This is a genomic window from Pseudomonas sp. HLMP, assembly GCF_046365545.1.
GTDB classification, from domain to species: Bacteria; Pseudomonadota; Gammaproteobacteria; order Pseudomonadales; family Pseudomonadaceae; genus Aquipseudomonas; species Aquipseudomonas guariconensis_B.
The window spans coordinates 1953596-2007571 of record NZ_JBDLLR010000001.1; the positions used below are offsets into that span (position 1 = coordinate 1953596).

The following is a 53976-nucleotide window of genomic DNA, read 5'->3' on the forward strand; positions in this document are numbered from 1 at the left end:
AACCACATTACTTGTGATCGACTCGACCACTCTGTGGGAGCCGGCTTGCCGGCGATTGGGCCAGCCCTGACACCACCGACATATGGCAAGGGCTACGCCCTTGATCGCGGGCAAGCCCGCTCCCACAGGCCCCTGCAAACCACATTACTTGTGATCGACTCGACCGCCCTGTGGGAGCCGGCTTGCCGGCGATTGGGCCAGCCCTGACACCACCGACATATGGCAAGGGCTACGCCCTTGTTCGCGGGCAAGCCCGCTCCCACAGGCCCCTGCAAACCACATTACTTGTGATCGACTCGACCACTCTGCGGGAGCCGGCTTGCCGGCGATTGGGCCAGCCCTGACACCACCGACATATGGCAAGGGCTACGCCCTTGATCGCGGGCAAGCCCGCTCCCACAGGGGCCCCGTTGCTCTTTCGGTCTCTGTTCTCTGCGCGACAGCGTAGCCCGAAGGGCTGGGTGATCTCCCAGAATCACGCCGTGCTTGAAGTCAGCGCTGGGGCGGGCTTGCCCGCGAATGGGGCTGGCCAGGCAAAACAGCGCTCAAGGCTTCGCCACCGTCTGCGCCGCCGCCTCTGCCCGGGCCTCGATCGCCTTCAGCTCTGCCGCACTGCGCTCGATGTCGTCGCGCAGGCGGTGATATTCCGCCCGCTGCCGCTGCCACCAGGCCTTGGTCGAGCAGTGCCCGCTGATGCCCCGGGCCAGGGCCATGCCACCCACTGCGACCTGCAACAAGCCAAGCAGGCCGCCATGACGCAGCCCCTTGCTGATCATCAGGGCACCGCCGGCCAGTGAGCTGGCGCGTTCCCAACCATGGACATTGTGGTCGCGCGACAGGCTTGGCGAATGGATATCGAGCATGGAAAGGCCTCCTCCAAGGGTTGGTATGCAGCTGACCCTGGTGAAAATCCCCCGTTCCTTCCATGTGCCGAACGGACCTTGGGCTGTACGAAAAATGATCGATCGTAGGGCGATTCGTCATGTCTGGATGACTTTCCTGTCGTATCTGGGCATGCATCTCGCGACAGCCTCTGGGCCGCTGTGCTCAAATAGCCAGATGCTACTGAAGCCCTTGTTCCACGTGGGTTCCAGGGCATAAGCCGTTCATCGAAAAAGCTGTAGACATATTGTCTAACGCTCCCCTATATTCGTTATACAAACTGTAGACACAGAGCCATGACAACAAAGAAGGCCACCATGAAAGCCACCGCCAACCTCCAACCGATCAGTGCCGAAGCGCCCCAGGACCGCAAGGTCGTCCTGGCCGACGCCTTGCGGCGGCGGATCCTCAGCATGGAGCTCGCGCCCGGGGCGGTGGTGGACGAACTGGCCTTGTGCGACGAATTCGGCCTGTCGCGTCCGCCGGTGCGTGAACTGCTGCGCCAGATCGCCGCCGAGGGCTACATCGAGCTGGAAGCCAACCGCGCACCACGGGTGGCGGCGATGAACCACGAGTCGCTGCACAGCTTCTTCCTCGCCGCACCGCTGATCTACGTGGCCACCACCCAGCTGGCCGCGCTCCATGCGAGCGCGGCCGAGGTCGAGGTACTCAAGGGCATCCAGGCGCTGTTCCGCAAGGCCATCGAGGAGCGGGACGTGGAAAACCGCGTGCTCTACAACGATGCCTTCCACCTGGAGATCGGCAAGATGGCGCACAACGACTACCTGCTGCCGAGCCTGCGTCGGATCCTCATCGACCATACGCGCCTGGGCAAGATCTTCTACCGCCACCCCACCACTGACGACATGCAACGCGACCTGGAGCTGGCCTGCGACCAGCACGACCAGGTCATCGAGGCGATCGAGCGGCGGGACACGGAGACCGCCGGGCGGGTGATTCGCGCGCACATGGAGCTGTCGCGCCGGCGCATGGCCGAATACGCCGCGCCACAGGGGATGGACGTGCCCTTGGCGCTGTGAGGTCCAGTCACCGCCATGGCGGTGATCGCAAGTCAACAACAATACCCAGGTTCATGAGATGACAAGAATAACTTCGTTGCCTGCCGATGATGCCTCCTGTGGCTGGTACCACCTGAGCAAGCCCCGGCAGCCCCGTCCGGCCCACAGTGGCAACAGCAGGGCCCGTTGGGTCGTGGTCGGCGCCGGCTTCACCGGCCTGGCCGCGGCGCGCCAGCTGGCAACGAACTTCCCCGATGACCAGGTCGTGCTGATCGAGGCCCAGGAAGTGGGCTTCGGCACCTCCGGGCGCAACGCCGGTTTCGCCATCGACTTGCCCCATGACATCGGCGCCGAGGACTACATCGGCGACATCGACATCGCCAAGACCGTCCTCAAGCTGAACCTGGGGGGGCAGTCGTTTCTCAAGGAACTGGTCGAACGCTACGACATCGATTGCCAGTTCACCCACTGCGGCAAGTACCAGGCCGCCGTCGAGGACCGTGGCATCGCCGTGCTGGACGCCTACCGCCGTGGCCTGGACAAGCTGGGCCAGCCCTACGAGATGATCGACGGCCGCGACCTGCCCGAGCACATCGGCACGCATTTCTACCGCAAGGGCCTGTTCACTCCCGGCACCGCGCTGATCCAGCCCTCCGCCTTGGTCAAGGGCCTGGCCGACAGCCTGCCGGCCAACGTCTCGCTCTACGAGCACACGCCGATCACCGACGTGGAGTATGGCGACAAGGTGGTGCTGCGCCACGCCAACGGCTCGATCACTGCCGACAACCTGGTGCTGACCACCAATGCCTTCGGCATGAGCTTTGGCTTTCTCAAGGGCCGCATGCTGCCGGTGTTCACCTATGGCAGCCTGACCCGCCCGCTGACCGAACAAGAGCAGGCACGCCTGGGTGGCAAGCCATACTGGGGCGTGATTCCGGCGGACCCGTTCGGCACCACCTTGCGCCGCACGCCCGACAACCGCCTGCTGATCCGCAACAGCTTCAGCTACAACCCGGACGGGCGTGCCAACCGCAAGTACCTGGAGCGCTTCGTCCACCGCCACCGTGCCTCGTTCGAACGGCGCTTCCCGATGTTGCCCGGGGTGGACTTCGAATACACCTGGGGCGGTGCCCTGGCCCTGTCGCGCAATCACATGGGCTTCTTCGGCAAGTTGGCGCCGAATGTATACGGCGCATTGTGCTGCAACGGCCTGGGCGTGACGCGCGGCACCGTCACCGGGAAACTGCTGGCCGATTGGCTGGCGGGCGAGCGAAACGAGTTGATCGATTTTCTCCTGAACGCCCCTGGGCCTTGTGCGAATCCACCGCAGCCCTTGGTTTCCCTGGGCCTGAACCTGAACCTGATGTGGGGGCAGTACCGCGCCGGAAAAGAAAGCTGATGGCTCGCTAGGTTAACGAATCGCGTGTAATCCGCCGGGCGCAGTGTGCCCGGCACGGGCGCCCCTTGCCCGAAATCCACGGTCGAGATGTGCAGTTCGATCAAACGGGACTGAATGCTGTTTTCGGTTTCGCGGATTCGCTCGTCCTGAACAAAGCGCAATACAGAAGTAACAGGAACAATAATGACAAGTCCGAATATTTCCGTTGAAGATGTACCGATCAACCGTTTTCACCAGTTGCTGACCCTGCGGTCCGGCGGCGGCTCGTTCGTCGATGGCTACGTGCTGAGCATCATCGGCGTGGCCATGGTGCAGATGTCCGCTGGCCTGGGCCTTTCCAGCTTCTGGCAGGGCATGATCGCCGCTTCGGCGCTGATCGGCATCTTCTTCGGCGGCTTCCTCGGTGGTTGGCTGACCGATCGCTTCGGGCGCAAGCGCGTGTTCTTCGTTGGCCCGACCTTGTTCATCCTGGCTTCGCTCAGCCAGTTCTGGGTGGAATCGGCCGTGGCGCTGTTCCTGCTGCGTTTTTCCATCGGCATCGCCGTGGGCATCGAATACCCGGTGGCCACCTCGCTGCTGGTGGAGTTCCTGCCGAAGAAGAACCGTGGCCCGCGCCTGGCCACCCTGACCATCCTCTGGTTCGCCGGTGCTGCCTTCGCCTACATCCTCGGCGACGTCATCCTGCGCCAGGGGGGCGACGAGGCCTGGCGCCTGGTGCTGGCCAGCCCGGCGCTGATCGGCGCGCTGTTGCTGCTGGTGCGCATCGGCACCCCGGAGTCGCCGCGCTGGCTATTGAGCAAGGGGCGCGCCGACGAGGCCGAGGCGGTGATCCGGCAGGTCTATGGCAACGGTTTCTCCCTGCGCAACCTGCCGGAAGAGCCTGAGCAGAAGAAGCCCTCGTTCCTCAGCCTGCTGCACTCGGGGTATGGCAAGCGCATGCTGTTCGTCACCATGTTCTGGACCTGCTCGGTGATCCCGGTGTTCGCCGTGTATGCCTTCGCACCGAAGGTGCTCGCAGCGCTCAACCTCAAGGGCGACTGGGCCTCGGTCGGCTCGGTGGCCATCACCTTGCTGTTCGTCGTCGGCTGCATCATCGCCACGCGCCTGATCAACACCCTGGGGCGGCGCAGCATGCTGATCCACAGCTTTTGCTGGTCGGGCCTCGCACTGCTGGGGCTGGGCGTCTTCCACGCCGGTTCCGAGATGGTGATCCTCGGCCTGTTCGGCGCCTACGCCCTGTTCATCGGCGGCGCCCAGGTGCTGCAACTGGTGTACCCGAACGAGCTGTTCCCCACCGAGATCCGTGCCGGCGCCGTGGGCGTGGGCACCTCGATGTCGCGGATCGGCGCGGCGGTCGGCACCTGGTTGGTGCCCATGGCCCTGGACAGCTACGGCATCGCGTTCACCATGTACGCCGCCGCCATCGTCACCTTGGTTGGCCTGGTCTTCTCCTGGGCCCTGGCTCCCGAGACCCGCTCGCTGAACCTGCAGCAGGCCGCTTCCCTGAACTGATGCGCAAGATGTCGCACCGGTTCGCCGGGGCGACCTGAACAACACCGATCGTTGCACTGGAGGACTCACTGTGAAATTCGAAGGCATCTACACCCCGGCAATCACGCCCCTGGCCGCGGATGGCTCCATCGACAAGGCCGCGTTCGCCGAGGTCCTGGAGTACCTGGTCGCCGCCAAGGTCCATGGCGTCATCATCGGCGGCTCTACCGGCGAGTACTACGCCCACACCGCCCAGGAGCGCTTCGACCTGGCGGCCCAGGCCAAGGACGTGCTCAACGGCCGCCTGCCGCTGATCGTCGGGACCGGCGCGATCCGGACCGAGGATTCCGTGGCCTTCGCCAAGCACGCCAAGGAAATCAAGGCCGACGCCCTGCTGGTCGGTACGCCGCCCTACGCTTTGCCGACCCAGCAGGAAATCGCCCTGCACGTGAAGGCCGTGGACGCCGCTGCCGACCTGCCGATCATGCTCTACAACTACCCGGGCCGCATGGGCATGAGCATGGGCGAGGCGTTCTTCGACGCGGTCGCCGACGTGAAGAACATCGTCGCCATCAAGGAAAGCTCCGGCGACATGAACCAACTGCACCGCCTGGCCACCCAGCGCCCGAGCATCTCGCTGTCCTGCGGCTGGGACGACCAAGCCCTGGAGTTCTTCGCCTGGGGTGCCAAGAGCTGGGTCTGCGCCGGCTCCAACTTCATCCCGCGCGAGCACGTGGCCCTGTACGAGGCTTGCGTGCTGGAGAAGGACTTCGACAAGGGCCGCCGCATCATGGCCGCCATGATGCCGCTGATGGACGTCCTGGAAGGGGGCAAGTTCGTCCAGTCGATCAAGTATGGCTGCGAGCTCAATGGCCTGGCCACCGGCGGCGTGCGCGCCCCGCTGCATGGCCTGGATGGCGAAGAGAAAGAGGCCCTCAAGGGCGTCGTGGCCGAACTCAAGCGCACTATCGCGCACATCACTGGAGGTGCCTGAAATGGCTGAATTGCTGAGCAAGGAACAGTACGCGGCCATCGCCGCCGAACTGCAACCACGAACCCAGGCGTTCATCGATGGCGAGTTCCGCGATGCGCTCTCGGGCCGGACCTTCGTCACCACCAACCCGGCCACTGGCCAGCCGTTGGCCGAAGTCGCCGCCTGCGACGTGCAGGACGTCGACCTTGCCGTCGCTGCTGCCAAGCGCGCCTTCGAAGACGGCCGCTGGGCCAAGCTGCAACCTGGCGAGCGCAAGCATGTGCTGCTCAAGTTCGCCCAACTGCTGGAAGACAACGCCCACGAGCTGGCCGTGCTGGAAGCGCTGGACAGCGGCAAGCCGGTCAGCGAGTGCCAGAACGTCGATGTGCCGGAAACCATCCACACCCTTCGTTGGCACGCCGAGCTGATCGACAAGATCTACGACAACACCGCCCCGACCGGCAATGCCGCCGTGACCATGGTGGTGCGCGAGGCCATCGGCGTGGTCGGCCTGGTGCTGCCGTGGAACTTCCCGCTGCTGATGCTGGCCTGGAAGATCGCCCCGTCGCTGGCCGCCGGTTGCTCCATCGTGGTCAAGCCGGCCAAGGAAACCACCCTCAGCGCCCTGCGCGTGGTCGAGCTGGCCCATGAGGCGGGCATTCCACCGGGCGTGTTCAACATCACCCCGGGCGGTGGCCGCGAGGCGGGCGAGGCGATCGGTCGCCACATGGACATCGCCATGGTCAGCTTCACCGGCTCGACCGATACCGGCCGCCTGTTCCTCAAGTACGCCGCCGAGTCCAACCTCAAGCGCGTGGTGCTGGAGCTTGGGGGCAAGAACCCGGCCGTGGTCATGAACGACTGCGAGGACCTGGACGAAGTGGCCCAGTTCGTCACCGCCGGTGCGTTCTGGAACATGGGCGAGAACTGCTCGGCGTCCTCGCGCCTGATCGTCCATGAGGACGTCAAGGACGAACTGCTGAAGTTGGTGGCCAAGCACCTGGGCGACTGGAAGCTGGGCGACCCGTTGGACCCGGAGAATCGCTTGGGCGCGATGGTCAGCAAGTCGCACTTCGAGAAGGTCAAGTCCTACCTGGAGTATGCCGTCGAGCAGAAGCTCTCGGTGGTGCAGGGTGGCCAGACCGAGTCGGGCGTGTTCGTGCAGCCGACCATCGTCGATGGCGTGGCCCGCGACAGCAAGCTGTTCATCGAGGAGATCTTCGGCCCGGTGCTGAGCGTGACCACCTTCTCGACCATTGACCAGGCCATCGAACTGGCCAACGACACCGTCTATGGCCTGGCCGCCTCGGCCTATACCGGCAGCCTGCGCAATGCCTTGCGCCTGTCGCGGGAGATCCGCGCCGGCGTGGTGACGGTCAACTGCTTCGGCGAGGGCGATGCCTCGACGCCGTTCGGTGGCTACAAGGAGTCTGGCTTCGGTGGGCGTGACAAGTCCATCTGGGCCCATGACCAGTACACGGAGCTCAAGACCATCTGGATCAACGCTTCGTGATCCGAGCAGTACCGGTGCTGTTCTGACGGCGTTCGGCACCGATCCCGGCACTGCCTGTCATGCAGGCAGTGCTGGCCTATTCGCGGCGGCGCCCCGCGCTCACCTCATTTCTTGAGCAGCTGCGCCAACCCGGCGAACGGGTTGTGGGTCGCCTTGTCGATCTTCGGCGTGCTCAGCGAGCCTTCGCTGAAGTACTGCTGGTCGGTGTAGCGGGCATGCTCGTTGTCATGGCAATACAGGCACAGCAGTTCCCAGTTCGAACCGTCCTGGGGGTTGTTGTCGTGGTTGTGGTCACGATGGTGCACGGTCAGCTCCGACAGGCGCTTGCCGGAAAACTCCCGGGCGCAGCGGCCGCAAACGTGCGGGTACATCTTCAGCGCCTTGTCGCGATAGCCCATTTCCTTGTCGCGCTTGGCATCGGCGAGGATGCGGTCGAGGCGGGCGGTGGCGGCGGACGTGGAGGCCGAACTCATGGGGTATTACCTTTCTTGTAATCAGGCGGATGACGGTTATGCCTGCGAGTCTAGCGCGGCTGGCGGGGTGTCGGACAGGCAAAACGATCATATTCGGCTTAGCCTGTAGGAAGATTTCTAGCAGGAGGTTGCTGATGTTCCATGCGATCCTCGCCGTACTGATCCTCGCCAGCGCGCCCGTGGCCGATGCCGCCAGCCTGCAGCCACGGATCGTCACGCCCGTGCCGGGTGCCCCGGGCACCCCGACGCCGACACCCTATCCGCAGATCACGCCCAGCACCCCGCCCAAGACGGGCGACCACCAGCCCGGTTCGCCCTTGCTGCCACCGATGCCCGTGCCCGGCCCACCCAAGGACCAACCCTTGCCGGGCCTGCGGCAGGACCCGCCGAGGCCTCCCGTGACTACGCCACGCCCAGTTCGTTGAGGACGAACGCATACTCCAGCGCCACGTCGCGCAGGCCCTGATAGCGCCCGCTCATGCCGCCGTGCCCGGCGCCCATCTCGGTCTTGAGCAGCAACAGGTTGTCGTCGGTCTTGCAGGTGCGCAGGCGCGCCACCCACTTGGCCGCCTCCCAGTACTGCACGCGGCTGTCGTTGTAGCCGGCGACCACCAGCATGGCCGGGTAGGCCTGGGCCTTGACGTTCTCGTAGGGGGCGTAGGCCTTGATACGCGCGTACACCTGCGGATCCTCGGGGTTGCCCCATTCGTCGTACTCGGTGACGGTCAGCGGCAGCTCTGGGTCGAGCATGGTATTGAGCACGTCGACGAACGGTACCTCGGCGATGGCGCAGCGGAACAGCTCGGGGCGCTGGTTGAGCACCGCGCCCATCAGCAGGCCGCCGGCGCTGCCGCCGCTGATGACCAGGCGCTCGCGGCTGGTCACGCCCTCGGCGACCAGGTATTCGGCGCAGGCGATGAAGTCGTCGAAGCTGTTCTGCTTGTGTGCTTGCTTGCCGGCCCGGTACCAGGCCTCGCCCAGCTCGCCACCGCCGCGCACATGGGCGATGGCGAAGGCCACGCCACGTTCCAGCAGGCTCAGGCGAGCGTGGGAGAACCAAGGGTCGAGGCTTTCGCCATAGGCGCCGTAGCCGTAGAGGTAGAGCGGTACGCAGCGGCCCTGGTCCTGGCGGCGGCGCACCAGGCTGATCGGTACGCGAGTGCCGTCTCCGGCGACGGCCCAGAGGCGCTCGCTGACATAGGCGTCGGGGTCGAAGGCGCCGAGCACCGGGGTTTGCTTGAGCACGGCCTGCTCACCGCTGGCCAGTACCAGCTGGCGCACCTGGGCCGGGCGGTTGAGCGCCTCGTAGCGCAGGCGAATGCGCGTGCTGGTGAATTCCAGGCTGTCCTGCACGTAGAGGCTGTAGGCCGCATCCGGCAGCTCGACGCGGTAGGGCGCAAGGCCCTGGGGGCGGACCTCGATGATCGGCAGGCCGCCTTCGCGCAGGCTCAGGGTCAGGGCGCCGGCATTCAGGCTCAGGCCTTCGAGCATGACATCGTCGCGGTGCGGCACCAGCGCCTGCCACTGGTCGCGGCTGGGGACTTGCTCGGCCGGCGCGTGGAACAGGGCGAAGTTGATGCCGTCCTGGTTGCTGCGGATGAACCAGCGCCACTGACCGTCGAGCTGGCCGTGGTCGGGGAAGTACTCGTGGCCCTCGACCCGGGGCGCCAGGCAGGTGAAGGGCGCCAGCGGGGTTTCGGCATCCAGCACCCAGGCTTCGCTGGTGGTCTTGCTGTTGAGCGACAGGACCAACTGGCGTTCGGAGCTGGCCCGGTAGCAATGCAGGAAGAAGCGGCCGTCGGGCTCTTCGAACACCGTCGGTGCGCTGTCTTCGCCCAGGGTATGGCGACGCAGGCGCCAAGGGCGGTGGGTGTCGTCCAGTTCGGCGAAGAACAGCGTGCGGCTGTCGTTGGCCCAGGTCATGCTGCCGTCGCAGTCCTCGAAGGGCAGGGCGGTGACGCTGCCGCTGGCCAGGTCCTTGACGTACAGGGTGTAGACCTCGTCGCCGCTGGTGTCGAGGCTGTAGGCCAGCAGGCGATGGTCGGGGCTGACGTTGAACGTGCCGAGGGCCAGGAAGCCGCCAGCAGCCAGCGCGTTGGGGTCGAGCAGCAGTTGCTCGCGGCTTTCATCGACTGTGTTGGCGTCGTCCGCCGGGCGCGGGCAGCGGTAGTGGCGCGGGTATTCGTCGCCGGCGGTGGTGCGGGTGTAGTACAGGTATGGGCCCCAGGGCGAGGGCAGCGACAGGTCGGTTTCCAGGATGCGGCCTTTGATTTCCTCGAACAAGTGCTCGCGCAAGGGCGCCTGGTCGGCCAGGCAGGCCTCCTGGTAGGCGTTCTCTTCGGCCAGGTAGGCCAGGACCTCGGGGGTGTCGCGGGCTTGCAGCCAGGCGTAGGGATCGGCGCCCGGGGCCTGGCGGGCGATGGGCGGCTGGAGCGTGCGGGTGGTGGCGGGCATGGAAAGTCTCTTGGCTGTGGGCTCGTGCTGGCGAGGTGGCCCCCTTGCGCGGGCCCGCCCCCACAGGGCCCGAGTCGATCACCGATGAGAGGGTTCGCAGGACCTTGTGGGAGCGGGCTTGCCCGCGAAGGGGCCGCTGCAGCAGCCCTCGGTTGGCGGTGGACGCGCCGGCATCCGGAAAAGTGTTTATCATAGGCATCTCTTTGCCTGGCTTGCACGAACACCATGACCGAGAACGACTACACCCTCGCCTGGGGCCTGTACGCTTTTGCCGCCCTGGGCTGCCTGCTGGTGGGCTTCAAACTCACCGGCTGGATGTGGCGCTGGCTGCGCGAACCGCTGCGGGTGGTCCTGGCGGTGCTGCTGCTGACCCCGACCATCGTCGACCCGGTCAAGGAAAGCTTCGCCCCGGCCATCGCCATCACCACCCTGGACCTGGCGTTCAAGGTCGGCAACAACGCCTGGCGCGCGGCGTCGGACCTGGCCATGTACGGCATGATCGCCTTCGCCGTCTACATCCTCTTCGTCCTGCTGCGCTGGCCGCTGGAAAAACGCGCCCGCGAACGCAGGGAGAAGGCCGAGGCCACCACCCGGCGCCAGGCCGAAGAGGACGATGAGGTGATGGCCGCAGCGCCAGTGGCCGCCGATCGCCGCGACCGCTACCGCGACGACCCGCCACCGGCCCCGGCCGGCCCTGGCCGTGTCGAGCCACGCCTGTAAGCGGAGAGCCACGAGCATGTGCGAACTGCTGGGCATGAGCGCCAACGTCCCCACCGACATCGTCTTCAGCTTCACCGGCCTGATGCAGCGCGGCGGACGGACCGGCCCGCACCGCGACGGCTGGGGCATCGGCTTCTACGAAGGGCGCGGCCTGCGCCTGTTCCAGGACCCGGCGGCGAGCAGCGAGTCGGAGGTGGCCAACCTGGTGCAGCGCTACCCGATCAAGAGCGAGGTGGTCATCGGCCACATCCGCCAGGCCAATGTCGGCAGGGTCTGCCTGGCCAATACCCATCCGTTCGTCCGCGAGCTGTGGGGGCGCAACTGGTGCTTCGCGCACAACGGCCAGCTCGGCGACTTCCGTGGCGAGACCACCTTCTACCGGCCGGTGGGCGACACCGACAGCGAGGCGGCCTTCTGCGACCTGCTCAACCGCGTGCGCGTGGCCTTCCCGGAGCCGGTGGCGGTGGAACAGCTGCTGCCGGTGCTGGTCGAAGCCTGTGCGGGGTACCGCGGCAAGGGCGTGTTCAACTGCCTGCTCAGCGATGGCGACTGGCTGTTCTGCTTCTGCTCGACCAAGCTGGTGCATATCACCCGACGCGCGCCGTTCGGCCCGGCGCGGCTGAAGGATGTCGACCTGAACGTCGACTTCCAGGCCGAAACCACCCCCAACGACGTGGTCACGGTGATCGCCACCGAGGCCTTGACCGAGAACGAGACCTGGCAGCGCTACGAGCCGGGTCAATGGGCCCTGTGGCGGCATGGCGAAAGCGTCGCCCAGGGGCAGAGCTAGGAAGCCCGTCCATGTTCAGAAGCTACCTGCGCTTGCTGCTGTTCACCTTCGGCCTGCTGGCCGGCATCCAGGTGCCGGGGCTGATCGAGGCCTACAGCCAGCGGGTCGAGGCGCACCTGTTCGAATCGCGCCAGGCCCTGTCGGGGTTCGAGGAGACCGCGCAGCGCTTTTTCAATGGCGACCTGCAGGCCCTGGTGCGGCACTACCGCAGCAGCGACGACCCGGTGTTCAACAGCGATGCCAACAGCATCGAGAGCCTGCTGCTGCGCAATCGCCTGCTGGAGCGCGAATGGCAGGCATTGCAAGGGCCGTGGGTGAGCCGTACCTGGCATGTGCTGGTGCAGCCCGACCCGCAGCTGCGCGAGGAGACGCTCAAGGGCTACAGCTACCAGATCCTGCTGGTGCCCGAGGCGATCGGCTGGGGGCTGGGGGCCGGGTTCGTCCTGGCGCTGGTGGTGGAGAGCCTGTTGCTGCTGGTTGGCTGGGCGATCCTCGGGGGGCGGCGCAAGGCGGTGAAGGAGAGCTGGCGCTAGGGGCTGGGCGCACCCTTGGTAATCTTGGGGCTGGACTGGAACGGGCACCCCACCGGGTTCAGACCAGCACGATCCGCTGCCCACCCACATCCCGCGCATACCGCTCCAGCACCTGCCTGCACAGCGCCACCACCTCGTCCACCAGTTCCACCCCAGTCTGCCAGGCCACCACCAGCTCCAGGCTCGGCGGTGGCTGCAAGCCTTCCAGCAACACCAACTCGCCCCGGGCCAGTTCGGCATCGACCAGCGCCGGGGGCAGGGCACCGATGCCGAAGCCGTCGCGCAGCAGGCGGGTGATGGCCGCCACCGAGTTCACGCAGTTCAGCCGTGGTGTCTCGGCACCCGCGGCCTGCAGCAGGCTGAGCACTTCCTGGTGCGGGCGTGAGTTCTTCGAGAAGGTGACGATGCGCTCCCGGGCCAGCTCGGCCAACGAGGCGTAGTCGCGATGATGGAGGGAGCCTGCGGCGACGATCCAGCCCATGGGGTAGCGGGCCAGGTCGGTGCTGCGGATCGACTCCTGGCGCAGCAGGTCGGTCTGCAGGATCACGTCGAGAAAGCCCTTCTGCAACTGCTCGCGCAGGTTCAGCGCGGTATCGGCCACCAGCTCGATTTCCACCTGCGGATAGCGTTCGCTGAGTTCGGCCACCAGGGCGCTCATCCAGGTGTGGATCACCGTGTCCATCACGCCGATGCGGATCCGCCCGACCTTGGCCCGGTCGCTGTCCAGCGAGCGCTTCATGGCCTTGGCGGTGTCGAGCATGCGCTCGGCGTACTCCAGCACCTTGCTGCCCTCCGGGGTCAGGCTGACCCCGCGCGAGTCGCGCAGCAGCAGCTTCACGCCCAGGTCCGCCTCGAGGGCGGCGATGCGGCTGGACACCGAGGCCTGGGTGGTGAACAGCTTCTCGGCGGTGAGGCGAAAGCTCTTGAGCCGGGCGACCCAGACGAAGGTTTCGAGGAATCGGAGGTTCATGGTGTGCTCGCAGGGGTGATCAGGTTTTCTTATCCCAGACAGACGGATTTTATCGTTGGACGCTCACCCCACGGCCTCTGAACAATGGCGCCCAGGCCGCGACGGTACCCGTCGCTCGCAAAACAATACCAACAAGCCGAGGCAATCATGAACCCATCCGGCATGCAGCAGGCATCTTCCCCGGTGTCGACCGGCCCCTTCGCCTGGTACCGCGACATCGACCGACAGCAACGGCGCACCTTCTGGAGCTGCAAGATCGGCTATGGCCTGGACGGCATGGACACTCAGATGCTGAGCTTCGTCATCCCCACCCTGATCGCCCTGTGGGGCATCACCACCGCCGAGGCCGGGCTGATCCACACCAGCACGTTGATCGCCTCGGCCCTGGGCGGCTGGATCGCCGGCATTCTCTCCGACCGCATCGGTCGGGTACGGACCCTGCAGTTGACGGTACTGTGGTTCGCCTTTTTCACCTTCCTCTGCGGCTTCGCCCAGAGCTACGAGCAATTGCTGGTCGCCCGCACCCTGATGGGCTTCGGCTTCGGTGGCGAATGGACCGCCGGCGCGGTGCTGATCGGCGAGGTGATCCGCGCCCAGGACCGTGGCAAGGCGGTGGGCATGGTGCAGTCCGGCTGGGCCATCGGCTGGGGGCTGACGGCGATCCTCTATGCGCTGCTGTTCTCCTTCCTGCCGCCCGAGCAGGCCTGGCGGGCGCTGTTCCTGCTGGGCATCGTGCCGGCGGTGTTCGTGATCTTCGTCCGCCGCCTGGTCAAGGACCCGGAGGTGTACCGGGCAGCCAAGGCCGTGGAAAAAGCCGAAGCGCCTTCGCACTTCTACGAGATCTTCGCCCCCGGCATGCTCTGGACCACCCTGCGCGCCTCCCTGCTGACCACCGGCGCCTTGGGCGGCTACTACGCCATCACCTCCTGGCTGCCGACCTTCCTCAAGAACGAGCGCGGCCTGAGCGTGCTGGGCACCGGCGGCTACCTGGCGATGGTGATCGTCGGTTCCTATGTCGGCTACGTGATCAGCGCCTACCTTACCGACCTGCTGGGCCGCAAGAAGAACTTCATCCTGTTCGCCGTGGGGTCGTTCATCATCGTCCTGCTCTATACCCAGATCCCGGTCAGCGATGGCGTCATGCTGTGGCTCGGGTTCCCCCTGGGCTTCTTCGCCTCGGGCATCTTCAGTGGCATGGGTGCCTTCCTCACCGAACTGTTCCCCACCCGCATCCGTGGCTCGGGGCAGGGTTTCTGCTACAACGTCGGCCGTGCCATCGCGGCGTTCTTCCCGCTGCTGATCGGCCTGCTCAGCCAGAAGGTGCCGCTGGGCCTGGGCATCGGCGGGTTCGCCGCGGTGTCCTATGGCGTGGTGATCCTCGCCGCGTTGAGCCTGCCGGAAACCCGCGGCAAAGAACTCCAGGCGCGGTAAGGTAGGCATATGAACATCGACAGGGGAGCCCGCCAGGTGAAACGCCTGCTACTCAATTGCGACATGGGTGAGAGTTTCGGCAGTTGGCGCATGGGCCTGGATGCCGAGGTCATGCCCTACATCGACTGCGCCAACATCGCCTGCGGCTACCACGCCGGCGACCCGGGCACCATGCGCCGCACCGTGGCGCTGGCCCTGGAGCACGGCGTGACCGTCGGTGCCCACCCGGCCTACCCGGACCTGGTCGGCTTCGGCCGCCGCTCCATGGCCTGCAGCACGGAGGAGATCCGTGACCTGTTGCACTACCAGATCGGTGCCCTGGATGGCATCTGCCGGGTGCTCGGTGGCCGCGTGGCCTACGTCAAGCCCCATGGCGCGCTGTACAACGACATGATGGCCGACCCGCTCAAGCTGCGCACCGTGCTGGAGGCCGTGGCCGCCTACGATGCCAGCCTGCCGCTGATGCTCATGGCGACCGCCGACGACAGTGCGGCCCGTGCCCTGGGCGAGAAAGTCGGTGTGCCCTTGTGGTTCGAGGCCTTCGCCGACCGTGCCTACACCGCCAGCGGCCACCTGGTTTCGCGGCGCCTACCCGGCGCGGTACACCACGACCCGGCATTGGTGGTCGAACAGGCCCTGCGCCTGGCCCGGGGCGAGGCGCTGGTGGCCGACGATGGCAGCGCCGTTCGGCTACACGCCAGTACCTTGTGCGTGCATGGCGACAACGACAGCTCGGTGGCTGCCGTGCGGCAGATCCGCCAGGCCCTCGACGCCCTGGAGCAGCCATGAACCCACGTATCGAGGTGGTGGCCGTCGACAGCCTGATGGTGCGCCTGTTCGACGTCATCGACGAGACCAACATGCCCTGGATCCTCGCCGCCAGCCAGCGCCTGCGCGCGGCGTTCGGCGCGCGCCTGGTCGAACTGGTGCCGTCCTACACCACGCTGATGGTGCAGTTCGACCTGGCGCCGGGCGCGGCGAGGGCACTGATCGACCAGGCGCTGGAAGGGCTGCGGCCCGATACGGGCAATGCCGGGCGCCGGCACGAGCTACCGGTGTGGTACGACGCCAGCGTCGGGCCCGAGCTGCCACTGCTGGCCGCGCGCAGCGGGCTGGGCGAGGCGGGGGTGATCCGTTTGCACAGCGAGCGCGAGTACCCGGTGTTCGCCCTGGGCTTCGCCCCCGGTTTCGCGTTCATGGGCCTGGTGGACGAACGCCTGGCCACGCCGCGCCTGGCTACCCCGCGCAAGCGCGTGGCAGCCGGTAGCGTCGGCATCGCCGAGCGGCAGACCGCCGCGTATCCGGCGGTATCGCCGGGCGGCTGGAACCTGATCGGGCGTACCCCGGTGCGTTTGTTCGACCGTGGGCGCGAGGGCTACAGCTTGCTGCAACCCGGCGACCGGGTGCGCTTCGTGGCGGTGGATCGCGCCGAGTTCGTCAGGCTGGGCGGTGACGATAGCCCGTTGGAGGCCCAGGCATGAGGCAGTTGAGGATCGAGGCCAGCACGGCGCTGTGCCAGTTGCAGGATGCCGGGCGGTTCGGCGTGTGCCACCTGGGCGTGACCCAGGGCGGGGCGCTGGACTGGGTGGCGATGAGCTGGGCCAACTGGCTGCTGGGCAATGCCCTCGGTGCGCCGGTGGTGGAGGTGGCGCTCGGCGGCTTCAGCGTGGTGGCCGAGCAGGATTGCGTGCTGGCCCTGGCCGGGGCGGATCTGGAGGCGCGGGTCGATGATCGGCCATTGGCGCCGTGGCGCAGTTTCACCCTGGGCAAGGGCCAGCAACTGACCCTGAAACAGCCTCGCCAGGGCGTGCGTGCCTACCTGGCGGCTCCGGGCGGCTTCCAGGGCGAGGCGGTGCTGGGCAGTTGCGCGACGGTCGTGCGCGAGGCGTTGGGTGGGATCGATGGCCGGGGCGGGGCGTTGGTCAAGGGACAGATGCTGGTGTTCGGCGAGGCTTCGCCGGCGTTGCGCGAAGTGCCCGAGGCGTTGCGCCCGGCCCATGAGGCGAAGCCTGTTCTGGACCTGGTGATGGGCGCGCAGATCGGTGCGTTCAGTGGCACCAGCCTGTTCGAGGCATTCAACAGCGACTGGACCCTGGACAGCCGCGCGGACCGCATGGGCATCCGCTTGTTGGGGCCTCGACTGGTCTACCAGGGGGCGCCGATGATTTCCGAAGGGATACCGCTGGGAGCGGTGCAGGTGCCGCCGGATGGGCAGCCGATCGTGTTGCTCAATGACCGGCAGACGATTGGTGGTTATCCACGCTTGGGCGCGTTGACGCCGCTGGCGCTGGCGCAACTGGCGCAGTGCCTGCCGGGGGCGGTGGTGCGGTTCAGGGCGGTGGTGCAGGAGCAGGCCTGGCGGGAGCAGCAGGGGTATCTGGGGCGTTGGGGCTGAGGCTGGGGCCGCAAAGCAGCCCCAGCTTACTTGGACAGATAGCGCATCCCGTCTTCCAACCCTTGCAAGGTCAGCGGATACATCTTGTCCTCGACCAGCTCGCGCACCAGGTGCGTCGAAGCCGTGTAGTCCCACGTCTGTTTCGGGTACGGGTTGATCCAGATGATCTTGCGGAATTTCTCCATGAAGCGCTGCATCCACACGTACCCGGCTTCCTCGTTCCAGTGCTCGACGCTGCCGCCCGGCTGGGTGATCTCGTAGGGCGCCATGGCCGCGTCGCCGACGAACACCACCTTGTAGTCGTCGCCGTACTTGTGCAGCAGGTCGAAGGTCGAGAAGCGCTCGGAGGTGCGGCGCAGGTTGTTCTTCCACACCGACTCGTAGATGAAGTTGTGGAAGTAGTAGTACTCCAGGTGCTTGAACTCGGTCTTGCAGGCCGAGAACAGTTCCTCGCAGACCTTGACGTGGGCATCCATGGAGCCGCCGATGTCGAACAGCAGCAACAGCTTGACGGTGTTGCGCCGTTCCGGGCGCATCTGGATGTTCAGCAGGCCCGCATCGCGCGCGGTGTGGTCGATGGTGCCGTCGATGTCCAGCTCTTCGGCTGCGCCTTCACGGGCGAACTTGCGCAGGCGGCGCAGGGCCAGCTTGATGTTGCGCGTGCCCAGCTCGACCTGGTCGTCGAGGTTCTTGTACTCGCGCAGGTCCCACACCTTGACCGCCTTGCCCTGGCGCTTGCCGGCATCGCCCACGCGGATGCCCTCGGGGTTGTAGCCGCCACTGCCGAACGGGCTGGTACCGCCGGTGCCGATCCACTTGTTGCCGCCGGCGTGGCGTTCCTTCTGTTCCTCCAGGCGTTTCTTGAATGCCTCGATCAGCTTGTCCAGCCCGCCCAGGGACTGGATCTGCGCGCGCTCCTCGTCGCTCAGCGAACGTTCGAACTCCTTGCGCAGCCAGTCCTCGGGGATCAGCGCCTGCAGGTGCCGGTCGAGGTTCTCCAGGCCCTTGAAGTAGGCGGAAAAGGCCCGGTCGAACTTGTCGAAATGCCGTTCGTCCTTCACCAGGATGGCCCGGGCGAGGTAGTAGAACTCGTCCATGTCGGCGAACACCACGCGCTGCTGCAAGGCATTGAGCAGGTCGAGCAGTTCGCGCACCGACACCGGCACCTTGGCCGCGCGCATTTCGTTGAACAGGTTGAGCAGCATGGCCGGCTCCTGTCAGCGGTTGCCGCGCCGGCTCATGAAGGCCAGGCGTTCGAGCAACTGCACGTCCTGCTCGTTCTTCACCAAGGCGCCGGCCAGCGGCGGAATGGCCTTGGTCGGATCGCGCTCGCGCAGCACCGCCTCGCCGATGTTGTCGGCCATCAGCAGCTTGAGCCAGTCGACCAGCTCGGAGGTGGAGGGCTTTTTCTTCAGGCCCGGCACCTTGCGCACGTCGAAGAACACGTCGAGCGCTTCGCTGACCAGCGACTGCTTGATGTCGGGGAAGTGCACGTCGACGATGCGCTGCAGGGTGTCGCGGTCGGGGAAGGCGATGTAGTGGAAGAAGCAGCGGCGCAGGAAGGCATCGGGCAGCTCCTTCTCGTTGTTGGAGGTGATGATGATGATCGGGCGCTGCTTGGCCTTGATGGTCTCGTCGATCTCGTAGACGTAGAACTCCATCTTGTCGAGTTCCTGCAGCAGGTCGTTGGGGAACTCGATGTCGGCCTTGTCGATCTCGTCGATCAGCAGGATCACCCGCTCGTCGGCCTCGAAGGCTTCCCACAACTTGCCCTTCTTCAGGTAGTTGCGCACGTCGTGGACTTTGTCCACGCCCAACTGCGAGTCGCGCAGGCGGCTGACCGCGTCGTACTCGTAGAGGCCCTGGTGGGCCTTGGTGGTGGACTTGATGTGCCAGGTGATCAGGCGGGCGCCGAAGGCGGCGGCGAGCTGTTCGGCGAGCATGGTCTTGCCGGTGCCCGGCTCGCCCTTGACCAGCAGCGGGCGTTCGAGGGTGATGGCCGCGTTTACCGCCAGTTTCAGGTCGTCTGTGGCGACGTAGTCGCGGGTGCCTTCGAACTTCATGGATCTGTCCTCTGCGGGGTGTCTGTAGCGGCCCTATCGCCGGCAAGCCGGTACAGGCAACACATGTTCGTGATTTGCCACCGACTATAACGCGGGGCTGGGCAGCTGGAAACGCAGACCGGGTATTCAGTCGCTGAATGCCCCGTCACGCTCGCTCAGTCGGCATCCGGCGGCGGCTGCTCGTAGCGTGCGTTGAACGCCCGGATGAACCCATTGCGCAGGATCTGCAGGAATGCCTCGAAGGCGCTGATGTTTTGCTGGTGCACGCTGCCGCTGAGCTCCACGCGGGTGGCGAACTGGTTCTTCGGCTGGTTCTTGAGCACTGTCTCGCTGGCCCCGACCAGCGCTTCCCACACCGAGCGGAAGAAGCCCTTGTCCTTGTCCTGCACGTCCTGCTGCCAGTTGAACACGTCGACGTCACGCAGCAGCGGCTTGATGTAGCCGTCGAGCCGGCCGTTCTCGGCCTGGGCCTCGATCACCAGGTCGCCATGCCCGGCATTGAAGTCGAACTTGCCATAGGCACTGGCGAAATCGTTGAGGCGACGCAGTTCGATGCCGGTCGCGCGCAGGCGCAATTGGAAGTCGTCGAAATCACTGAACGGGTCGAAGATGGCGCGGCTTTCGACCTTGGCGTCGCCCAGCAGCACGGCGCTGGCGTCGAAGCTGGCGTCGCGCCGGCCTTTTTCGTCGCGCACGTTGGTCAGGTTACGGATGCTGGCATCGAGCCGGGTCGCCTTGAGGTCGACTGGCGGCTTGGAGGTGAAGTTGCGAAAGGTCAGGGTGCCATCGTCGATGCGCACGTCGTTCAGGGTGATCGGCACGAGCTTTTCCAACTGCTGGCGCCAGTCGGTGCCCTGGCCGGTCTGGGAGTGTTGCTTGTCGCCGCCGTCGACGAAGTTCAGCACGGGGCGCACGAAGGCCACCTCGGCCACCACCGCCTGGTCGTACCACAGGGCGTGCCAGCTTACCGACAGGTCGATCAGGGGCGCATCGAGCAACGGTACTGGCACCTTGCCGGTGGTCTTGACGATCTCCAGGCCATTGATCTGGTAGGCGCCGCGCCACCAGGCCAGGTCCACGTCGACGATTCGGCCGTGGTAGTCGCCCATGTCGGCCAGCTTGTCGTTGAGGTAGTCGCGCACCAGGTAGGGCAGGGCCAGGTGCAGGGCCACCAACAGCACGAGCAGGCTGGCCAGGCCGACCAGTGGCCAGCGGTAGCGACCTTTCATCGGCAGGCTCTCCTTTGCGGGGGTGTCCGGTTGACCGTGGGGCGCTTCGCCGAGTTCGAACGGGCTTTACGCCCCCCATGGGCAGGCTTACCCTTGAGGCTTTCCCTGCTCCTTCATGTTCAAGGACCCTTGCCATGAGCCGTATCTACGCAGACAACGCCCATTCCATCGGCAATACGCCCCTGGTGCAGATCAACCGCATCGCCCCGCGCGGCGTGACCATCCTGGCCAAGATCGAAGGGCGCAACCCGGGCTATTCGGTCAAGTGCCGGATCGGCGCGAGCATGATCTGGGACGCCGAGAGCAGCGGCAAGCTCAAGGCCGGCATGACCATCGTCGAGCCGACCTCGGGCAATACCGGCATCGGCTTGGCGTTCGTCGCCGCGGCCCGTGGCTACAAGTTGATCCTGACCATGCCGGCCTCCATGAGCCTGGAGCGGCGCAAGGTGCTCAAGGCCCTGGGCGCCGAGCTGGTGCTGACCGATCCGGCCAAGGGTATGAAAGGGGCGATCGAGAAGGCCAACGAGATCGTCGCCGCCGACCCGGGCCTGTACTTCCTGCCGGGCCAGTTCGACAACCCGGCCAACCCGGCGATCCACGAGAAGACCACCGGGCCGGAGATCTGGAACGATACCGACGGCGCGGTGGACGTGCTGGTGGCCGGGGTGGGCACCGGCGGTACCATCACCGGTGTGTCGCGCTACATCAAGCACACCCAGGGCAAGTCGATCCTGTCGGTGGCGGTGGAGCCCGTGGCCTCGCCACTGATCAGCCAGACCCTGGCCGGCGAGGAGCTCAAGCCCAGCCCGCACAAGATCCAGGGTATCGGTGCCGGTTTCGTGCCGAAGAATCTGGACCTGTCGCTGGTCGACCAGGTCGAGACCGTCAGTGACGAGGCGTCCAAGGCCATGGCCCTGCGCCTGATGCAGGAGGAGGGCATCCTCTGCGGCATCTCCAGCGGCGCGGCGATGGCCGCGGCGGTGCGCCTGGCCGAGAAGCCGGAGATGCAGGGCAAGACCATCGTCGTGGTCCTGCCGGACTCCGGCGAGCGCTACCTGTCGAGCATGCTGTTCGCCGACCTGTTCACCGAGCAGGAGAATCAGCAATAAGCTCCAAGCTGCAAGTGGCAAGAAAGAGCGGTTCGGCGCAGGGCCTGCTCTTTACTTGCCGCTTGCAGCTCGAGGCTTGAAAGCCCCCGCCACTGATCCGGCGCAATGTCCGGCAGCCTCGTTTGTTGCAAAATGCTCAACACTGCGCTCCGGCCTCGGTTGTTTTTACCGGGGCCGGATGGGTTTATGATGTCCGGCTATCCGGGATGGCCAGATTTCCCCTGCAAGGAGTGTTGCATGACCTTTTCCTTTGTCGCCAAGGCAGGTGTCCTGCTGGTGTTCTTCGGCAGCGTCCTGTTCGTGCACCTGCGCGGCAAGGCGCGACTGCCCGTGCTGCGTCAGTTCGTCAACCATTCGGCGCTGTTCGCCCCCTACAACAGCCTGATGTACCTGTTTTCCGGCGTGCCCTCCAAGCCCTACCTGGACCGCCAGCGCTTCCCCGAGCTGGACGTGCTCAAGGACAACTGGGAAGTGATCCGCGCGGAGGCCATGCGCCTGTTCGACGAGGGCTACATCCGTGCCGCCGAGAAGGACAACGACGCCGGCTTCGGCTCGTTCTTCAAGAAAGGCTGGAAGCGCTTCTACCTGAAGTGGTACGACAAGCCGCTGCCCTCGGCCGAAGTCCTGTGCCCCAGGACCGTCGAGCTGGTCAGCCGCATCCCCAACGTCAAGGGCGCCATGTTCGCCCTGCTGCCCGGCGGCAGCCACCTGAACCCGCACCGCGACCCGTTCGCCGGCTCCCTGCGCTATCACCTGGGGCTGTCCACGCCGAACTCGGACAACTGCCGCATCTACGTCGACGGCCAGCCCTACGCCTGGCGCGACGGTGAGGACGTGATGTTCGACGAGACCTACGTGCACTGGGTCAAGAACGAGACCGACGTGACCCGCGTGATCCTGTTCTGCGATGTCGAGCGCCCGCTCAGCAGCCCGCTGATGACCCGCATCAACCGCAAGGTCAGCGCCTTCCTCGGCCGTGCCACCGCGCCGCAGAACACCGATGACGAGCGCGTGGGCGGGATCAACCAGGCGTACGCCTGGAGCAAGCGCTTCAGCAACAAGATCAGTGGCCGCGTGAAGCAGTTCAAGCGGGCCAACCCCAAGGCCTATCGCGTGCTGCGGCCGGTGTTGGCGGTGGTGGTGGCGTACCTGCTGTATCGCTGGTTGTTCTGAGGTCATCGTCATTTGGGGCCGCGAAGCGGTCCCAAGAATGACGAATCACCGCGATCCTGCTTGTCCGGCAATGATTCCATCGCTATAGTTGGATCCATTCACTTCTCCGAAGACCTGTTCATGCCAGCCATCCCTTCCACCACCGCCGTCGTCCTCGCGCCTGTCGCGGGCATGGTCGTGCGTGGCAGCCAGCAGCCGGTCATGATCAGTCACTACCCACCACCTGTCAGTGGCGTCGTAGGCGGCGTAGCTCCGCCTCCTCGCGCAGTGGTGCTGGGCTGAGCGGCTTCTGGCCGTCTGCCCGCGCACGCGCAACCTACTGAACACGGTCGGCTACTTCCCTCGCTAACGCGACAGCCCGCCGTTCGGCTCATTTGCCCGACTACAGGTGGCAATACATGTCTGTCTTTTCCAAAGCATCCGTGGCCTCGGCGGCCACCACCAGCCTGTTCGTCCTGCTGTGGAGCAGCGGGGCGATCGTCTCCAAGCTCGGCCTGGCCCAGGCCAGCCCCTTCGCCTTCCTCCTGCTGCGCGCAGCCCTGGCGCTCGCCGGCCTGCTGCTGATCGGCCCCTTGCTCGGGCTGCGTTGGCCGCGTGGTCGGGGCGCGATCCTGCGCGCCCTGGGCACCGGCTGCGTGCTGCTCGGCGCCTACCAGATCTTCTACCTGCTGGCGCTCGACACCCACGTCACCCCTGGCGTCATGGCCACGGTCATGGGCGTGCAACCGATCCTCACCGTGGTGCTGATGGAGCGCCAGCGTTCCTGGAGCCGGCTGTTCGGCCTGGGGCTGGGGCTCGCCGGGCTGGTGATGGTGGTCTACCAGGGCATCAACCTGGGCGGGGTATCCCTGGCCGGGATGCTGTTCGCTTTGCTGGCGCTGGCCTGCATGACCTTTGGCTCGATCCTGCAGAAGCGCATCACCGATAACCCGATGGGTACCCTGCCGCTGCAATACCTGGCCGGGTTCGCCCTGTGCGCAGTGTTCGCGCCGTTCCAGGCGCTGCACGTGCAATGGAGCACCAGCTTCGTCGGTGCGCTGTTGTGGATGGGGCTGGTGGTATCGCTGCTGGCGACCCTGCTGCTGTACCGGTTGATCGCGCGGGGCAACCTGGTCAACGTCACCAGCCTGTTCTACCTGGTGCCGGCGGTGACCGCGGTGATGGACTACCTGATCTTCGGCAACCGCCTGGCGCCGCTCAGCCTGCTGGGGATGGGGCTGATCGTGGTGGGCTTGCTGTTCGTGTTCCGCAAGCCGGCGCAGCGGCTTGGCGAGGTGGAGCAGGCGGGATAGGCCCCTTGGCGGGCAACTCGTCGAGCTAGCTCAAGGCCCTGTGGGAGCGGGCAAACCTGCTCCCACAGGGGCCGAGGCGATCACTGAGGGTGCGATTGGCGGCCTCAGAAGTAATAGCCAATGTTGATGTTGGTCCGGTAATACCAGTCGTTGCTGCCGATGGAGTCGGTACTGGTCCAGCCGGTGCCGTTCTCCGCGCCGCCGAAGGGGTTGGCGTTCCTGGCCCAGGTCAGGTCGACCCAGGCCATGATCGGCATGGCGAGGAACTGCGCACCGACGGTGATCATCTGCGAGTCGTCCCAGCCGCTCTTGTCCTTCATCATCCGGCTGTAGTCGGTATACACCTTGATTTTCTTCAACTGGCCCAACCTGGGGGTGAAGATGTCGTAGCCGACGTTGAGCGAGCCGAGGGTGGCCTTGGAGGCGATCAGGTAGGCCGGGGTCAGGCCGTTGCCGCCCATCAGCACCGCATCGTCGCTGACCCCCTCGGGGTTTTTCGGATCGTATTCGTAGCGGATGGCCTGGCCGGTCACGGTCCAGGGGCCGGCGTTGACGATCGCATGCACGCCGCCGGCCCAGTAGTCGCCATCGTCGTGGGTGGTGGCGTTGTAGAGTTCGGCGGCGGCCAGCGATGCGCCGATCTCGGTTTTCCAGCCCTCGCCAGTGAAGGTCCTGGCTACACGGGCATTGACCTGGTTACGTTTCTCGTTGTCCTGGCGTGAATGGATGAAGGGCACGGCATTGTCGTCGAGGTCGGCATAGCGGCCCACTTCCGGCGAGTAGCGGATGCCCGACGGCAGCATGCGTGGGAAGTAGCCCAGTTGCAGGTCCCAGTCGCTGTCCTTGTAGCTGTACTTCAGGCCCGTACCGGCACTGACGCCATAGCCCATGAAGAACGGAATGTGATAGCTCCAACCGAACTGTGGGTAGGGTTCCAGGCCGAACGGCTTGAACGGTGCGCCCAGTTGCAGGTTCGAACGGGCATCGAAGCGATAGCCGATGTAGCCACGGTCGATGGAGCGCTTGCCATCGTCCTGGAACCAGTAGCCGACATCGCTGAACAGGCGCTTGTGGCTGGCCTGGACATCCAGGCGGAAGGTGTCGAAGAGAAAGCGCCCGTTGTTCTCGGTGGTGTCCCAGTGTTCGTCCCGGTAGTTCACCCGCAGGGCGCCGCCGATATCCAACGAGCTCTCGCCGTCGTCGCTGCGCCAGGCGATGTGCGGGAACGGCTTTTTCACCGCAGGTGGTTGGTCTGGCGCCGCGGGGCCAGGCTCGGAGGCGAACGTGGCGCAACTGCCGATGATCAGGCCCAGGCTTATCACATACTTGTTCATATCGATGCCCCACAAGGTTGAGCAGTTTCCGCTGGCGACACCGATCCCTGCCTTGAATCAGGCATTCAATGGGAAGTTGGCGTGGCAGGCGGCGGACTGGAAGGGTTGGGTTTTTATTGTTTTATATATGACACGCTGTTTGAACTATGAATTCGGGAAAGAAATAGCAGAAACCGTGCCAGTGGGGTGGTGTGTTCTGTTTTCTGAAAAACAAATATAAATCAGTTATTTATATTTGGAACGTGCTGGTTCGTGCCGTATTTGGAACGCTTGGAAAGAACGTAACAAGGCGGTGCCGTTGTTGTGCATCCAAAGTGCACAATGAACGCTAATGGGGCACTTGGTGTTTTGCCGGCGAATAAATAGCAGGCTCTTCAAGTCATTGGATGGGCAAAAAAAGGCCGACACTTTCTGGTCGGCCGAATGATGCGCTTTGAGCTTATTCAAAGGCTGGCGTTTTCTTGAGACTCCGGCACCCCGATCGATTAAAGGTCGAGCACCAGCCGTCGGCTCTTGCAGCCGGACACGCACACCATCATCGAGGTGTTCGCAGCCCGTTCGGCCTTGGTCAGCACCCCGTCGCGATGGTCGATGTCACCTTCCAGCACCCGGGTCTCGCAGGAGCCGCAGACGCCTTCGCGGCAGCTGTACTCGACATCGCACCCCGCCTCGAGCAGCACATCGAGCAGGTTCAGCCCAGGTTCCACGGCGAGGGTCTTGCCAGACTTCTTCAGTTCGACGCTGTAGCTGTCCTGGGCATCTTCCGAGGGCGGCAGTTCGGCGGCGGTGAAGCGTTCGATGTGGGCATGCGGGTAGCCGAGGCTTTCGCAGGTGCTTTCGAAGGCGTCGAGCATCGGCGTCGGGCCGCAGCAGTAGAAATGCGTGTCGCTCGGCTGGCCGGCCAGGTAGCTGGCCAGGTTTGGCACGGCGTCCTTCTCGTCGTTGAAGTGGTAGACCACCTTGGCGTCGAGGCCGCTGAGTTCCTCCAGCAGCGCTGCTTCCTTGCGCGAGCGGGCGCAGTAGATCAGCTCGGCGGATTTCCCCAGGGCCAGCAACTGGCGGAACATGCAGTAGATCGGCGTGATGCCGATACCGCCGGCCACCAGCACGCTGTGGCTGGCCTGTGGATCGAGGGGGAAGTTGTTGCGTGGTGGCGAGATGTTCAACTGGGTGCCGACCCGCAGTTGCTCGTGGACGAACTTCGAGCCACCGCGGCTGTTGCGGTCGCGCAGGATGCCGACCACATAGCGGCCCTTGTCGCTCGGCGAGTTGAGCAGCGAGTAGCTGCGCACCAGGCCATTGGGCAGGTGCAGGTCGATGTGCGAGCCGGCTTCGAACGGTGGGAACACGGTATCGCCCCAGGGACGCAGTTCGACGCTGAGGATGCCTTCGGCTTCATGGCGCAGGGTGTGGACCAGCGCGGTGAGGGTAGGGGTGTTGGACATCGGTCACCTCGATGGCGCAGTGCGCAAGTCAATGTCGAGCCGGGCGCTGGCTTCGATTTCCACCAGCAGTTCTGGAAACACCAGGGCACTCACTTCGACGAGGGTGGAGGTGGGGTAGCAGGCGAACCCCTCGAAGAAGTCGCGGCGGGCACGGCCAACGGCGTCCTTGTCGGCGATCCGGGTGACGTACACCGTCAACCGGTACAGGTTGCCGACATGCCCGCCGGCGGCCTCCACCAGCGCCTTGGCCTTGCCCAGCACCTGCAGGGTCTGGGCGTAGGCATCCAGCGGCGCGCCGGCTTCGGCGGCCTGGCGCGTCGCCGGGTGGGCGGTCATGCCGGACATCACCAGCTCGTTGCCGATCAGCAGGGCGTTGGACCAGCTGGCCGTGGCCAGCTCGTCCAGGCCCGGGGCCTGGATTCGCTGTACGGCCTGGTTCATAGCTGTTTCGCTTCGATCAGGGCCAGTTGCTCCTTGGCCTTGCCCTTGAGATAGCGGCGCAGGCGCACCACGCCCAGGTCATGCTGGTAGAGGTTCTCGCGCTGGTTGGCGTCGGGCTCCATGAATTCCAGCAACACCCGGTCCTGCTCCAGCACCGCCCAGTGGCGGGCTTCCAGGCGGTTCTTGTAGAGGAAGCGCCAGGTGTCGCGCTGCCAGCCGGTCAGCGGCCGCGCGCGCCAGTGGAACACGGCGGACAGGGCGCGGCTGCTGGGGGTGTAGCTGCCGATGATGGTGAAGTTGCCGCCGGGGCCGCCGGTCTTGGGGTAGGGGATCTCCAGGCGCAGCCAGTGGCAGCCGTTGTCGAGGAATTCGGTCCAGTCGAAGTTGACCCCGCGCTGGCCTTCCTTTTCGAAGAAGAAGCCCTGCTCGGTGTCGCGGGTGACGAACTTGGCGGTGGCTTCGCCTTCGCTCATGGAGTGCGACATCTTGTGCAGGTAGGTCCCGTGCATCGGGTCCATGACGTTGTCCAGCACGTAGCGGTAGTCGCCCTTCCACTCGGTGTAGCAGAGGAAGCTGCTCCATTCGGGGGAGGTCAGTTGCTCGGGCAGCACCAGCTCTGGCGGTGTTTCCAGGTGTGGGTCGGTGGCGTTGAACAGGAAGATCGCCCCCGCTGCCTCGCGGGTATGGAACATCCGCGTCGGGCGGCTGCCTTCGAGCTTGCAGCCGGGGCTGCCAGGCACCTTGACGACGATGCCGTCGCAGCGCACTTCGACGCCGTGATACGGGCATTGCAGGCGGTCGCCCAACACCGGCCCCTGGGACAGCGGCGCGCCACGGTGGGGGCAGTGGTCCTCGAGGGCATGGACACTGCCGTCGTTGTCGCGCCACAGGGCGATCTTGTAGCCCAAGCGGCGGATCGAGACGGGCTTTTCGCCCAGCAGTTCCGACGGCAGGACCGGGAACCAGAGATCTTTCAGGCCATTGGCCAGGTGTTGCTCAACAGGGTCGACGGTTACGTGCATGTTCATCTTGTTCTACCTCCGGTGGGTCATTCGCCCAGCCGAGCCATCAGGGTTTTATAGGCGTCCTCGGTCCACTCTCCGGTGGTCAGCGGGCAGGGCGGGCCGGCCAGGTTCAGGTGCGCCAGCAGCTCGCCCAGCTCGGTCACGCCACTGCCGTAGGCGCGCTCGATGGAATCGCCGAGCAGGTCTTCGAATGGGGTGTTGGGCCGTTTGCGGGCCTGATGGGGTTGCAGGTAACGCTCGGTATCGCTCATGTCATTGGCCTCCATTGCGGACCCGTTCGCGGATCGTTTCGCGGACCGGGACAAAGTCGTACGTCGGGTAGCATTCGGTGCGGAACACGCCCCAGGCGGCGCGTTCCAGTTCCACATTGACCTTGCTCAGCAGGCTCGGTGGCAGGCGCAGGGTGACGATCTGGCCCAGGCCCATGGCCACGGTCCAGGACACCACCTCCACGCCCTCGGGCGGAAAGCTGTCCCACCAGCCCACCTGCTTCATGTGGCCCTGGATCTGTTCCAGGTTCTTCGACTGGTCGTGCCGCAGCACCACCGTCAGCAGCATCGATTCGCTCATGGCTTGCCCTGCTCCTTGGCCTTGTCGGTGAGGAACTTGCCTTGCGGCGCCTCGACATGCTGCTGGCGCCGGGTATGGCCATCGATGCCGCCGGCGATCGCCCATTCGGCGAACACCGTCGGCCCTGGCTCGAATTCCCGGGGTTGCCAGTCGCCGGTCAGTTGGTCCTCGTCGGCGTAGTACTCGACCAGCGCACCGGCCGGGTTCTTGAAGTACCAGAAGAACGCCGAGGACACCGGGTGGCGGCCTGGGCCGATCTCGGTGCTCCAGCCGCAGCGGGAGATGTGCATGCCGCCGCCGAACACCTCGTGCAGGTCGCGCACGGTGAAGGCCACATGGTTGAGCCCGGCGCGTGGCGCCGGCAACTGCAGCATGAACAGGTCGTGGTGGCCGCCTTCCTCGGCGGTGCGCAGGAAGGCGCCGCGATTGGGGTAGCGGTCCGAGGCCTGGAAGCCGAAGCGCTCGTGGTAGAAGGCCTCGCAGGCATTGACGTCCTTGACGAAGAACACCACGTGGCCGACTTCGATGGGCGTGGCACGCTCGTAGACCGGCGCGGGCTTGTTGATCCGGCCCTTGACCTGCCAGGTGTTGTGGCCGCTGCACTCGATGTCCAGCGGGCGTTTGCGGGTGACCTGCAGGCGGATCGCCAGGCCGTTGGGGTCGGTGCAGCCGATGCGGCCGTCGCCCTCGACGAAGCCCGGGTCATTGGCGATGCGCTGGCTGTACAGCGCCAGGTCTGCCTCGCTCTCCACGCCCCAGACCACCTCGCGCACGGTCGAGCCCGGCTCGATGGCCGGCGGCAGGCCGGGCTTGTCGAGGTGGGCGAGCACCACCCGGCAGCCGTTGAGGGTTTCGAAGATCACTTCGTCGGCTTGCTCGCTGACCTGGGTCAGGCCCCAGTCGGCGAAGAAGCGCACGCAGGTGTCCAGGTCTTCCACACCGTAGGTGACTTCGTCGATGCCCAGTACGCTCATGGCCTTGCCTCCACACCGGCCCAGGCCAGTGGTTGTTGGTTCATGCCCCAGTAGAGGCTTTTCTGTTCCATGTACTGCAGGATGCCGAGCCGGCCCTTTTCCCGGCCCAGGCCGCTGTCGCGCCAGCCGCCGAACGGGGTCGAGATGGAGAACTGCTTGTAGGTGTTGATCCACACCGTGCCGGCCTGCAGCTTGCGACCCAGGGCCCAGGCGCGCTTGTAGTCGCGGCTCCAGATCCCGGCGGCGAGGGCGTACAGGCTGTCGTTGGCCTGCTCGACCAGTTCGGCCTCGCTGTCGAAGGGCATGGCCACCAGCACCGGGCCGAAGATTTCCTCCTGGCAGACCTGCTGGTGGTTACCCAGGCCTTCGAGGATGGTCGGTGGGTAGAAGTAGCCCTGGTCGAAGAGGCCGCCGCTGGGGCGTTCGCCACCCAGGCGCAGGCGGCCGCCTTCGGCCAGGCCGAGGGCGACGTAGCGCTCCACGGATTCACGGTGCGCGGCACTGATCAGCGGGCCCATCTGCGTACCTTCGTCGGCCGGGTCGCCCAGGCGCAGTTGCGCAGCGGCGGCGACCAGGCGCTGCATGAAGGGTTCGTACAGGGAACGGGCGACGAACAAGCGCGAGCCGGCGATGCAGGCTTCGCCGGAGGAGCTGAAGATGCCGTACAGCACCCCAGCCACGGCGTGGTCCAGGTCGGCGTCGTCGAGGACGATGGTCGGTGACTTGCCGCCCAGCTCCAGGGACACCGGCATCATCTTGTCCGCGGCGATATGGGCGATGTGCTTGCCGGTGCGGGTACCGCCGGTGAACGATACACGCTTGACCAGCGGATGCCGGGTCAGCGCGTCGCCGAGCAGCGAGCCCTTGCCTGGCAGCACGCTGACCAGGCCCTTGGGCAGGCCGGCGTCCTCGCAGATGCGCGCCAGTTGCAGGGCCAGCAGCGGGGTGATCTCGGCCGGCTTGATCACCACGGCGTTGCCGGCGGCCAGGGCCGGGGCGACTTTCTGCGCTTCGCTGGCGATCGGCGAGTTCCACGGGGTGATCGCCGCGACCACGCCCATCGGTTCGTACACGCTCATGCTGACGAAGTCGCCGCGCGACGGGGTGATGGTTTCCTCCAGGGTTTCGCAGGCGGCGGCGAAGAACTGGAAGGTGCCGGCGGCGCTGGCCACCAAGGCACGGGTTTCATTGATCGGCTTGCCGTTGTCCTGGCGTTGCAGCTGGGCCAGTTCCTCGCTGCGCTGGCGGATCGCCTCGGCGATGCGGTAGAGCACGGCGGCGCGTTCGTGGGGCTTGCGCTGGGCCCAGCCACTGTTGAGAAAGGCCTGGTGGGCGCCTTGTACGGCGAGCTCGACATCCTCGAGGCTGGCGGCGTTGAGCCAGGCCACCGGCTCGCCGGTGGCCGGGTAGCAGGTGGCGTAGCGCTCGCCGCCGCCCAGGCGCCAGGTACCGGCGACGCAGATGGGTAAGGTCTGTTCCAGAGTCATTGGCAGTCCCCTAGATGGAAATGGCGTGGGCATGGTTGCCCAGGGCCCGGACCACGCTGTAGACGGTCAGGGCCGAGGTTTTCGGGTTGGCCTGCAGCGGCTTGCCGCGCAGGCTCATCTCGAAGCCGCCGAAGGCGCCACGGGCTTCGAAGTGATGGACGTTGTCCTCGCTGTGCGGGTCGGCGACCAGCGTCACCCGGGTACGGTCCAGGCCCAGGCCGGCCAGCGACAGGGTGGCGGCGACGTTGGCGTTCTTCGGGTACAGGCGCGCCGCTTCGCGGGCGCTGCCTTCGAAGATCACCGTGGCCTCGCGCAGGCTGTCCAGGTCGCAGACCTGCTCGGCCGGGGTGTTCTTCCAGGCCCGCGCCGGCTTGCGCCCGGTGTAGTCGACCGAGTCCAGGCCGCCGACCTTGGCCGCCGACAGGGCGTCGATGCCGCCGATGGCGCCGGGCAACAGCTCGATCCGCGTGTTGCCACGGGCCGCCGCCGCTTCCAGGCGTTCGACCAGGCCGACCTGCGACAGTGCGCCGACCGAGACGATCAGGCAGGCGATGCCGCGCTCCAGGGCCGGCAGCACGTGTTCCTCGATGGCCCGGTGCCCGGCGCACTCGACCAGCAGGTCGGGGCGGGCGTCAGCCGGCAAGGCGGTGAGCACTTCGGGCGGCTGGCGGAAGCTGCCCAGGCGCTGGCGTACCAGGTCTTCGGAACCGGCCGAGGCGATGACCGCATCGACGCACAGTTGCGGGTCCTGCTCCAGCAGTTCGAGCACGCCAACGCCGATGGCGCCGCAGCCGATCATGGTGATATGCAACATGGCAGGTTCCTCAGGCCGTGGCCTTCTGGGCCTTGGTTTCGCTGTTGGGCGGGCCGGCGAACTGGGTGGCGAAGCTGCCGACGCTGAGCATGTCCACTTCCAGCAGGAAGGGGCCGCTTTCGCCCAGGGCACCTTCGAGCACCGGGCCGAAGTCCTTCAGGTCGCGGACCAGGCCATGGCGCAGGCCGATGGACTCGGCGAGCTTGGCGTAGTCCGGGGTGTGCAGCTCGACATAGGCATGGCGGGCACCGTAGATGGCGTCCTGGATGTTGCGGATCACCCCGTAGCGTTGGTCGTTCATCAGCAGGATCACCACGTTGGCGTTTTCCTGCACCAGGGTCGCCAGTTCGCCCAGGTTGAGAATGAAGCCGCCGTCGCCGGCCAGGGCGAAGACCTTGCGCCCGGGCGCTGTTTCCGCCGCCGCCACCGCCGCGCCGATGCCCATCGCCAGCCCCTGGCCGATACCGCCGCCCAAGGCATGCACGCCGGCCAGCGGGTGGTAGAGGTTGAGCAGGCGGTTGCCCCAGATGCTGTTGGACAGGGTCACGTCGCGCACCCAGGAGAAGTTGCGCCCGGTCAGGCCCTGCAACTGTTCGACCATGGCCGAGTAGGGGCCGAGGTCGGCGACCAGTTGCGCCCGCGCCTGTTCGCGCACCGCCTTGAGCTCGGGCAGGAAGTTCGGGTCGATGCGCAGACGGCCTTGCAGGCGGTCGGCCAGGCCGTCGAGGGCCAGCGCCGAATCGCCGCAGATGAACAGGTCGCTGGGGTAGCTGCGGCCTTCGATGGCTGGGTTGGCGTCGATGCGCAGGGTGGTGCGCGGCAGCTTCAGGGCGTACTTGAAGGTCTCGTTGCTGCGCAGGCGTGAGCCGGCCACCACCAGGGCGTCGCAGGTCTGCATGAAGCCTTCGACCAGTTTGTTCTGCGAGAAGGCGCCCAGGCAGCGCTCGTCGTCTTCGTTGACCACGCCACGGCCCTGGGTCGAGGTGATCACGCCCACGCCCATGTCCAGCAGGCGCTTGACCTGTGGCCCGGCGTGGCGGGCGCCGCCGCCGAGCCAGAGCAGCGGGCGAGTGGCCCCGGCCAGGCGCTCGGCGACCAGGTCCAGGGCTTCGGCGGCGGGCACCGCCACCGGCACCGGCAGCGGCGACAGGTCGCTGGGCATGGGGATGAGGGTGGACTGGATGTCGATCGGGATTTCCACGCTGACCGGGCCGGTGGGCGCGGTCAGGGCGGTCTGCACCGCCAGCTTCAGGGTGCTCAGTGCGGTCTCCACGCTGCGCACGCGGAAGGCGGCCTTGGACACGGCCTTGAGCATGGTGAGCTGGTCGCGGGCCTCGTGGATGTAGGCCAGCTCCTGGTCCAGGTAGGGTGTCTCGATCTGCCCGGTGATGTGCAGCAGCGGGGTGCCGGCGGTCAGCGCCTCGACCATGGCCCCGGCAGCGTTGCCGGCGGCCGTGCCGGTGGAGGTCAGGCACACGCCCAGGCCGCCGGTGGTGCGGGCATAGGCATCGGCCATGTTGGTGGCGCCGGCTTCGCCGCGGGCCATGACGAAGCGGATGTTGCCGCGCACGGCGAAGGCATCGAGGATCGGCATGTTGTGGATCGAGATCACACCGAACGCGGCCTTGACCTCGCATTGCTCGAGAAAGGCGGTGATGACGGCGCCGACGGTGACAGTGTTTTCATTACGCATGGCGGGACAGGCCTCCGGATACATCGATATGGCTGCCAGTGGTGTAGGCCGACAGGGGCGAAGCCAGGAACAGGATGGCTTGGGCCGCCTCTTTGGGCAGGCCCAGGCGACCCAGGGGAATGTGTTTGCGTTGGGCCAGGCGGGCGGTCCATTGGGCCCAGTCCAGCTCGCGTTCTTCGCGGGCCTCGAAGCGTCGGCGCCATTGCCCCGACTCGACCAGGCCGATGAGGATGCCGTTGACACGGATATCGTGTTCGGCGAATTCGAAGGCCATCGAGCGCACCAGGTTCTTCAGCCCCGCACGGGCGGCGGAGGTGGCGACCATGTGCGGCTCCGGCTGGCTGGCCAGCAGCGAGTTGACGCAGACGATGGAGGCGCCGGCCTGGCCCTGCAGCTGGGTCATGAAGGCACGTACCGGATGGATCACCGAGAAGAACTTCAGGTGCAGCTCGTCGTTCCACGCCTCGTCGCTGGTGTCGGCGAAGGTCGAGACCCGGCCTTGCCCGGCGTTGTTGATCAGCACCTGGGCCGGGCCGAGCGCGGCCAGGCTGGCTGCGGCGAAGGCCTGCACCGAGGCGGGGTCGAGCACATCGCAGACCTGGGCCAGCAGGCGGGCTTCGGGGAAGCGTTCGCGCAGGCTGGCCTCGGCGCTGCGCAGGCGCTCGGCGTTGCGCCCGCAGAAGGCCACCCGGGCGCCAGCCTCGAGCAGCAGCTCGACGCAGGCAAGGCCGATGCCGGAAGAGCCGCCGGTGACGATGGCGGTGCGCTCATGCAGTTGGTAGAGGTTCATTTCAGTCCCTCATCAACGCGGTGACACGGCCTTGGCCGCTGTGGGGCGTGTAGTTGAGCAGCCTGGACAACTCGTCGGCGCTGCCACGGACCTGGCCGAGCAGGTTGTCGAAGTTGATGTGGTTGACCTGCACGGTGGGGATGGTCACCCCCAGGGCGGCGACCACTCGGCCACTGGCGTCGCGCACGGGGGCGGCGACGGTGGAGATGGTCGACTCGAAGAAACCTTCGCCGCTGACATAGCCGCGCAGGCGATCGGCCTGCACCAGGTCGAACAGCTCCAGCACGGTTTTCGGGGTGCACGGCGAGTGCTGCTCCAGGTGTTCTTCCGGGTACAGCTCGCGCAGCTCGGCCAGACTCAGGTCGGCCAGGAGGATACGCCCGAGCACCGTGGCATGGGCGGGCAGGCGGGTGCCGACGGTGACGGCGGTGGAGAACACCGAGGGCGGCGAAACCTTGGCCACGTAGACGATCGAGCGACCGTCGCGCACCACCAGGTTGCTCGGGTAGTTCAGGCGGTCGCACAGGTGGGCCAGCAGCGGCTGGCCCAGTTCGGTCAGCTCCAGCGACGCCAGGTATTCGAAGCCCAGGCGCAGCACCGACATGCCCAGGCGGTACTCGTTGCCGCTGCGGGTGACGAAGCCCATGGTCTCCAGGGTGGTCAGCAGGCGGAAGATGGTCGAGCGGGGCAGCGCCAGGCGCCGGGCCAGCTCCGGGGCGGTCAGGGTACGGTTCTGCCGGCTGAATTCGCACAGCAGCAGCAAGCCGCGCTCGAGGCCAGGGACGATGTACTTGTCCTGGTTGTCTTTCAACGAATCCGTATCGTTCATAGCACAGTACCTGTGGGGGAAGCGTCCAGTGCCAGGGCCAGGCGCCCGGTCACCGCATCGGGTTGTTCGATGGCGCAGGCATGGCCGGCACCGGCAATCAGGGTGAAGGGCGCGTCGAAGGCGTCGGCCACGGCCTGGCAGTCTTCGGGTCGGGTGATGCCGTCGGCGCTGCCGCAGTGCACTTCGCAGGGCACGGCCTGGCGGCTGTAGCGCAGCAGATGGTCGCCGCACAGCAGCTCGACCGCCTGGCGGTAGCCGTGCGCGTGCAGGTGCGCCATGTTCCACTGCACCCAGGCCAGGGCCGTGGCGCTGGCCGTCGCCGAGAGCATGTGTGCGCTGCGTGCCTGGGCCATGCGGGCGATGCCCAGGCGCTGCAGGTTGTCCAGCCGCTTGGCGCGTACCGCCCGGCCTTGCTCGGCCAGTTCAGGCGCGCCGTAGCCACGGGCCGGGCTGAGCAGCACCAGGCGGCTGACCCGGCCAGGCTGGGCTTGGGCGAAGGCCGCCGCGGTCAGTGCGCCCAGGGAGTGCCCGACCAGCACGCAACGCTCGATGTCCAGGGCGTCGAGCAACTGCTCCAGGCGCCGGGCGTAGTCGCAAGCCTTCGGTGCGGCCATCGGCAAGGGCGCGGACTGGCCATAGCCGGGGGCGTCCCAGGCGATGACCCGCGCCCGCTGGCCCAGCGCCAGGGCCACCTGCAGCCACGACGCGGCGCCCGAGCCGATGCCGTGCAGCAGCACGATGGCCGCGCCGCTGCCCGCCTCGCGCACGGCCTGCGGGCCGTCGTCCAGGCCCAGCACGCGTTCGGCGAAGCCGTGCTGCAGTTGCCGCAGCAACGGCGCGACGGGATTGTCGATGACCGGGTCCATGGCTCAGCCGCGCTTGATCGAGGCCAGCGGGTGGGCTGGCGGATAGGTCGGGGTCACGGGTTTCTTGGCACCGAGCATCACGCACATCAGGGCGTCTTCGTCGCCGATGTTGATCTCCTCGCGGTAGACCCCTGGCGGTACCGAGATCAGGTCGCGGTCGGTGAGCACGGTCTCGAAGCGCTCGCCGTCCTTCTCGATGATCACCTTGAGCTTGCCGCGCAGCACGAAGAACACTTCCTCGACGTCGGTGTGCAGGTGGGGCGGGCCTTCATGGCCGGCCGGGATGACCATGGTGGAGAAGGTGAAGTGCTCGGAGGGGATGGTGTTCATGTCGCTGCTGACACCGGTGCCGCCGGTGCCCACGTAGCGCATCTGCGCACGGCGGAACTTGGGGTCGTAGTCGGCCTGGAACTTCAGGGCATCCCAGTCGTAGCGGCGGGTCTCGTAGCGGGCGATGCGCGTCTGCATCCAGCCGGCCAGATCGGTCCCGGCGGGTTGTTCCCAGGACTTGGGGGCGTCGTGTTGGGCAGAAAGGTCGGTCATGGTCTTCTCCTTGCTCAGGGCATGACGAACCCGCCGTTGACCGGCAGGGTTTGTCCAGTGATGAAGCGCGACAGGTCGGACAGGGCGAACAGCACGGCGCCACTGACGTCGTCGGGCAGTTGCGGGCGCTGGATGGCCCGTTGTTCGGTGTACAGGCGGTGACGGGCCTCGGGCACGTAGGCGGTGGCCTCGACCAGCACCAGGCCGGGGGCGATGGCATTGACGGTGATGTTGTCGTTGCCCAGCTCGCGGGCCAGGCTGCGGGTCATGGCGATGACTGCACCCTTGCTGGCGACGTAGGCCAGCAGGTTCGGCGCGCCCCACAGCGGGGTGTCGGAGGCCAGGTTGATCACCGCCCCGCGACCGCTGGCACGTAGGGCCGGCAGGCAGGCACGGGTCATCAGCCAGGTGCCGCGGACGTTGACCTGCATGACCTGGTCCCAGGTCTCGATGTCCAGCTCCTCGCAGCTCTTGCCGCCGGAATTGGTGATCGAGGCGTTGTTGACCAGGCCGTCGAGGCCACCCAGGCGCTTGACCGTGCGCTCGACGCAGGCGTCGATGGATGCGGGGCTGGCCAGGTCCAGGGTCACGCCGCTGACGTCCAGGCCCTGGGCCGACAGGTCGCAGGCGGCCTGTTGCACACGCCCGGCGAGCACATCGGCGATCACCACGCGGGCACCGGCCTGGGCGATGGCCTGGGCGAAGGCGTAGCCCAGGCCCCTGGCGCCACCGGTGACCAGCACCCGGCGGCCTGCGAGCAGGTTGTTGAAGGTACTCATCATTGGCTACTCAGCATGGCTTTGGGGAGGTAGTGCAGGACCCGCTTCTCGGCCCAGACCACCGCGCCGTAGGCGAGCACGCCGATCAGGGTGAGCATGACGATGGCGACGAACACCCCGGCGGTGTTGCCCTGGCCTTCGGCGTCCACCAGCAGGAAGCCCAGACCCTGGTTGCCGCCGACCAGTTCGCCGACGGTCACCCCGATCACGGCCAGGGTCGAGGCGATGCGCAGCCCGGAGAACAGCGCGGCCATGGCCGAGGGGAACTCCACCAGGCGGAAGATCTGCCAGCGGCTGGCGTTCATGGTGCGCACCAGGTTGATCATGTCCGGGTCGACCGTGCGGATGGCCGAGAGCACGTTGATCATCACCGGGAAGAACACGATCAGGATGGCGATCAGGATCTTCGGGTAGATGGTGTAGCCCAGCCACATCACGAACAGCGGGGCGAAGGCCACCTTGGGGGCGATCTGCAGGGCCAGGATGTACGGCGAGAGCATGGCCTCGGCCGAGGGCGAGAGGCCCAGCGACACCCCGATCATCACGCCCAGCAGGGCGCCCAGGGCGAAGCCGACGATGATCTCGAAGGCGGTGATCAGGGTGTGCTGCAGCAGGTTGCCGGTCTGCCACATCAGCTGGCTTTCCTGGGCGACGCGGCTGAGCTGCGGCATGACGAACTCGGGCATGCCGAGCAGCCCCGGACCCCACTGCCAGACCACGAGGAAGAGGACCAGCAGGGCGACGCTGCCGAGCACGGAGGTGTTGAGGTTTCTCATCGGGCGATTACCTTGGTTGCGTTGGCCGTCACTTGGCCGCGGTATTGGTTTCGATGAACTGGTTGCTGTAGAGCTCGTCGAGCGCTGGCGCCTTGGTCACGATGCCTTCGCTGACATAGAACTTGCGCACCGTGTCCAGGCGTGCCGGGTCGATACGGCCGAGCACCGGCTGATCGGCGTAGACGTGCTGCACGTAGAGGCGCAGGGTCTTCTCCAGCGAGGCTTCCTTGCCGGCGTAGGCCGGTACGGCGCGGGCGAAGGTGGCGGCGGCGGCCTTCGGGTCCTGAATGATGTCGCGCATGCCCTGCAGGGTGGCCTGGACCACGCCACGGACCACGTCGGGGTGCTCGGCGATGGCGTCGTCGGAGGCGAGGATGGCCTGGGCCATGCTCTCGAAGATCTGCTCGCGGGGGATCAGTTCGAGCTTGACCCCGGCCTCCTCGGCGTTGACCACCCAGTCCGGCACGGCGGCCATGGCCTGGGACTTGTTCGCCGAGAACAGTTGCCAGACACCGGACGGGCCGGCGGCCTGGATGTCCACATCGTTCTTGCCCAGGCCGGCCTTGCGCAGCGAGGCGAGCAGGGCGTAGTAGGTGGTGTCGGAATAGGACATCACGGTCAGGGTCTTGCCTTTGAGCTGGCTCACCGAGCGGATGTGTTCGTCGGCGTTGGTGGCGATCATGGTGACCCCACCGCCCCCGAGCACGGCCACGGCGCGCACCGGGATGCCATTGGCGCGCACGATGATCGGGGTATCGCCGATGGCACCGCCGACCATGGCATTGCCGGCGCCGATCTGCTTGGCCACATCGACGCCGCCCTTGGCGGCGATGAAGGTGACGTCCAGCTCGCGGTCGCTGTAGTAGCCCTTTTCCTTGGCGATGATCCAGGGGGCGAAGGCCGGCGAGCTGGGCGGTGCCGGCAGCAGGTAGGTGACCTTGGTCGGCTCGGCGCTGGCCTGCAGGGCCAGGCCCAGGCCGAGGGCCAGCAGGGAGGTTGGTGCCAGGCGCTTGAAGAATGACGTGAACATGCGTACTCCTGAGTCGGTGGATGGGCCGTTGGGTGCGTTGCTCAATGCAGCTCGGTGTCTTCGCCGACTTTCAGCAGCTCCATCAGGCGCCCGGCCAGGGGGCCGATCTCGGGCAGCTTGCGGCGCTCCAGCGGGTTCTCGCGAAACGGCAGGTCGATTTCGATTTCTTCGATGATGGTGCCGGGGCGCGCGCTCATGACCAGCAGGCGGTCGGACAGGGCGATCGCCTCGACCAGGTCGTGGGTGATGAACAGCGCGGTCTTCTTCTCTTCGAACAGCATCCGTGCCAGGTCCTGCTGCAGGATCATCTTGGTCTGGGCGTCGAGGGCCGAGAACGGCTCGTCGAGGAACAGCACCTGCGGGTCGATGGCCAGGGTGCGGGCCAGGGCGGCGCGCTGGCGCATGCCACCCGACAGCTGGAACGGGTAGTGGTCGGCAAAGCCTTGAAGGTGGCAGCGTTTGAGCAGATCCTCGGCGATCGGCTGGCGCTTGGCGGCGGGCATGCCCTGGATCTCCAGGCCCAGTTCGACATTGCGGCGGATGCTGCGCCAGGGCATCAAGAGGTCTTTCTGCAGCATGAAGGCGACCTTGGACACCGGGCCGTTCACCACCTCGCCACCGACCCGCACCTCGCCCTCGCTGGGGCGGTACAGGCCCGAGCCCATGTTGAGGATGGTGCTCTTGCCGCAGCCGGATGGGCCGATGATCGACACCACTTCGCCACGGCGGATCTTGAAGTTCACGCCACGGATGGCGAAAGGCGCTTCGGGCTGGCCTTTGGCCTTGAAGCATTTGCCGACGTTGTGAAACTCGATTTCCGTCGGTGCCGGGGCGTCCTGGGGGGATGGGGTATCCCAGCGCTGGGCAATTGCGTACATCTCTTTCACAGCCATTGGGGAGCTCTCTGGTCTGTTTTATAGGTGGTACGCCGTTTAGTGCATGAACAATGCCAGGTAGCTGAATGCGCCTGTTTAATTGAAAAAGTGCTTGTTTATTAATGGCTTGAAGGGATTCGGCAAAAAACGCTGCGTTTTATATATGGAACGCGGTTTTCTATATGGCACGAAATTGCACAGCGGCAGGGCACGGCAAAATGAAGGTGCGAAGAAGAAGGGCGTTTCTGGTAACGGTGTAGGAAACAACGTTACGTAATTGTTTCAGGGGTGAAACCGGGGCGCTGCGGTGTGGCCTCTTTGGGGCTGCTTTGCAGCCCCGCTGCCAGCAGCCGACCTCAAGCCCGCGAGGGCCGCAGCACCAGCCACAACGCCAGGCCAATCAGTACGCCACCATACAGGTGCGCCATCGACAGCGGCTCGTCCAGCAGCCATGCCCCCCACAGCACGCCGAACACCGGGATCAGGAAGGTCACGGTACTGGCTTTGACCGGCCCGATCTCGCCCAGCAAGCGGAAGTACAAAATGTAGGCGAACGCCGTGCACAGCAGCCCCAGGCCCAGCAGCGACGACCACACCTCCCAGCCGCCCCAACTGGCCGGCGGCTGGCTCAGGGCGCTCCAGGCGAACAGCGGGGTCAGCAGCAGGGTGGCGCCGAGCATGCTGCCCAGGGCCGACAGGCGGCTGTCCAGGCCGCTGACCCAGCGCCTGGCCAGGTACCCGGCGAAGCCGTAGCAGGTGGTCGCTGCCAGGCAGGCCATGGCCCCTTGCAGCAAGGCCAGGTCCAGGGCGACCGGGCCGGCGCCGCTGAGGATGCCGACGCCGAACAGGCCGAGGAAGATGCCGCAGAGCTTGGCCAGGGTCATCGGCTCGCGGAAGAACAGCGTGCCGATCAGCACGCCCATCAGGGGCGTGGTGGCATTGAAGATCGCCGAGTAGCCGGCCGGCAGCACCTGGGCCGCCACCGAATAGAAGGTGGCGGGGATGCCCGAGTTGATCATGCCCAGCACCAGGCAGGCGCCGAGCTTACCGTCGAAGTGCCAGGGAAGGCGCGCGGCGGCGAGGATGGCCATCAGCCCCAGGCAGGCGATCGACACCCGGAAGAATGCGGTCGGCACCGTGCCGAGCTCCGGGGCGATGATGCGCATGAACAGGAAGCTCGCGCCCCAGACGGCGGCAAGGGTCAGCAGGCGGGCGAGGGCGATGGGGCTCACAGCGGTCTCCGGTGGCAAGGCAGGGGCGCGAGTGTACGCCACGGTGGAGGGGCGTTTCTTGTCCTTTCTTGCTATGCAATCCTGTCGGACGGCCTGGGGCCTGCGGGAGAGGCGATTCGATCGCTCGATCTATTGGGGCCGCGAAAGGCCCCCTCGAACACTGCAAAAGGACCTAAGCTCACCCCTTGAACCCCAGCACAGAGGTCCCCTGCATGTCCCAGTCATGGCCGGCGGCCGAGATCGCCCGGATGATCCTCGATGGCTTCGACGACTACCGCGAGCATTTCCGCCGTATCACCCTCGGCGCCCGCGAGCGCTTCGAGCAGGCGCTCTGGCAGGAGATCCAGCGGTCGGCGGCCGCACGCATCAACCTGTACGAAGAGAAGGTCGGCGAGGTCAACGGCTGGCTGCGCCAGGGGTTCGCCGAGGACGTGCTGCTGGACGTGGAGCAGTGGCCGCTGGTCAAGAGCGCCTACATCCGCCTGATCGACCCTCGCCTGGACGACGAACTCTCCGAGACCTGGTACAACTCGATCTTCTGCAGCCTGTTCAGCCATGACCTGATCAACGATGGCTGCATGTTCATCCATACCACCCGCCCGTCGATACGCGGCCACGAGCGCGCCGCCCAGACCCGCACCTACCAGCCTGACGGCAGCCTCAAGGGGCTGTTGCGGGCGATCTTCGCCGATTACCCGTTCAGCGTGCCCTACGGCGACCTGGAGGGCGACGTGGCACGCCTGGAAGAGCAACTGCGCGAGTGCCTGCCGGACTGGGTGTGCAAGGACCCGGCGCTGGCCGTGGAGCTGTTTTGCCCGGTGCTCTACCGCAACAAGGGCGCCTACCTGGTCGGGCGGCTCTACACCCCGGACGAGCAGTGGCCACTGGTGATCCCGCTGCTGCATCGCGAGGGGCACGGCATCGAGGCCGACGCGTTGATCACCGATGAAGCCGAGGTGTCGATCATCTTCTCCTTCACCCGCTCGTACTTCATGGTCGACGTGCCGGTGCCGGCGGAGTTCGTCAATTTCCTCAAGCGCATCCTGCCGGGCAAGCACATCGCCGAGCTGTACACCTCGATCGGTTTCTACAAGCACGGCAAGTCGGAGTTCTACCGGGCGCTGATCAACCACCTGGCCGCGACCGACGACCGTTTCGTCATGGCGCCCGGGGTGCGGGGCATGGTGATGAGCGTGTTCACCCTGACGGGCTTCAACACCGTGTTCAAGATCATCAAGGACCGCTTCTCGCCATCCAAGACCGTCGACCGGGCCACGGTGATCGACAAGTACCGCCTGGTGAAGAGCGTCGATCGCGTCGGGCGCATGGCCGATACCCAGGAGTTCGCCGATTTCCGCTTCCCCAGGAGTAAGTTCGAACCGCAGTGCCTGGCCGAATTGCTGGAAGTGGCGCCGTCGACCGTGGTCGAGGAGGGCGACACGGTGCTGATTCGCCACTGCTGGACCGAACGGCGCATGACGCCGCTCAACCTCTACCTGGAGCAGGCCAGCGAGGCCCAGGTACTGGAGGCGCTGGAGGACTACGGCCTGGCCATCAAGCAACTGGCGGCGGCGAACATCTTCCCAGGCGACATGCTGCTGAAGAACTTCGGCGTCACCCGCCATGGCCGGGTGGTGTTCTACGACTACGACGAGATCAGTTTCCTGACCGAGGTGAACTTCCGCCACATCCCGCCGCCACGCTATCCGGAGGACGAGATGTCTGGCGAGCCGTGGTACTCGATCGGGCCCCACGATGTGTTTCCCGAGGAGTTCCCGCCGTTCCTGTTCGCCGATATCGGCCAGCGGCGGCTGTTCAGCCGCTTGCATGGGGAGCTGTACGACGCCGACTACTGGAAGGGGTTGCAGGCGGCGATCCGCGAAGGGAAGGTGATCGATGTGTTTCCATACCGGCGCAAGGGGCGTTGAGCGAAGGTCGGTGCCAGGGGCAGCTTCACCCCTGCATGCACTTGAGCCCGCTGAAATCGCTGCGCACCTTGGCCAGCCGCTCCTGCAGGAACTGGCGCTGGCCCGGGGTGCTCTGTTTCATCAGGTCCACCAGCAGGTGGCGGGTCTGCTGTTCGCTGTTCTGGAAGGCGATGCGGTATTCCGGCGTCCACAGGCTTTCCTTGCGCTGCAGCAACTGCGCCAGGCGTGGCTCGAAGCTTGGGGTGTCACGCTGGTTCATCACCAGCAGCAGTTGCTGCTGCCAATGGGCGCGGTTGGCGATCCACTGGCGGTTCTGGTCGCCCAGGGCCTGGGCCCAGGTCAATACCCGTAGGCGCTGTGTGGCATTGAGCTCGCCCAGCCAGGGTTTGAGGCGCTTCTCCATGCGCTCGGCGCGTGCCTCGATCTGCCGGGACAGCGGCGTCTCGACGTAGCGGGCCTGGCGCTTGCGGATGTCGTCGCGAAAGGCCTGGCGCATCTCGCCGACCTGCTCGTCGCTCATGCCGCGCAGCAGTTCGGTCGCCGAAGGGGTGATCGCCTCGGCAACCCGGCCGATGGCCTGGCGCGCCTCGACGATGCGCTGTTGCAGGGCCTGGTCGGTGACCTGGTCGGTGGCGATCATCCGGCGGATCTGCTCGAGCCAGTCCAGGTAGCCAGGCAACTCGGTCTGGCAGTGCCAGGCCAAGTGCTGCTCGAGGCGTTGGTCGAGCCAGGCCTTCTGCTGGCGGTTCATGTTCAGGTAGTCGCCCAGCGACCAGGGCACCAGCACGTCGAGGTTGCGGTAGGCCAGGTCGATGCGGCTGCAGGCCACCACGGCCAGGGCCAAGACCAGGACGATCAGGGCGGTGCGCAGCGTGCGGGGCGGGTGTGCAGGCATGGGCGAATCCTTGCTGAAACGGGCCGGGCGCTGGACGCATGGGCGAGGCCTGCGTACCTACGGCCAGGCGGCCGGGCGGGTTCAGGTGTAGAATAGCCGTCTTGTCTTGAGGATCTTCGGAAATGGCTTTGCTTGGGCGTTACAACAGTTTGCAAATCGTGAAACATGTGGACTTCGGCCTGTACCTGGACGGCGGCGCCGACGGCGAGATCCTCCTGCCCAGGCGCTACATCCCCAAGGACACGCCCACCGAGTTGGATGACTGGCTCAACGTGTTCGTCTACCTCGACAGCGAAGACCAGTTGATCGCCACCACCGAGCAACCCAGGATCCAGGTCGGCGAGTTCGCCAGCCTCAAGGTCAAGGACATCAACAATGCCGGTATCTTCCTCGACTGGGGCCTGTCCAAGGACCTGCTGATGCCCTACTCGGAGGAATCGCGCCCGCTGAAGATCGGCGACTATTGCGTGGTGCACGCCTACCTCGACAAACGCACCCGGCGTATCACCGCCACGGCGCGCCTGGACCGCTACCTGGACCGGACCCCGGCCGACTATCAGGTCGGGCAGCCGGTGGAGCTGCTGGTGGCCGGGCAGACGCCCATGGGCTTCAAGGCCATCATCAACAACCGCCACTGGGGCCTGATCCACAAGAACGAGGTGTTCAAGTTCCTGCGTTCGGGCATGCACGAGAAAGGGTTCATCAAGGAAGTGCGCCACGACGGCAAGATCGCCCTGAGCCTGCAACCGGTTGGCGCTGCCCTGGCCGACAGCCTGCAGGAGCAGATCATGGCGCGCCTGGAGGCCGAAGGCGGGGTGCTGGGGGTGTGCGACAAGAGCGACCCGGTGCTGATCAGCAAGCTGTTCAACGTCAGCAAGGGCAACTTCAAGAAGGCCATTGGCGGATTGTTCAAGCAGGGGCGCATCGTCATCCATGACGATCGCATCGAAAAGGCCTGATCGAGTCAGGCCTGCACGAAGGCACGAAAATCCAGTTGCTCGCCGCCCGGGCGGGTATCGCGCAGCAGCGAGTCGCGGTCGGCGCTCAGCGCCAGGCTGATGGTCGAGCGGCGCTTGCCGGGGTGGCGGACTTCCATTTGCTCCTGGTGGGCGCGCAGGTAGCTGGTCGGCACCTTCAGGTGCTGCAGCTCGTCGGTCTCGGGGGTGTGCAGCAGCAGGTTGACCCAGTCGGGCTGGCCCTTGCGCAGCAGCGCCACCGGCACGTCGAACCACCACAGGTTGCGTTTCTTGTCGAGGATGGCGAGCAGGGTGTTGTCGCGGTTGAGCACCGGCCGGGCCAGCGCCTGGTTGCGTCGGGCGATGGCGGTGGGTTTGTCGAGTTTCATGCAGGTTCCTGCGGGTTGACGCGTGAAAGGCCTGACATTGTGCGGGGTAGCGGTTGGTGGGGCAAGGCGGCTGCTATGGGCACGGCGTGATCCGGAGGTTCGGCGCTGGCTCCATTCGCGGGCAAGCCCGCTCCCACATGGCCCTGCAAGTCGCATCATGTATGAACGGCTCGGCCTTTGTGGGAGGGGCTTGCCCGCGAATGGACTGTCCGGTGCAGTCACCAGGGCAAGCGCCGTTTTCTTTTTGTCCGGTCAATGAGCAGCAACGGCACTTGCATGGTCTATTAGACTTGCATGCACTGTAAGGAGGCCTGCCGAGCTCAGCCGGCGGCCTGAAGACGATAGAGCGGCGAAAGGAGACGCTATGATTTTTCCCGACCTGCGCGGCCTGCCCCTGCACCGCGTGCTGGTGCGCACCGTCAGCGAATTTCTCGATGACGAGATGTCCACCTATGCTTCCGCGCTGGCCTACCAGATGCTGTTTTCGCTGTTCCCGTTCCTGCTGTTCCTCATCGCCCTGATCGGTTTCCTGCACCTGCCGGACTTCTTCTCCTGGCTGCGCCTGCAGTCCGAACTGGTGCTGCCGCCCCAGGCCCTGGAGCAGGTCAACCCGGTGATCGACCAATTGCAGCAGTCCAAGGGCGGGCTGCTCTCGGTGGGTATCGTCATCGCCCTGTGGACCGCCTCGGCCGGTGTGCGCCTGATGATGAGCGCGATGAACGCCGCTTACGATGTGCCGGAGGGGCGTCCGGTGTGGAAGCGCGTCCCGCTGTCGATCATCTACACCATCGGCATCGCCGGCATGCTGCTGGTGGCGGCGGCGTTGATGGTCCTGGGGCCCCAGGTGATGGAGTGGATCGCCGCGCAGATCGGCATGCAGGAGGTGATCGTCACGGTGTGGACCATCCTGCGCTGGCCGGCGATCATCATCCTGATGATGGTGGCCGTGGCGTTGATCTACTATGTCATGCCCGATGTGAAGCAGAAGTTTCGCTTCATCACTCCAGGCTCGGTGTTGGCGGTGGTGGTGTGGATCGTCGCCTCGCTGGCCTTCGGCTATTACGTGAAGACCTTCGCCGACTACAACGCCATGTATGGCAGCATCGGTGCGATCATCGTGCTGTTGCTGTATTTCTACATTTCCGCCGCCGTGCTGCTGCTCGGCGCCGAGATGAACGCGGTGATCGAGCACATGTCGGCCGAAGGCAAGAACCCCGGCGACAAGGACTTCCAAGGCAGCACACCCAAGCAGACCCTGACCGTGCTCGGTCATGAGCATCCGCAGGCGGCCGAATCCAAGACCTCCGAACCCAAGACCCCGGAGTCGAACCCCCGATGATCCGAGACATCCTCAAGATGGGCGACGAGCGCTTGCTGCGCATCGCCCCGCCGGTGCCGGCGCAGATGATCGGCAGCGCCGAGCTGCAGCAACTGATCGACGACATGTTCGAGACCATGCGCCATGTCGGCGGCGTGGGCCTGGCCGCACCGCAGATCGGTGTCGACCTGCAACTGGTGATCTTCGGCTTCGAGCGCAGCGAACGCTACCCGGACGCCGAGCCTGTGCCGCAGACCATCCTGCTCAACCCGCTGATCGAGCCACAGTCTCCCGAGGTGGAGGACGGGTGGGAGGGCTGCCTGTCGGTGCCCGGCCTGCGGGGTGTGGTGCCGCGCTTCAAGCACATCCGCTACGAGGGCATCGACCCCCAGGGCAACCCGATCAATCGCTTTGCCGATGGTTTCCATGCCCGGGTGGTGCAGCACGAGTGCGACCACCTGATCGGCCGTCTGTACCCCTCGCGGATCCAGGACTTCAGCCGGTTCGGCTACACCGAGGTGCTGTTCCCCGGGCTGGAGGGCGGCGACGACTGATCGCGCACCAGCGCCACCAGGCGCTTGCTGAGCTGGTAGCGCGCCAGCCGGGCGGCCAGGGCCTCGGGCAGGTCGTAGGCCGCTGTGAAGCCCAGGCGCTGATAGAAGGGCTGCAGGTCTGGGTGGCAGAACAGCCAGGTGGGCCCGCCCGTTTCTGCCAGCGCCGTATCGATGAGCTGCCTGGCCACCCCGTGGCCGCGCCACTGGGGCGCCACGAACAGGCCGGTGAGCCATTGCCCGCCGTCGACCGCGCCGAGGTTCAATCCCGCGATGATGCCACCTTCCCGCGCCACCCACTGCTGGCCGTCGGCGACCGCGCGCATGCGTGCGCCGTGCTGGCGGTAGAAGTGCTCGAGCAGGCGGCGTTCGGGGCCGATCAGGGGGCGGCAATGGAATGCAGGCATGGGCGTTCGATATGGGGGCTGGGTCGATGCTGTCGCTGCTGGGAGCGCGTGCCGGGCATTTTGTCGCAGATTGTTGCAAATCCCGCAAGGGTGAATGTCCGAGTATGGGGTTCAAGTATTTCAGGCGGGGAGTAAACTTTCACTCATCCCCCCAGGCAGTACGAAGCGGGATCGGTACTTCGTGTCATCTTCGCAGTCGATGACAACTTCATCCGCGCCGTGACGGCATATGAAGTCAATCGATCAGCTTGATTGCTTTTCAAGGTCAACGCCCATGAAACCATTACTGATTCTTGCATTGGTCGGTATGTCCTCGTTCGCCCTCGCAGACGAGGCCCAGACCCAGACCACCTCCACCCAACCTGTGGTCCAGCAGTACGACTATTCCACCCACCTGGACATCAAACGGGTGATCAGCCTGTCGACCATCCCCAATGTTTGCGAAGTGGTACCGGCCACCATGACCTACGAGGATCACCAGGGCCAGATCCATATCCTCCAGTACCGGGCCATGGGCGAGGGCTGCAGCCAAGGTTGAGGCAGTGGACCATTCGCGGGCGTGCCCCAATGCCAGTCGGTCAAGCGGCATTGGGGCTGCCTTGCAGCCCATCGCCGGCAAGCCGGCTCCCAATTCTCTGTATGACACGTGATTCGTGAGTACCGCTGGCCCCTATGGCAGGCGGCTTCATGGCAGTGCCCCGCGCATATAAAGTTTTACCCCTAAGCCGGGACGGGCTTAGGATCGGGTCTTTCTTGCCCGATGAAGGATGATCGCCATGTTCGACCTGCCCGCCCTGCGCGAAGCCGCCACTTTCGTTCGCCAGCACGTTCCCCCTACTGCACAGCACGCCTGGCCGTTGCTGGCCGAGCGGTTGGGCTGCCAGGTGTGGGTCAAGCACGAGAACCATGCGCCCACCGGTGCCTTCAAGGTACGCGGCGGGCTGGTCTACGTGCGCTCGCGGCTGGCCAGCGGCAAGCCGCCACGTGGGCTGGTCACGGCCACTCGCGGCAACCACGGCCAGAGCATGGCCCTGGCCGCGCGCCAGGCCGGCTTGCCGCTGGTGATCGTGGTGCCACAGGGCAATTCGCCGGAGAAGAACGCCGCCATGCGCGCCCTGGGTGCCGAGCTGGTGGAGCATGGCGTCGACTTCGACGTGGCTCGTGAGGAGGCCGCCAGGCTGGCCGAGACGCTGGGTTACGAGAGGGTGCCGTCGTTCCACCCGGAACTGGTGCGCGGCGTGGCTACCTACGCGCTGGAGCTGTTCGAGGCGGTTGGCGAGCTGGACTGCGTCTATGTGCCGATCGGCATGGGTTCGGGGATCTGTGGGCTGATCCAGGCGCGCAACCTGCTGGGGCTGCGCACGCAGATCGTTGGCGTGGTCTCCAGCGCCGCCGACGCTTACGCCCAGAGCATCGAGCAGGGCCGCATCGTCACCACCGCCACCGCCGACACTTTCGCCGATGGCATGGCCTGCCGCGTGCCCCATCCTGATGCCTTCGCCCTGGTCCAGGCGCATGCCGCGCGTATCGTCCGCGTCGACGACCGCGAGATCGCCGCGGCCATGCGCCTCTACCACGAAGCCACCCACAACACCGCCGAAGGCGCCGGCGCCGCAGCCCTGGCGGCGCTGATCCAGGAGCGCGAGCGCCAGGCTGGCAAGCGGGTGACGGTAGTGCTCAGCGGGGCGAATGTGGACCGGGAGCGCTATGCACGGGTCTTGCTTGGGGACTGAGGGCGTGTTTTTGCGATCTACCTCGTCTGGAAGGCGAATGTAAGCGCCAGTTGCATCGCTCAGGCACAATGGCGCCTGCCTCAGATCTTCGTCCCGCAAACGAGTGCCGCATGCCTTTTTCCAACGGTTTTCTTCTCAGCCTGTCCCTGTGCCTGGACATCGGTGTCGCCAATATCGCCATGATCACCCTGGCCATGCGCCGGGGTTTCCTCCAGGGCTTCTGGCTGGGCCTGGGAACCTGCGTCGGTGACCTGCTGTACGCCGTCGCGGCGCTGGCGGGGATGACCGTGCTGTTGCAGTTCGAGGCGGTGCGCTGGGGGCTCTGGCTGGGCGGCTCGGTGCTGTTGGCCTGGTTCGCCGTGAAGATGTTGCTGGCGGCCTGGCGGGGTGGCCACCTGGAGGCCCGTGGGCAGGTGGTGCTGGAGTCGGGCTGGCGGGAGTTCCTGCGTGGGATCTTCCTGGCCATGTCCTCGCCCAGTGCGATCCTCTGGTTCGCCGCCGTGGGCGGGGTGCTGATCTCTCGCTCCGGTGGCGGCAGCCTGCTGGAGGCCGGGTTGTTCCTCGGCGGCTTCTTCGCCGCCGGGCTGGTCTGGTGCCTGGGCCTGTGTGGCATCGCCAGTCATGGTGGACGCCTTCTGGGGGACCGCTTGCTGACCTGGTCCTACCTGCTATCGGCAGCCTGTTATTTCGCCGTCTACGTGATCGTTTCTGGCTATCGCGAGTTCATCCTGGCCAGCCCGGCCCTATAGCCCGGCGGGGCGTATCCGCGCTACGCTGGCGCATTCGTGTGGGCTCACAAAGGCAATGGACATGACCGCGACACCCATCACCCCTTCCCGTTACGAAGATGGCAGGGCACTGCTCCTCGCCGGCTTCGCCGAGCGCTTCGACATGCGCGACATCAGTGGGCTGCCACGCCTGTGGCAGCGTTTCGGCCCGCATATCGGCTGCGTGCCGGGCCAGCATGGCCTGGACAGCTATGGCGTGTGCTACCACCCGGACGGGCAGGGCGGGTTCGACTACCTGGCAGGCGTCGAAGTGACCGAGGCCGGCGGCCTGCCCGAGGGCTTCAGTACGTTGACGCTCGCCCCCCAGCGCTATGCCGTGTTCGAGCATCGTGGCAGCTTGCAAGGCATCAAGGATACCTTCGATGCCATCTTCGAGCAGTGGCTGCCGGCCTCGGGCGAGCGTTCGGCCAATGCGGCGGTGTTCGAGCGCTATCCGGCGGGGTTCGATCCTACCGACCCTGGTGCGGTGATGGAGGTCTGGATTCCGCTTGAGCGGGTCATGGGGGGCTAGCAGGTCCGCCAGGGCCCATCTGGGCTGCAAGGCAGCCCTAAAATGACAAAGTGCCGCCAAGCCCCGGCCTCACCTTCCCGGCCTGGTGCGAAAATTTTTTCCATGCCCTGTCGATTTCCCCGATCACCGTTCGACCAGGAGTGAAGGCGCCGGATGTTCCCGGCGTCACCCGCTCATGACCGATCGGAGGAAACACCGATGAACACCGCAGCCGAAACCGAGATCCGCCAACTGATCGAGCGCTGGATGCAGGCCGTGCGCGACCGCGACCTGGAGGCGATCGCCGCGCCCTATGCCGACGACATCGTGGCGTTCGATGCCATCCAGGCCTTGCAGTTCAAGAACAAGGCCGACTACCAGGCCCACTGGGAAATGTGCATGAGCCACTGCACCGGCCCCATGGTCTTCGAACTGACGCAACTGACCGTCTATGCCGACGGCGACCTGGGCCTGGCCCACTGGCTCAACCGCTGCGGCCCGGCGGACGACGAAAGCCAGTGCGGCTTCATGCGCGCCACCGTCGGCTATCGTCGTAGGGGCGGGCAGTGGCAGGTCATCCACGAGCACTGGTCGGCACCGTTCGACATGGAAACCCAGAAAGCCATGTTCGACCTCAAGCCCTGATCGCGGCCGCTCATCGGCAAACCCACCCCTGCGTAGCGTTGGAGACGACCATGAAATACCTGTGCCTGGTCTATTGTGACGAAGGGCTGCTGCACAGCCTGCCCGACAGCCCCGAAGACGCCGAGTGCATGGCCTATGCCGAGTCCTTGCAAAATGGCGGGCGCATGCTCGCGGCCGAGGCGCTCAAGTCGGTGCAGACCGCCACCACGGTGCGCATGCGCGGTGGACGCATGAGCTTGACCGACGGTCCCTTCGCCGAGACCAAGGAACAGTTGGCCGGTTTCTACCTGGTCGATGCCCGCGACCTCAACGAGGCGCTGAACATCGCCAAGGGGATTCCGGCGGCGCGGGTCGGCAGCGTCGAGGTGCGGCCGGTGCGCGAGTTGCAACCCTGACAACGGAGAACGACACGCATGAGCCTTGCACAACCAGGCCTGGGACAGGCGCAGCATGAACTGTCCATCAGCCGCTTGATCGATGCACCGCCGGCCAAGGTGTTCCGCGCCTGGACCGACCCCCAGTGGCTGACGCAATGGTGGGGCCCCCATGGCATGACCACCCCGGAATGCGAGCTGCAGCTGTGGGTCGGCGGGGTGCTGCGTACCCTGATGCGCGCCCCCGATGGGACCGAGTATCCCAACCAGGGGGTGTTCCTCGAGATCGTCGCGCCGCAGCGGCTGGTGTTCACGGATGCCTTCGGGCCGGGTTGGGTACCCTCCGACAAGGCGTTCATGACCGCGGTGGTGACCTTCGACGAGGAGCAGGGCAAGACCCGCTACACCGCCCGCGCCTGGCACTGGAATGCCGCTGACTGCCGCGCCCATGAAGAAATGGGCTTCCACGAGGGCTGGGGGGAGAGCCTGGACCGTCTGGTCGAGGTGGTGACCCAGCGGATGCCGGATTGATGGCCGACGCGCAGCAGGTGCGCGCCCAGGTCGAGGCGGTCTACCGCCGCGATTCCCGGCGCGTCCTGGCGACCCTGATCCGCCTGCTGGGCGACTTCGACCTGGCCGAGGAGGCCATGCATGATGCCTTCTTCATTGCCGTCGAGCGCTGGCAGCGCGACGGCATTCCGGACAACCCTCGGGCCTGGCTGGTGTCCACTGGCCGTTTCAAGGCGATCGACGCACTGCGCAGGCGCGCCCGTTTCGACCGTTCCCAGGCGGAGCTGATCCTGCTCCTGGAGGGGCAGGCGCAGGATCCTGGCGACGAGGAACTGCTGGTGGACGACCGCCTGAGACTGATCTTCACCTGCTGTCACCCGGCCCTGGCCGCCGACGCCCAGGTACCGCTGACCCTGCGCGAAGTCTGCGACCTGACCACCGAGCAGATCGCCCGTGCCTTCCTGCAGAGCCCGGCGACCATCGCCCAGCGTATCGTCCGTGCCAAGGCCAAGATCCGTGACGCGCGCATCCCCTATCAGGTACCGGCGCTGGCCGAACTGCCCGAGCGCCTGGAAAGCGTGTTGCGGGTGATCTACCTGGTGTTCAACGAGGGCTATTCGGCGTCTGTGGGTGAAGACCTGGTGCAGCGTGAGCTGTGCGACGAGGCGATCCGCCTTGGCCGCCTGCTGGCCCAGTTGCTGCCGGATGCGGAAGTGCTCGGCCTGCTGGCGCTGATGCTGTTGCAGGCCTCGCGGCTGCGCGCGCGCAGCGATGCCGACGGTGAACTGGTGCTGCTCGACCAGCAGGATCGCAGCCTGTGGGACCGGGAGCGGATCGACGAAGGTTGCCGCCTGGTACGCCAGGCGTTGCGTAGCCGGGAGTATGGCGCCTATAGCCTGCAGGCGGCGATCGCCGCGGTGCATGCCGAGGCCGCCAGTGCCGAGGAAACGGATTGGGACGAGATCGTCGGGCTGTACGATGTGCTGCAGCGCCATTGGCCGTCGCCGGTGGTGGAGCTGAACCGGGCGGCGGCGCTGGCCAGGCGGGACGGGGCGCGGGCCGGGCTGGCGGCGGTCGAGGCGATCCTGGCCCGTGGCGAACTGCTCGACTATCACCTGGCCCATGCCGCCCGGGCCGAGCTGCATCACCAGTTGGGCCAGGCCGAGCAGGCGCGGGATGCCTGGCGCCAAGCCCTGGCGCTTACCCGCCAGGGGCCGGAGCGGCGGCATATCGAACGCCGCCTGAAAACGTTGGGTACCTCTTGAGCGAGGCCGTGCCCAGGATCAGCTGGCGACGAAGTTCGGCGGGCTGACCAGCTCGACGGTCTGCTGCTTGCGTGGGGCGAGGATCTCGGCCACGCCTTCGACCACCAGCTCGTCGTGCTGGTTGTACACGTTGGTGGCGATACGCACCTTGAACTTGGGCAGTTTCTCGAGGATTTCCAGGCGCACGGTGAGGGTATCGCCGATCTTCACCGGCTTCTGGAAACTCATCTGCTGGCCCAGGTAGATGGTGCCGGGGCCGGGCAGGGTGCAGGCGACCGCGGCGCTGATCAGCGCACCGCTGAACATGCCGTGGGC

At 66.0% G+C, this 53976-nt stretch carries 59 protein-coding genes (1 of these 59 running past the window's edge); 29 read left to right on the forward strand and 30 right to left on the reverse strand.

Annotated elements, in window-relative coordinates:
- Positions 1-545: 545 nt before the first annotated feature.
- Positions 546-863: a YgaP-like transmembrane domain gene (locus ABFA30_RS09190; RefSeq protein WP_225789848.1), complete on the reverse strand. Its 318-nt coding sequence runs from the start codon at positions 861-863 to the stop codon at positions 546-548.
- Positions 864-1199: 336 nt separating this feature from the next.
- Here ABFA30_RS09190 and ABFA30_RS09195 point away from each other — a divergent pair, with 336 nt between their 5' ends.
- From ABFA30_RS09195 to ABFA30_RS09215, 5 genes are all read left to right on the forward strand, one after another.
- Positions 1200-1922: a GntR family transcriptional regulator gene (locus ABFA30_RS09195; protein ID WP_253081675.1), complete on the forward strand. Its 723-nt coding sequence runs from the start codon at positions 1200-1202 to the stop codon at positions 1920-1922.
- 58 nt (positions 1923-1980) lie between these two features.
- Positions 1981-3300, forward strand: a complete 1320-nt coding sequence (locus ABFA30_RS09200; RefSeq protein WP_410045358.1) for an NAD(P)/FAD-dependent oxidoreductase — start codon at positions 1981-1983, stop codon at positions 3298-3300.
- A gap of 183 nt (positions 3301-3483) precedes the next feature.
- Positions 3484-4812, forward strand: a complete 1329-nt coding sequence (locus tag ABFA30_RS09205) for an MFS transporter (RefSeq protein ID WP_410045359.1) — start codon at positions 3484-3486, stop codon at positions 4810-4812.
- A 70-nt stretch (positions 4813-4882) separates the two neighbouring features.
- On the forward strand, positions 4883-5785 hold the full coding sequence (locus ABFA30_RS09210) for a dihydrodipicolinate synthase family protein (RefSeq protein WP_253081672.1): 903 nt from the start codon (positions 4883-4885) through the stop codon (positions 5783-5785).
- A gap of 1 nt (position 5786) precedes the next feature.
- A complete protein-coding gene (locus tag ABFA30_RS09215; RefSeq protein ID WP_253081671.1) occupies positions 5787-7277 on the forward strand; it encodes an aldehyde dehydrogenase in 1491 nt (496 codons plus the stop codon).
- Positions 7278-7381: 104 nt separating this feature from the next.
- Here ABFA30_RS09215 and ABFA30_RS09220 read toward each other — a convergent pair whose 3' ends face one another.
- On the reverse strand, positions 7382-7750 hold the full coding sequence (locus ABFA30_RS09220) for a YajD family HNH nuclease (RefSeq protein WP_225789842.1): 369 nt from the start codon (positions 7748-7750) through the stop codon (positions 7382-7384).
- A 134-nt stretch (positions 7751-7884) separates the two neighbouring features.
- On the opposite strand from ABFA30_RS09220, the gene ABFA30_RS09225 reads away from it, so the two are divergent.
- The gene (locus ABFA30_RS09225; protein WP_253081670.1) at positions 7885-8175 is read left to right on the forward strand and encodes a hypothetical protein; all 291 of its coding nucleotides are present in this window, start codon (positions 7885-7887) and stop codon (positions 8173-8175) included.
- On the opposite strand, the gene ABFA30_RS09230 is transcribed toward ABFA30_RS09225, so the two are convergent.
- Entirely contained in the window at positions 8153-10204 is a 2052-nt protein-coding gene (locus tag ABFA30_RS09230; protein WP_410045360.1) for a S9 family peptidase, read from the reverse strand. The two genes, ABFA30_RS09225 and ABFA30_RS09230, sit on opposite strands and share 23 nt — an antisense overlap.
- Before the next feature lie 225 nt (positions 10205-10429).
- Between ABFA30_RS09230 and ABFA30_RS09235 the strand changes: the two genes are divergently transcribed.
- Genes ABFA30_RS09235 through ABFA30_RS09245 form a run of 3 tightly spaced genes read left to right on the forward strand, consistent with a single transcriptional unit; the run spans position 10430 to position 12247 of the window.
- Positions 10430-10924, forward strand: coding sequence for an MFS transporter (locus ABFA30_RS09235; protein WP_225789839.1), 495 nt, complete (start codon positions 10430-10432; stop codon positions 10922-10924).
- Positions 10925-10940: 16 nt separating this feature from the next.
- A complete protein-coding gene (locus ABFA30_RS09240) occupies positions 10941-11714 on the forward strand; it encodes a class II glutamine amidotransferase (protein ID WP_225789838.1) in 774 nt (257 codons plus the stop codon).
- Positions 11715-11725: 11 nt separating this feature from the next.
- A complete protein-coding gene (locus ABFA30_RS09245; protein WP_225789837.1) occupies positions 11726-12247 on the forward strand; it encodes a DUF2937 family protein in 522 nt (173 codons plus the stop codon).
- Positions 12248-12305: 58 nt separating this feature from the next.
- On the opposite strand, the gene ABFA30_RS09250 is transcribed toward ABFA30_RS09245, so the two are convergent.
- Entirely contained in the window at positions 12306-13217 is a 912-nt protein-coding gene (locus tag ABFA30_RS09250; protein ID WP_225789836.1) for a LysR family transcriptional regulator, read from the reverse strand.
- Positions 13218-13364: 147 nt separating this feature from the next.
- On the opposite strand from ABFA30_RS09250, the gene ABFA30_RS09255 reads away from it, so the two are divergent.
- From ABFA30_RS09255 to ABFA30_RS09270, 4 genes are read left to right on the forward strand one after another with little or no spacing between them, the layout of a single operon-like run.
- Positions 13365-14648 (forward strand): MFS transporter, encoded by a 1284-nt coding sequence (locus tag ABFA30_RS09255; RefSeq protein WP_410045361.1) that lies wholly within the window; start codon positions 13365-13367, stop codon positions 14646-14648.
- A gap of 9 nt (positions 14649-14657) precedes the next feature.
- A complete protein-coding gene (locus ABFA30_RS09260) occupies positions 14658-15437 on the forward strand; it encodes a 5-oxoprolinase subunit PxpA (protein ID WP_225789835.1) in 780 nt (259 codons plus the stop codon).
- Entirely contained in the window at positions 15434-16129 is a 696-nt protein-coding gene (gene pxpB / locus ABFA30_RS09265) for a 5-oxoprolinase subunit PxpB (protein ID WP_253081667.1), read from the forward strand. The genes ABFA30_RS09260 and pxpB overlap by 4 nt, the downstream gene beginning before the upstream one ends.
- A complete protein-coding gene (locus tag ABFA30_RS09270; protein WP_253081666.1) occupies positions 16126-17043 on the forward strand; it encodes a biotin-dependent carboxyltransferase family protein in 918 nt (305 codons plus the stop codon). Before pxpB ends, ABFA30_RS09270 begins: the two co-directional genes overlap by 4 nt.
- A 26-nt stretch (positions 17044-17069) precedes the next feature.
- Here ABFA30_RS09270 and ABFA30_RS09275 read toward each other — a convergent pair whose 3' ends face one another.
- The 3 genes from ABFA30_RS09275 to ABFA30_RS09285 all read right to left on the reverse strand — a co-directional run bounded on the left by ABFA30_RS09275 (position 17070) and on the right by ABFA30_RS09285 (position 20335).
- Positions 17070-18248 carry a vWA domain-containing protein gene (locus tag ABFA30_RS09275; RefSeq protein ID WP_225789832.1) on the reverse strand — a complete coding sequence of 393 codons (1179 nt, stop codon included), beginning with the start codon at positions 18246-18248 and terminating at the stop codon, positions 17070-17072.
- Positions 18249-18260: 12 nt separating this feature from the next.
- Entirely contained in the window at positions 18261-19106 is an 846-nt protein-coding gene (locus tag ABFA30_RS09280; RefSeq protein ID WP_225789831.1) for an AAA family ATPase, read from the reverse strand.
- A 155-nt stretch (positions 19107-19261) separates the two neighbouring features.
- Entirely contained in the window at positions 19262-20335 is a 1074-nt protein-coding gene (locus ABFA30_RS09285; protein ID WP_225789830.1) for a DUF748 domain-containing protein, read from the reverse strand.
- A gap of 134 nt (positions 20336-20469) precedes the next feature.
- Between ABFA30_RS09285 and cysK the strand changes: the two genes are divergently transcribed.
- From cysK to ABFA30_RS09305, 4 genes are all read left to right on the forward strand, one after another.
- On the forward strand, positions 20470-21444 hold the full coding sequence (gene cysK / locus ABFA30_RS09290) for a cysteine synthase A (RefSeq protein ID WP_225789829.1): 975 nt from the start codon (positions 20470-20472) through the stop codon (positions 21442-21444).
- A gap of 237 nt (positions 21445-21681) precedes the next feature.
- Positions 21682-22617, forward strand: a complete 936-nt coding sequence (locus tag ABFA30_RS09295; protein ID WP_225789828.1) for an aspartyl/asparaginyl beta-hydroxylase domain-containing protein — start codon at positions 21682-21684, stop codon at positions 22615-22617.
- A 120-nt stretch (positions 22618-22737) separates the two neighbouring features.
- The gene (locus ABFA30_RS09300; RefSeq protein WP_225789827.1) at positions 22738-22899 is read left to right on the forward strand and encodes a hypothetical protein; all 162 of its coding nucleotides are present in this window, start codon (positions 22738-22740) and stop codon (positions 22897-22899) included.
- A 116-nt stretch (positions 22900-23015) separates the two neighbouring features.
- Positions 23016-23909, forward strand: a complete 894-nt coding sequence (locus ABFA30_RS09305) for a DMT family transporter (protein WP_225789826.1) — start codon at positions 23016-23018, stop codon at positions 23907-23909.
- Between the two features lie 104 nt (positions 23910-24013).
- Here the strand turns inward: ABFA30_RS09305 and ABFA30_RS09310 are convergent, their stop codons facing one another.
- From ABFA30_RS09310 to ABFA30_RS09400, 19 genes are all read right to left on the reverse strand, one after another.
- Entirely contained in the window at positions 24014-25243 is a 1230-nt protein-coding gene (locus tag ABFA30_RS09310; protein WP_253080889.1) for a hypothetical protein, read from the reverse strand.
- A 485-nt stretch (positions 25244-25728) separates the two neighbouring features.
- Positions 25729-26688, reverse strand: coding sequence for a PDR/VanB family oxidoreductase (locus ABFA30_RS09315; protein WP_225789824.1), 960 nt, complete (start codon positions 26686-26688; stop codon positions 25729-25731).
- A 3-nt stretch (positions 26689-26691) separates the two neighbouring features.
- Entirely contained in the window at positions 26692-27129 is a 438-nt protein-coding gene (locus ABFA30_RS09320) for a Rid family hydrolase (protein WP_225789823.1), read from the reverse strand.
- Positions 27126-28157 (reverse strand): Rieske 2Fe-2S domain-containing protein, encoded by a 1032-nt coding sequence (locus ABFA30_RS09325; protein ID WP_410045362.1) that lies wholly within the window; start codon positions 28155-28157, stop codon positions 27126-27128. The genes ABFA30_RS09320 and ABFA30_RS09325 overlap by 4 nt, the downstream gene beginning before the upstream one ends.
- Before the next feature lie 20 nt (positions 28158-28177).
- Positions 28178-28405: a recombinase-like helix-turn-helix domain-containing protein gene (locus tag ABFA30_RS09330; RefSeq protein WP_225789821.1), complete on the reverse strand. Its 228-nt coding sequence runs from the start codon at positions 28403-28405 to the stop codon at positions 28178-28180.
- A gap of 1 nt (position 28406) precedes the next feature.
- Positions 28407-28724 (reverse strand): hypothetical protein, encoded by a 318-nt coding sequence (locus ABFA30_RS09335; RefSeq protein ID WP_225789820.1) that lies wholly within the window; start codon positions 28722-28724, stop codon positions 28407-28409.
- Entirely contained in the window at positions 28721-29698 is a 978-nt protein-coding gene (locus ABFA30_RS09340; protein WP_368815665.1) for a VOC family protein, read from the reverse strand. The genes ABFA30_RS09335 and ABFA30_RS09340 overlap by 4 nt, the downstream gene beginning before the upstream one ends.
- Positions 29695-31185, reverse strand: a complete 1491-nt coding sequence (locus ABFA30_RS09345) for an aldehyde dehydrogenase (RefSeq protein WP_253080892.1) — start codon at positions 31183-31185, stop codon at positions 29695-29697. Before ABFA30_RS09345 ends, ABFA30_RS09340 begins: the two co-directional genes overlap by 4 nt.
- A gap of 10 nt (positions 31186-31195) precedes the next feature.
- The gene (locus ABFA30_RS09350; protein ID WP_225789817.1) at positions 31196-31999 is read right to left on the reverse strand and encodes an aspartate dehydrogenase; all 804 of its coding nucleotides are present in this window, start codon (positions 31997-31999) and stop codon (positions 31196-31198) included.
- 10 nt (positions 32000-32009) lie between these two features.
- Positions 32010-33692: a thiamine pyrophosphate-binding protein gene (locus tag ABFA30_RS09355; protein WP_225789816.1), complete on the reverse strand. Its 1683-nt coding sequence runs from the start codon at positions 33690-33692 to the stop codon at positions 32010-32012.
- Positions 33685-34482 carry an SDR family oxidoreductase gene (locus ABFA30_RS09360; RefSeq protein WP_225789815.1) on the reverse strand — a complete coding sequence of 266 codons (798 nt, stop codon included), beginning with the start codon at positions 34480-34482 and terminating at the stop codon, positions 33685-33687. The genes ABFA30_RS09355 and ABFA30_RS09360 overlap by 8 nt, the downstream gene beginning before the upstream one ends.
- Position 34483: 1 nt before the next feature.
- Positions 34484-35311: an IclR family transcriptional regulator gene (locus ABFA30_RS09365; RefSeq protein ID WP_225789814.1), complete on the reverse strand. Its 828-nt coding sequence runs from the start codon at positions 35309-35311 to the stop codon at positions 34484-34486.
- Positions 35308-36177: an alpha/beta fold hydrolase gene (locus ABFA30_RS09370; RefSeq protein WP_410045363.1), complete on the reverse strand. Its 870-nt coding sequence runs from the start codon at positions 36175-36177 to the stop codon at positions 35308-35310. Before ABFA30_RS09370 ends, ABFA30_RS09365 begins: the two co-directional genes overlap by 4 nt.
- Positions 36178-36180: 3 nt before the next feature.
- Positions 36181-36720 (reverse strand): cupin domain-containing protein, encoded by a 540-nt coding sequence (locus ABFA30_RS09375; protein WP_225789812.1) that lies wholly within the window; start codon positions 36718-36720, stop codon positions 36181-36183.
- Between the two features lie 14 nt (positions 36721-36734).
- Positions 36735-37502 carry an SDR family oxidoreductase gene (locus ABFA30_RS09380; RefSeq protein ID WP_225789811.1) on the reverse strand — a complete coding sequence of 256 codons (768 nt, stop codon included), beginning with the start codon at positions 37500-37502 and terminating at the stop codon, positions 36735-36737.
- Positions 37499-38275 (reverse strand): ABC transporter permease, encoded by a 777-nt coding sequence (locus tag ABFA30_RS09385; RefSeq protein WP_225789810.1) that lies wholly within the window; start codon positions 38273-38275, stop codon positions 37499-37501. The genes ABFA30_RS09380 and ABFA30_RS09385 overlap by 4 nt, the downstream gene beginning before the upstream one ends.
- Before the next feature lie 28 nt (positions 38276-38303).
- Positions 38304-39305, reverse strand: coding sequence for an ABC transporter substrate-binding protein (locus ABFA30_RS09390; protein ID WP_225789809.1), 1002 nt, complete (start codon positions 39303-39305; stop codon positions 38304-38306).
- A gap of 41 nt (positions 39306-39346) precedes the next feature.
- Positions 39347-40183, reverse strand: coding sequence for an ABC transporter ATP-binding protein (locus ABFA30_RS09395; protein ID WP_225789852.1), 837 nt, complete (start codon positions 40181-40183; stop codon positions 39347-39349).
- Positions 40184-40536: 353 nt separating this feature from the next.
- Positions 40537-41412, reverse strand: a complete 876-nt coding sequence (locus ABFA30_RS09400) for a DMT family transporter (RefSeq protein ID WP_410045364.1) — start codon at positions 41410-41412, stop codon at positions 40537-40539.
- Positions 41413-41624: 212 nt separating this feature from the next.
- Between ABFA30_RS09400 and aceK the strand changes: the two genes are divergently transcribed.
- Positions 41625-43340 carry a bifunctional isocitrate dehydrogenase kinase/phosphatase gene (aceK, locus tag ABFA30_RS09405; protein WP_225789807.1) on the forward strand — a complete coding sequence of 572 codons (1716 nt, stop codon included), beginning with the start codon at positions 41625-41627 and terminating at the stop codon, positions 43338-43340.
- Positions 43341-43365: 25 nt separating this feature from the next.
- On the opposite strand, the gene ABFA30_RS09410 is transcribed toward aceK, so the two are convergent.
- Positions 43366-44235 carry a DUF6279 family lipoprotein gene (locus ABFA30_RS09410; RefSeq protein ID WP_253080902.1) on the reverse strand — a complete coding sequence of 290 codons (870 nt, stop codon included), beginning with the start codon at positions 44233-44235 and terminating at the stop codon, positions 43366-43368.
- Between the two features lie 122 nt (positions 44236-44357).
- On the opposite strand from ABFA30_RS09410, the gene ABFA30_RS09415 reads away from it, so the two are divergent.
- Positions 44358-45194 (forward strand): S1 RNA-binding domain-containing protein, encoded by an 837-nt coding sequence (locus ABFA30_RS09415; RefSeq protein ID WP_225789805.1) that lies wholly within the window; start codon positions 44358-44360, stop codon positions 45192-45194.
- Between the two features lie 5 nt (positions 45195-45199).
- Here the strand turns inward: ABFA30_RS09415 and ABFA30_RS09420 are convergent, their stop codons facing one another.
- Positions 45200-45580, reverse strand: a complete 381-nt coding sequence (locus ABFA30_RS09420) for a hypothetical protein (RefSeq protein WP_225789804.1) — start codon at positions 45578-45580, stop codon at positions 45200-45202.
- 364 nt (positions 45581-45944) lie between these two features.
- Between ABFA30_RS09420 and ABFA30_RS09425 the strand changes: the two genes are divergently transcribed.
- Together ABFA30_RS09425 and def are read left to right on the forward strand one after the other, a co-directional pair.
- On the forward strand, positions 45945-46919 hold the full coding sequence (locus ABFA30_RS09425; protein ID WP_253080904.1) for a YihY/virulence factor BrkB family protein: 975 nt from the start codon (positions 45945-45947) through the stop codon (positions 46917-46919).
- Positions 46916-47452 carry a peptide deformylase gene (gene def / locus ABFA30_RS09430; RefSeq protein WP_225789802.1) on the forward strand — a complete coding sequence of 179 codons (537 nt, stop codon included), beginning with the start codon at positions 46916-46918 and terminating at the stop codon, positions 47450-47452. Before ABFA30_RS09425 ends, def begins: the two co-directional genes overlap by 4 nt.
- On the opposite strand, the gene ABFA30_RS09435 is transcribed toward def, so the two are convergent.
- A complete protein-coding gene (locus tag ABFA30_RS09435; RefSeq protein WP_253101272.1) occupies positions 47407-47856 on the reverse strand; it encodes a GNAT family N-acetyltransferase in 450 nt (149 codons plus the stop codon). The genes def and ABFA30_RS09435 overlap by 46 nt on opposite strands.
- A 274-nt stretch (positions 47857-48130) precedes the next feature.
- On the opposite strand from ABFA30_RS09435, the gene ABFA30_RS09440 reads away from it, so the two are divergent.
- The 8 genes from ABFA30_RS09440 (at position 48131) to ABFA30_RS09475 (ending at position 53661) form a co-directional block, all read left to right on the forward strand.
- Entirely contained in the window at positions 48131-48394 is a 264-nt protein-coding gene (locus tag ABFA30_RS09440; protein WP_225789800.1) for a DUF2790 domain-containing protein, read from the forward strand.
- Positions 48395-48632: 238 nt separating this feature from the next.
- Positions 48633-49589 (forward strand): threonine dehydratase, encoded by a 957-nt coding sequence (locus ABFA30_RS09445; RefSeq protein ID WP_410045365.1) that lies wholly within the window; start codon positions 48633-48635, stop codon positions 49587-49589.
- Between the two features lie 110 nt (positions 49590-49699).
- Positions 49700-50338 (forward strand): LysE family translocator, encoded by a 639-nt coding sequence (locus tag ABFA30_RS09450; protein WP_410045366.1) that lies wholly within the window; start codon positions 49700-49702, stop codon positions 50336-50338.
- 61 nt (positions 50339-50399) lie between these two features.
- On the forward strand, positions 50400-50888 hold the full coding sequence (locus tag ABFA30_RS09455; RefSeq protein WP_253101269.1) for a GyrI-like domain-containing protein: 489 nt from the start codon (positions 50400-50402) through the stop codon (positions 50886-50888).
- A gap of 198 nt (positions 50889-51086) precedes the next feature.
- Positions 51087-51512 carry a YybH family protein gene (locus ABFA30_RS09460; RefSeq protein ID WP_253080907.1) on the forward strand — a complete coding sequence of 142 codons (426 nt, stop codon included), beginning with the start codon at positions 51087-51089 and terminating at the stop codon, positions 51510-51512.
- Between the two features lie 50 nt (positions 51513-51562).
- Entirely contained in the window at positions 51563-51907 is a 345-nt protein-coding gene (locus ABFA30_RS09465) for a YciI family protein (RefSeq protein WP_225789795.1), read from the forward strand.
- An 18-nt stretch (positions 51908-51925) separates the two neighbouring features.
- A complete protein-coding gene (locus ABFA30_RS09470; RefSeq protein WP_225789794.1) occupies positions 51926-52417 on the forward strand; it encodes an SRPBCC family protein in 492 nt (163 codons plus the stop codon).
- Positions 52417-53661, forward strand: coding sequence for an RNA polymerase sigma factor (locus ABFA30_RS09475; protein WP_253080908.1), 1245 nt, complete (start codon positions 52417-52419; stop codon positions 53659-53661). The genes ABFA30_RS09470 and ABFA30_RS09475 overlap by 1 nt, the downstream gene beginning before the upstream one ends.
- 18 nt (positions 53662-53679) lie before the next feature.
- Here the strand turns inward: ABFA30_RS09475 and ABFA30_RS09480 are convergent, their stop codons facing one another.
- On the reverse strand, positions 53680-53976 hold the 3' portion of the coding sequence (locus ABFA30_RS09480) for a MaoC family dehydratase (RefSeq protein WP_225789792.1). Its footprint extends 174 nt past the window's final position; only the last 297 of its 471 coding nucleotides appear in the window; its start codon lies beyond the right edge, outside the window; it ends in the stop codon at positions 53680-53682.

Bases quoted from the DNA above. Each gene is read 5' to 3' on its own strand.
- ABFA30_RS09190 (WP_225789848.1), bottom strand. From the start codon at position 863: ATGCTCGATATCCATTCGCCAAGCCTGTCGCGCGACCACAATGTCCAT.
- ABFA30_RS09195 (WP_253081675.1), top strand. From the start codon at position 1,200: ATGAAAGCCACCGCCAACCTCCAACCGATCAGTGCCGAAGCGCCCCAG.
- ABFA30_RS09200 (WP_410045358.1), top strand. From the start codon at position 1,981: ATGACAAGAATAACTTCGTTGCCTGCCGATGATGCCTCCTGTGGCTGG.
- ABFA30_RS09205 (WP_410045359.1), top strand. From the start codon at position 3,484: ATGACAAGTCCGAATATTTCCGTTGAAGATGTACCGATCAACCGTTTT.
- ABFA30_RS09215 (WP_253081671.1), top strand. From the start codon at position 5,787: ATGGCTGAATTGCTGAGCAAGGAACAGTACGCGGCCATCGCCGCCGAA.
- ABFA30_RS09220 (WP_225789842.1), bottom strand. From the start codon at position 7,750: ATGAGTTCGGCCTCCACGTCCGCCGCCACCGCCCGCCTCGACCGCATC.
- ABFA30_RS09225 (WP_253081670.1), top strand. From the start codon at position 7,885: ATGTTCCATGCGATCCTCGCCGTACTGATCCTCGCCAGCGCGCCCGTG.
- ABFA30_RS09230 (WP_410045360.1), bottom strand. From the start codon at position 10,204: ATGCCCGCCACCACCCGCACGCTCCAGCCGCCCATCGCCCGCCAGGCC.
- ABFA30_RS09235 (WP_225789839.1), top strand. From the start codon at position 10,430: ATGACCGAGAACGACTACACCCTCGCCTGGGGCCTGTACGCTTTTGCC.
- ABFA30_RS09240 (WP_225789838.1), top strand. From the start codon at position 10,941: ATGTGCGAACTGCTGGGCATGAGCGCCAACGTCCCCACCGACATCGTC.
- ABFA30_RS09245 (WP_225789837.1), top strand. From the start codon at position 11,726: ATGTTCAGAAGCTACCTGCGCTTGCTGCTGTTCACCTTCGGCCTGCTG.
- ABFA30_RS09250 (WP_225789836.1), bottom strand. From the start codon at position 13,217: ATGAACCTCCGATTCCTCGAAACCTTCGTCTGGGTCGCCCGGCTCAAG.
- ABFA30_RS09255 (WP_410045361.1), top strand. From the start codon at position 13,365: ATGAACCCATCCGGCATGCAGCAGGCATCTTCCCCGGTGTCGACCGGC.
- ABFA30_RS09260 (WP_225789835.1), top strand. From the start codon at position 14,658: ATGAACATCGACAGGGGAGCCCGCCAGGTGAAACGCCTGCTACTCAAT.
- pxpB (WP_253081667.1), top strand. From the start codon at position 15,434: ATGAACCCACGTATCGAGGTGGTGGCCGTCGACAGCCTGATGGTGCGC.
- ABFA30_RS09270 (WP_253081666.1), top strand. From the start codon at position 16,126: ATGAGGCAGTTGAGGATCGAGGCCAGCACGGCGCTGTGCCAGTTGCAG.
- ABFA30_RS09275 (WP_225789832.1), bottom strand. From the start codon at position 18,248: ATGCTGCTCAACCTGTTCAACGAAATGCGCGCGGCCAAGGTGCCGGTG.
- ABFA30_RS09280 (WP_225789831.1), bottom strand. From the start codon at position 19,106: ATGAAGTTCGAAGGCACCCGCGACTACGTCGCCACAGACGACCTGAAA.
- ABFA30_RS09285 (WP_225789830.1), bottom strand. From the start codon at position 20,335: ATGAAAGGTCGCTACCGCTGGCCACTGGTCGGCCTGGCCAGCCTGCTC.
- cysK (WP_225789829.1), top strand. From the start codon at position 20,470: ATGAGCCGTATCTACGCAGACAACGCCCATTCCATCGGCAATACGCCC.
- ABFA30_RS09295 (WP_225789828.1), top strand. From the start codon at position 21,682: ATGACCTTTTCCTTTGTCGCCAAGGCAGGTGTCCTGCTGGTGTTCTTC.
- ABFA30_RS09300 (WP_225789827.1), top strand. From the start codon at position 22,738: ATGCCAGCCATCCCTTCCACCACCGCCGTCGTCCTCGCGCCTGTCGCG.
- ABFA30_RS09305 (WP_225789826.1), top strand. From the start codon at position 23,016: ATGTCTGTCTTTTCCAAAGCATCCGTGGCCTCGGCGGCCACCACCAGC.
- ABFA30_RS09310 (WP_253080889.1), bottom strand. From the start codon at position 25,243: ATGAACAAGTATGTGATAAGCCTGGGCCTGATCATCGGCAGTTGCGCC.
- ABFA30_RS09315 (WP_225789824.1), bottom strand. From the start codon at position 26,688: ATGTCCAACACCCCTACCCTCACCGCGCTGGTCCACACCCTGCGCCAT.
- ABFA30_RS09320 (WP_225789823.1), bottom strand. From the start codon at position 27,129: ATGAACCAGGCCGTACAGCGAATCCAGGCCCCGGGCCTGGACGAGCTG.
- ABFA30_RS09325 (WP_410045362.1), bottom strand. From the start codon at position 28,157: ATGAACATGCACGTAACCGTCGACCCTGTTGAGCAACACCTGGCCAAT.
- ABFA30_RS09330 (WP_225789821.1), bottom strand. From the start codon at position 28,405: ATGAGCGATACCGAGCGTTACCTGCAACCCCATCAGGCCCGCAAACGG.
- ABFA30_RS09335 (WP_225789820.1), bottom strand. From the start codon at position 28,724: ATGAGCGAATCGATGCTGCTGACGGTGGTGCTGCGGCACGACCAGTCG.
- ABFA30_RS09340 (WP_368815665.1), bottom strand. From the start codon at position 29,698: ATGAGCGTACTGGGCATCGACGAAGTCACCTACGGTGTGGAAGACCTG.
- ABFA30_RS09345 (WP_253080892.1), bottom strand. From the start codon at position 31,185: ATGACTCTGGAACAGACCTTACCCATCTGCGTCGCCGGTACCTGGCGC.
- ABFA30_RS09350 (WP_225789817.1), bottom strand. From the start codon at position 31,999: ATGTTGCATATCACCATGATCGGCTGCGGCGCCATCGGCGTTGGCGTG.
- ABFA30_RS09355 (WP_225789816.1), bottom strand. From the start codon at position 33,692: ATGCGTAATGAAAACACTGTCACCGTCGGCGCCGTCATCACCGCCTTT.
- ABFA30_RS09360 (WP_225789815.1), bottom strand. From the start codon at position 34,482: ATGAACCTCTACCAACTGCATGAGCGCACCGCCATCGTCACCGGCGGC.
- ABFA30_RS09365 (WP_225789814.1), bottom strand. From the start codon at position 35,311: ATGAACGATACGGATTCGTTGAAAGACAACCAGGACAAGTACATCGTC.
- ABFA30_RS09370 (WP_410045363.1), bottom strand. From the start codon at position 36,177: ATGGACCCGGTCATCGACAATCCCGTCGCGCCGTTGCTGCGGCAACTG.
- ABFA30_RS09375 (WP_225789812.1), bottom strand. From the start codon at position 36,720: ATGACCGACCTTTCTGCCCAACACGACGCCCCCAAGTCCTGGGAACAA.
- ABFA30_RS09380 (WP_225789811.1), bottom strand. From the start codon at position 37,502: ATGATGAGTACCTTCAACAACCTGCTCGCAGGCCGCCGGGTGCTGGTC.
- ABFA30_RS09385 (WP_225789810.1), bottom strand. From the start codon at position 38,275: ATGAGAAACCTCAACACCTCCGTGCTCGGCAGCGTCGCCCTGCTGGTC.
- ABFA30_RS09390 (WP_225789809.1), bottom strand. From the start codon at position 39,305: ATGTTCACGTCATTCTTCAAGCGCCTGGCACCAACCTCCCTGCTGGCC.
- ABFA30_RS09395 (WP_225789852.1), bottom strand. From the start codon at position 40,183: ATGTACGCAATTGCCCAGCGCTGGGATACCCCATCCCCCCAGGACGCC.
- aceK (WP_225789807.1), top strand. From the start codon at position 41,625: ATGTCCCAGTCATGGCCGGCGGCCGAGATCGCCCGGATGATCCTCGAT.
- ABFA30_RS09410 (WP_253080902.1), bottom strand. From the start codon at position 44,235: ATGCCTGCACACCCGCCCCGCACGCTGCGCACCGCCCTGATCGTCCTG.
- ABFA30_RS09415 (WP_225789805.1), top strand. From the start codon at position 44,358: ATGGCTTTGCTTGGGCGTTACAACAGTTTGCAAATCGTGAAACATGTG.
- ABFA30_RS09420 (WP_225789804.1), bottom strand. From the start codon at position 45,580: ATGAAACTCGACAAACCCACCGCCATCGCCCGACGCAACCAGGCGCTG.
- ABFA30_RS09425 (WP_253080904.1), top strand. From the start codon at position 45,945: ATGATTTTTCCCGACCTGCGCGGCCTGCCCCTGCACCGCGTGCTGGTG.
- def (WP_225789802.1), top strand. From the start codon at position 46,916: ATGATCCGAGACATCCTCAAGATGGGCGACGAGCGCTTGCTGCGCATC.
- ABFA30_RS09435 (WP_253101272.1), bottom strand. From the start codon at position 47,856: ATGCCTGCATTCCATTGCCGCCCCCTGATCGGCCCCGAACGCCGCCTG.
- ABFA30_RS09440 (WP_225789800.1), top strand. From the start codon at position 48,131: ATGAAACCATTACTGATTCTTGCATTGGTCGGTATGTCCTCGTTCGCC.
- ABFA30_RS09445 (WP_410045365.1), top strand. From the start codon at position 48,633: ATGTTCGACCTGCCCGCCCTGCGCGAAGCCGCCACTTTCGTTCGCCAG.
- ABFA30_RS09450 (WP_410045366.1), top strand. From the start codon at position 49,700: ATGCCTTTTTCCAACGGTTTTCTTCTCAGCCTGTCCCTGTGCCTGGAC.
- ABFA30_RS09455 (WP_253101269.1), top strand. From the start codon at position 50,400: ATGACCGCGACACCCATCACCCCTTCCCGTTACGAAGATGGCAGGGCA.
- ABFA30_RS09460 (WP_253080907.1), top strand. From the start codon at position 51,087: ATGAACACCGCAGCCGAAACCGAGATCCGCCAACTGATCGAGCGCTGG.
- ABFA30_RS09465 (WP_225789795.1), top strand. From the start codon at position 51,563: ATGAAATACCTGTGCCTGGTCTATTGTGACGAAGGGCTGCTGCACAGC.
- ABFA30_RS09470 (WP_225789794.1), top strand. From the start codon at position 51,926: ATGAGCCTTGCACAACCAGGCCTGGGACAGGCGCAGCATGAACTGTCC.
- ABFA30_RS09475 (WP_253080908.1), top strand. From the start codon at position 52,417: ATGGCCGACGCGCAGCAGGTGCGCGCCCAGGTCGAGGCGGTCTACCGC.